52 protein-coding genes are annotated in these 55670 nt (G+C 62.7%); 30 read left to right on the plus strand and 22 right to left on the minus strand.

Annotation, left to right across the window (positions count from 1 at the left end):
• Positions 1-708: 708 nt before the first annotated feature.
• The 3 genes from pepT to AC1DLV_RS18000 form a co-directional block, all read right to left on the minus strand.
• Positions 709-1956 (minus strand): peptidase T, encoded by a 1248-nt coding sequence (pepT, locus tag AC1DLV_RS17990; RefSeq protein WP_476801265.1) that lies wholly within the window; start codon positions 1954-1956, stop codon positions 709-711.
• A gap of 121 nt (positions 1957-2077) precedes the next feature.
• Entirely contained in the window at positions 2078-3235 is a 1158-nt protein-coding gene (locus AC1DLV_RS17995; protein WP_476801266.1) for a YncE family protein, read from the minus strand.
• A complete protein-coding gene (locus tag AC1DLV_RS18000) occupies positions 3232-4065 on the minus strand; it encodes a creatininase family protein (protein WP_476801267.1) in 834 nt (277 codons plus the stop codon). Before AC1DLV_RS18000 ends, AC1DLV_RS17995 begins: the two co-directional genes overlap by 4 nt.
• A 185-nt stretch (positions 4066-4250) precedes the next feature.
• Here AC1DLV_RS18000 and AC1DLV_RS18005 point away from each other — a divergent pair, with 185 nt between their 5' ends.
• Complete coding sequence (locus AC1DLV_RS18005; protein ID WP_476801268.1) at positions 4251-4925, plus strand: permease; 675 nt, start codon at positions 4251-4253, stop codon at positions 4923-4925.
• Positions 4926-5013: 88 nt separating this feature from the next.
• Positions 5014-5808, plus strand: a complete 795-nt coding sequence (locus AC1DLV_RS18010) for a DUF2189 domain-containing protein (protein WP_476801269.1) — start codon at positions 5014-5016, stop codon at positions 5806-5808.
• Positions 5809-5811: 3 nt separating this feature from the next.
• Here the strand turns inward: AC1DLV_RS18010 and AC1DLV_RS18015 are convergent, their stop codons facing one another.
• Together AC1DLV_RS18015 and AC1DLV_RS18020 are read right to left on the minus strand one after the other, a co-directional pair.
• The gene (locus tag AC1DLV_RS18015) at positions 5812-7095 is read right to left on the minus strand and encodes a serine hydrolase domain-containing protein (RefSeq protein WP_476801270.1); all 1284 of its coding nucleotides are present in this window, start codon (positions 7093-7095) and stop codon (positions 5812-5814) included.
• 52 nt (positions 7096-7147) lie between these two features.
• Positions 7148-8536: an alginate export family protein gene (locus tag AC1DLV_RS18020; protein WP_476801271.1), complete on the minus strand. Its 1389-nt coding sequence runs from the start codon at positions 8534-8536 to the stop codon at positions 7148-7150.
• Positions 8537-8905: 369 nt separating this feature from the next.
• On the opposite strand from AC1DLV_RS18020, the gene AC1DLV_RS18025 reads away from it, so the two are divergent.
• From AC1DLV_RS18025 to AC1DLV_RS18035, 3 genes are all read left to right on the plus strand, one after another.
• Entirely contained in the window at positions 8906-10345 is a 1440-nt protein-coding gene (locus AC1DLV_RS18025) for an FAD-binding oxidoreductase (protein WP_476801272.1), read from the plus strand.
• Between the two features lie 173 nt (positions 10346-10518).
• Positions 10519-10860, plus strand: a complete 342-nt coding sequence (locus AC1DLV_RS18030; RefSeq protein WP_109574106.1) for an ArsR/SmtB family transcription factor — start codon at positions 10519-10521, stop codon at positions 10858-10860.
• Between the two features lie 23 nt (positions 10861-10883).
• The gene (locus AC1DLV_RS18035; RefSeq protein ID WP_476801273.1) at positions 10884-11375 is read left to right on the plus strand and encodes an SRPBCC family protein; all 492 of its coding nucleotides are present in this window, start codon (positions 10884-10886) and stop codon (positions 11373-11375) included.
• 30 nt (positions 11376-11405) lie between these two features.
• On the opposite strand, the gene AC1DLV_RS18040 is transcribed toward AC1DLV_RS18035, so the two are convergent.
• Both AC1DLV_RS18040 and AC1DLV_RS18045 read right to left on the minus strand, forming a co-directional pair.
• A complete protein-coding gene (locus AC1DLV_RS18040; RefSeq protein WP_476836204.1) occupies positions 11406-11726 on the minus strand; it encodes a hypothetical protein in 321 nt (106 codons plus the stop codon).
• 74 nt (positions 11727-11800) lie between these two features.
• Positions 11801-12703 (minus strand): LysR substrate-binding domain-containing protein, encoded by a 903-nt coding sequence (locus AC1DLV_RS18045; RefSeq protein ID WP_476801275.1) that lies wholly within the window; start codon positions 12701-12703, stop codon positions 11801-11803.
• Positions 12704-12857: 154 nt separating this feature from the next.
• Here AC1DLV_RS18045 and AC1DLV_RS18050 point away from each other — a divergent pair, with 154 nt between their 5' ends.
• The 9 genes from AC1DLV_RS18050 (at position 12858) to AC1DLV_RS18090 (ending at position 20818) form a co-directional block, all read left to right on the plus strand.
• The gene (locus AC1DLV_RS18050) at positions 12858-14039 is read left to right on the plus strand and encodes an MFS transporter (protein WP_476801276.1); all 1182 of its coding nucleotides are present in this window, start codon (positions 12858-12860) and stop codon (positions 14037-14039) included.
• Positions 14040-14129: 90 nt separating this feature from the next.
• A complete protein-coding gene (locus tag AC1DLV_RS18055; RefSeq protein WP_476801277.1) occupies positions 14130-14963 on the plus strand; it encodes an aldo/keto reductase in 834 nt (277 codons plus the stop codon).
• 210 nt (positions 14964-15173) lie between these two features.
• Positions 15174-15620, plus strand: a complete 447-nt coding sequence (locus tag AC1DLV_RS18060; protein ID WP_476801278.1) for a glyoxalase superfamily protein — start codon at positions 15174-15176, stop codon at positions 15618-15620.
• A 328-nt stretch (positions 15621-15948) separates the two neighbouring features.
• Positions 15949-16743 (plus strand): ABC transporter substrate-binding protein, encoded by a 795-nt coding sequence (locus tag AC1DLV_RS18065; protein ID WP_476801279.1) that lies wholly within the window; start codon positions 15949-15951, stop codon positions 16741-16743.
• Between the two features lie 79 nt (positions 16744-16822).
• Complete coding sequence (locus tag AC1DLV_RS18070; RefSeq protein WP_476784245.1) at positions 16823-17500, plus strand: amino acid ABC transporter permease; 678 nt, start codon at positions 16823-16825, stop codon at positions 17498-17500.
• Positions 17501-17525: 25 nt separating this feature from the next.
• Complete coding sequence (locus tag AC1DLV_RS18075) at positions 17526-18656, plus strand: aminotransferase class V-fold PLP-dependent enzyme (RefSeq protein WP_476801280.1); 1131 nt, start codon at positions 17526-17528, stop codon at positions 18654-18656.
• A gap of 144 nt (positions 18657-18800) precedes the next feature.
• Positions 18801-19406 (plus strand): 3-isopropylmalate dehydratase small subunit, encoded by a 606-nt coding sequence (gene leuD / locus AC1DLV_RS18080; RefSeq protein WP_476801281.1) that lies wholly within the window; start codon positions 18801-18803, stop codon positions 19404-19406.
• 185 nt (positions 19407-19591) lie between these two features.
• Positions 19592-20425 (plus strand): hypothetical protein, encoded by an 834-nt coding sequence (locus tag AC1DLV_RS18085; protein WP_476801282.1) that lies wholly within the window; start codon positions 19592-19594, stop codon positions 20423-20425.
• A 12-nt stretch (positions 20426-20437) separates the two neighbouring features.
• On the plus strand, positions 20438-20818 hold the full coding sequence (locus AC1DLV_RS18090) for a RidA family protein (RefSeq protein ID WP_476801283.1): 381 nt from the start codon (positions 20438-20440) through the stop codon (positions 20816-20818).
• Between the two features lie 2 nt (positions 20819-20820).
• Here the strand turns inward: AC1DLV_RS18090 and vapC are convergent, their stop codons facing one another.
• Together vapC and AC1DLV_RS18100 are read right to left on the minus strand one after the other, a co-directional pair.
• Positions 20821-21210 carry a type II toxin-antitoxin system VapC family toxin gene (vapC, locus tag AC1DLV_RS18095; protein ID WP_476801284.1) on the minus strand — a complete coding sequence of 130 codons (390 nt, stop codon included), beginning with the start codon at positions 21208-21210 and terminating at the stop codon, positions 20821-20823.
• Positions 21207-21437, minus strand: coding sequence for a type II toxin-antitoxin system VapB family antitoxin (locus AC1DLV_RS18100; RefSeq protein ID WP_476801285.1), 231 nt, complete (start codon positions 21435-21437; stop codon positions 21207-21209). Before AC1DLV_RS18100 ends, vapC begins: the two co-directional genes overlap by 4 nt.
• 141 nt (positions 21438-21578) lie before the next feature.
• Here AC1DLV_RS18100 and leuB point away from each other — a divergent pair, with 141 nt between their 5' ends.
• Entirely contained in the window at positions 21579-22682 is a 1104-nt protein-coding gene (gene leuB, locus AC1DLV_RS18105) for a 3-isopropylmalate dehydrogenase (protein WP_476801286.1), read from the plus strand.
• Between the two features lies 1 nt (position 22683).
• On the opposite strand, the gene AC1DLV_RS18110 is transcribed toward leuB, so the two are convergent.
• The gene (locus AC1DLV_RS18110) at positions 22684-23373 is read right to left on the minus strand and encodes a DUF805 domain-containing protein (protein WP_476801287.1); all 690 of its coding nucleotides are present in this window, start codon (positions 23371-23373) and stop codon (positions 22684-22686) included.
• Positions 23374-23701: 328 nt separating this feature from the next.
• Between AC1DLV_RS18110 and AC1DLV_RS18115 the strand changes: the two genes are divergently transcribed.
• On the plus strand, positions 23702-25612 hold the full coding sequence (locus AC1DLV_RS18115) for an ABC transporter ATP-binding protein/permease (RefSeq protein WP_476801288.1): 1911 nt from the start codon (positions 23702-23704) through the stop codon (positions 25610-25612).
• Positions 25613-25642: 30 nt separating this feature from the next.
• Here AC1DLV_RS18115 and AC1DLV_RS18120 read toward each other — a convergent pair whose 3' ends face one another.
• The gene (locus AC1DLV_RS18120; protein ID WP_476801289.1) at positions 25643-26302 is read right to left on the minus strand and encodes a GNAT family N-acetyltransferase; all 660 of its coding nucleotides are present in this window, start codon (positions 26300-26302) and stop codon (positions 25643-25645) included.
• A 153-nt stretch (positions 26303-26455) separates the two neighbouring features.
• Between AC1DLV_RS18120 and AC1DLV_RS18125 the strand changes: the two genes are divergently transcribed.
• The 4 genes from AC1DLV_RS18125 to AC1DLV_RS18140 all read left to right on the plus strand — a co-directional run bounded on the left by AC1DLV_RS18125 (position 26456) and on the right by AC1DLV_RS18140 (position 29284).
• On the plus strand, positions 26456-26590 hold the full coding sequence (locus AC1DLV_RS18125) for a hypothetical protein (RefSeq protein ID WP_269931796.1): 135 nt from the start codon (positions 26456-26458) through the stop codon (positions 26588-26590).
• Positions 26591-26699: 109 nt separating this feature from the next.
• Positions 26700-27734 carry an aspartate-semialdehyde dehydrogenase gene (locus tag AC1DLV_RS18130; protein ID WP_476801290.1) on the plus strand — a complete coding sequence of 345 codons (1035 nt, stop codon included), beginning with the start codon at positions 26700-26702 and terminating at the stop codon, positions 27732-27734.
• A gap of 5 nt (positions 27735-27739) precedes the next feature.
• The gene (locus AC1DLV_RS18135; RefSeq protein ID WP_476801291.1) at positions 27740-28189 is read left to right on the plus strand and encodes an N-acetyltransferase family protein; all 450 of its coding nucleotides are present in this window, start codon (positions 27740-27742) and stop codon (positions 28187-28189) included.
• Positions 28190-28378: 189 nt separating this feature from the next.
• A complete protein-coding gene (locus AC1DLV_RS18140; protein ID WP_476801292.1) occupies positions 28379-29284 on the plus strand; it encodes a bestrophin family protein in 906 nt (301 codons plus the stop codon).
• On the opposite strand, the gene AC1DLV_RS18145 is transcribed toward AC1DLV_RS18140, so the two are convergent.
• From AC1DLV_RS18145 to ffh, 4 genes are all read right to left on the minus strand, one after another.
• Complete coding sequence (locus tag AC1DLV_RS18145; protein WP_476801293.1) at positions 29275-29793, minus strand: cupin domain-containing protein; 519 nt, start codon at positions 29791-29793, stop codon at positions 29275-29277. The two genes, AC1DLV_RS18140 and AC1DLV_RS18145, sit on opposite strands and share 10 nt — an antisense overlap.
• 143 nt (positions 29794-29936) lie before the next feature.
• Positions 29937-30329 carry a 30S ribosomal protein S16 gene (gene rpsP / locus AC1DLV_RS18150; protein WP_476788135.1) on the minus strand — a complete coding sequence of 131 codons (393 nt, stop codon included), beginning with the start codon at positions 30327-30329 and terminating at the stop codon, positions 29937-29939.
• Positions 30330-30384: 55 nt separating this feature from the next.
• Positions 30385-30711, minus strand: coding sequence for a chorismate mutase (locus tag AC1DLV_RS18155; RefSeq protein WP_476783568.1), 327 nt, complete (start codon positions 30709-30711; stop codon positions 30385-30387).
• Between the two features lie 10 nt (positions 30712-30721).
• Entirely contained in the window at positions 30722-32308 is a 1587-nt protein-coding gene (gene ffh / locus AC1DLV_RS18160; RefSeq protein ID WP_476801294.1) for a signal recognition particle protein, read from the minus strand.
• Between the two features lie 343 nt (positions 32309-32651).
• On the opposite strand from ffh, the gene AC1DLV_RS18165 reads away from it, so the two are divergent.
• The 3 genes from AC1DLV_RS18165 (at position 32652) to AC1DLV_RS18175 (ending at position 36194) form a co-directional block, all read left to right on the plus strand.
• A complete protein-coding gene (locus tag AC1DLV_RS18165) occupies positions 32652-34400 on the plus strand; it encodes a putative bifunctional diguanylate cyclase/phosphodiesterase (protein ID WP_476801295.1) in 1749 nt (582 codons plus the stop codon).
• A 344-nt stretch (positions 34401-34744) separates the two neighbouring features.
• The gene (locus tag AC1DLV_RS18170; protein WP_476801296.1) at positions 34745-35563 is read left to right on the plus strand and encodes a lytic murein transglycosylase; all 819 of its coding nucleotides are present in this window, start codon (positions 34745-34747) and stop codon (positions 35561-35563) included.
• A gap of 112 nt (positions 35564-35675) precedes the next feature.
• Positions 35676-36194 (plus strand): hypothetical protein, encoded by a 519-nt coding sequence (locus AC1DLV_RS18175; protein ID WP_476801297.1) that lies wholly within the window; start codon positions 35676-35678, stop codon positions 36192-36194.
• A 143-nt stretch (positions 36195-36337) separates the two neighbouring features.
• On the opposite strand, the gene AC1DLV_RS18180 is transcribed toward AC1DLV_RS18175, so the two are convergent.
• The gene (locus AC1DLV_RS18180; protein ID WP_476801298.1) at positions 36338-37555 is read right to left on the minus strand and encodes an argininosuccinate synthase; all 1218 of its coding nucleotides are present in this window, start codon (positions 37553-37555) and stop codon (positions 36338-36340) included.
• A gap of 117 nt (positions 37556-37672) precedes the next feature.
• Complete coding sequence (locus tag AC1DLV_RS18185; protein ID WP_476801299.1) at positions 37673-39982, minus strand: Tex family protein; 2310 nt, start codon at positions 39980-39982, stop codon at positions 37673-37675.
• Positions 39983-40175: 193 nt separating this feature from the next.
• Between AC1DLV_RS18185 and AC1DLV_RS18190 the strand changes: the two genes are divergently transcribed.
• The gene (locus AC1DLV_RS18190) at positions 40176-40529 is read left to right on the plus strand and encodes a DUF423 domain-containing protein (RefSeq protein ID WP_476801300.1); all 354 of its coding nucleotides are present in this window, start codon (positions 40176-40178) and stop codon (positions 40527-40529) included.
• Between the two features lie 198 nt (positions 40530-40727).
• Here AC1DLV_RS18190 and AC1DLV_RS18195 read toward each other — a convergent pair whose 3' ends face one another.
• Positions 40728-42140, minus strand: a complete 1413-nt coding sequence (locus tag AC1DLV_RS18195; RefSeq protein WP_476801301.1) for a helix-turn-helix domain-containing protein — start codon at positions 42138-42140, stop codon at positions 40728-40730.
• A 166-nt stretch (positions 42141-42306) separates the two neighbouring features.
• Between AC1DLV_RS18195 and AC1DLV_RS18200 the strand changes: the two genes are divergently transcribed.
• The 4 genes from AC1DLV_RS18200 to scpA all read left to right on the plus strand — a co-directional run bounded on the left by AC1DLV_RS18200 (position 42307) and on the right by scpA (position 48641).
• Positions 42307-42888, plus strand: coding sequence for a biotin transporter BioY (locus tag AC1DLV_RS18200; RefSeq protein ID WP_476801302.1), 582 nt, complete (start codon positions 42307-42309; stop codon positions 42886-42888).
• Entirely contained in the window at positions 42888-44420 is a 1533-nt protein-coding gene (locus AC1DLV_RS18205) for an acyl-CoA carboxylase subunit beta (protein ID WP_476801303.1), read from the plus strand. The genes AC1DLV_RS18200 and AC1DLV_RS18205 overlap by 1 nt, the downstream gene beginning before the upstream one ends.
• 11 nt (positions 44421-44431) lie before the next feature.
• The gene (locus AC1DLV_RS18210; protein ID WP_476801304.1) at positions 44432-46435 is read left to right on the plus strand and encodes an acetyl-CoA carboxylase biotin carboxylase subunit; all 2004 of its coding nucleotides are present in this window, start codon (positions 44432-44434) and stop codon (positions 46433-46435) included.
• A gap of 64 nt (positions 46436-46499) precedes the next feature.
• Complete coding sequence (gene scpA / locus AC1DLV_RS18215; protein WP_476801305.1) at positions 46500-48641, plus strand: methylmalonyl-CoA mutase; 2142 nt, start codon at positions 46500-46502, stop codon at positions 48639-48641.
• Between the two features lie 68 nt (positions 48642-48709).
• Here scpA and AC1DLV_RS18220 read toward each other — a convergent pair whose 3' ends face one another.
• The 3 genes from AC1DLV_RS18220 to hemN form a co-directional block, all read right to left on the minus strand.
• Complete coding sequence (locus tag AC1DLV_RS18220; protein WP_476801442.1) at positions 48710-49606, minus strand: UTP--glucose-1-phosphate uridylyltransferase; 897 nt, start codon at positions 49604-49606, stop codon at positions 48710-48712.
• Between the two features lie 163 nt (positions 49607-49769).
• Positions 49770-51101 carry a UDP-glucose dehydrogenase family protein gene (locus AC1DLV_RS18225; RefSeq protein ID WP_476801306.1) on the minus strand — a complete coding sequence of 444 codons (1332 nt, stop codon included), beginning with the start codon at positions 51099-51101 and terminating at the stop codon, positions 49770-49772.
• A gap of 86 nt (positions 51102-51187) precedes the next feature.
• Positions 51188-52537 (minus strand): oxygen-independent coproporphyrinogen III oxidase, encoded by a 1350-nt coding sequence (hemN, locus tag AC1DLV_RS18230; RefSeq protein WP_476801307.1) that lies wholly within the window; start codon positions 52535-52537, stop codon positions 51188-51190.
• 149 nt (positions 52538-52686) lie between these two features.
• On the opposite strand from hemN, the gene AC1DLV_RS18235 reads away from it, so the two are divergent.
• Positions 52687-53412 (plus strand): Crp/Fnr family transcriptional regulator, encoded by a 726-nt coding sequence (locus AC1DLV_RS18235; RefSeq protein WP_476801308.1) that lies wholly within the window; start codon positions 52687-52689, stop codon positions 53410-53412.
• Positions 53413-53418: 6 nt separating this feature from the next.
• Here the strand turns inward: AC1DLV_RS18235 and AC1DLV_RS18240 are convergent, their stop codons facing one another.
• Complete coding sequence (locus tag AC1DLV_RS18240; protein ID WP_476801309.1) at positions 53419-53898, minus strand: hemerythrin domain-containing protein; 480 nt, start codon at positions 53896-53898, stop codon at positions 53419-53421.
• 153 nt (positions 53899-54051) lie between these two features.
• Here AC1DLV_RS18240 and ccoN point away from each other — a divergent pair, with 153 nt between their 5' ends.
• Positions 54052-55668, plus strand: a complete 1617-nt coding sequence (ccoN, locus tag AC1DLV_RS18245) for a cytochrome-c oxidase, cbb3-type subunit I (RefSeq protein ID WP_476801310.1) — start codon at positions 54052-54054, stop codon at positions 55666-55668.
• Positions 55669-55670: the final 2 nt, after the last annotated feature.

The following is a 55670-nucleotide window of genomic DNA, read 5'->3' on the forward strand; positions in this document are numbered from 1 at the left end:
GGCCCTGATGGTAGATGCTCGGCTGCATCCAGCCGATGTCATCACCCATGATGAACAGAATGTTCGGCTTGGTTTGTTCCTGCGCCTGGACCATCGAGGTGCTGCTTAAAAGCGCGGCGGCCATGGCCGTTGCCGCTGCAACACAGGCTGCTGCTGCTTTCATATCACATATCCTCCTCTGTCAGGGACAGCCCAAGCCGGTACGGCTCAGGCCTGTTTCAAACGGCTCAAAGGCCCGGTGAAACGTTGGCCCGACCACGGTGCGCGAATGCGGGTCGGGGCAGTCAAAGACTCCATTCCCCTTGCATGCGACTGGTCTTGATCGTCAGATGATGATGATGCGGCACGACAGTGCAACCTACGTGACGTAACGTCAACCTATTTCGCGCAGCGCAGTCGCGGCGCTGCTTATTGGGTGCTCGGGCCGCTGTTGAAGGTGGTGAAGGACTACAAGGCGAGCGGCGAGCGATCGCCCAACTTGCCGGCAGCCAACATGACGAAGTTCTGATCGTTAAGGCCTCGCTCCTACCTTTTGATGAGGGCGGACACCATGCGAGGTCCGGCGTGGGTCATAACGACGATGCTAATACCACCTTAACGTCCGCAATCAAAAATCTGCAGCCGGAAGCTGCCCGTCCGCATCCGGCCCCGATCGAGACGCTCAATAACTCGCTACCGGGCGACCACATCTCCGCCTAGCCCCCGCCCCTACGCCCTCTCCTCCCAAATCCGCGCCAACTCGACGATCGTCTTCACCGCCTTTTCCATGTCCTGGCGGCTGACCCATTCGAGGGGGGAGTGGAAGGCGTGGCCGCCGGCGAAGATGTTGGGGCATGGCAGGCCCATGAAGGACAGGCGCGAGCCGTCGGTGCCGCCACGGATGCTGCCGCGCACAGGCTCCATGCCGGCGCGGCGGACGGCTTCGAGCGCGTTTTCGACGATCTCGGGGTGGCGGTCGAGCACGACCTTCATGTTGCGGTACTGCTCCTTGACCGTGAAGGCATAGGACGAGCCGGGATAGGCCTTCATGACGTCCTTGACGATGGCTTCGAGCATCGCTTCCTTGTCGGCGAGGCCCTGGTCGGTGAAGTCGCGCACGATCAGGCTGATCGAGGCCTTTTCCATCGAGCCCGACAGAGCGGTGGGGTGGACAAAACCTTCGCGGCCCTCGGTGGTTTCAGGCGAAAGCTCCTTGGGCAGCCGGTCGACGATGGCACCGGCGATCTTGATGGCGTTTTCCATGCGGCCCTTGGCGAAGCCGGGATGGATGGCGACGCCCGAAATGGCGATCTCGACGCCGTCGGCCGAAAAGGTCTCGTCTTCGATATGGCCGGCGGTCTCGCCGTCCATGGTGTAGGCGAATTTGGCGCCGAGCTTTTGGAAGTCGACCTTGTCGACGCCGCGCCCGATCTCCTCGTCGGCGGTGAACAGAAGCTTGATCGTACCATGCTTGATGTCGGGATGGGCGATGAGGAACTGTGCCGCCGTCACGATCTCGGCGATGCCGGCCTTGTCGTCGGCGCCGAGCAGCGTGGTGCCATCAGTGGTGACGATGTCGTTGCCGATCTGGTTCTTCAGCTCGGGGTGCTCGGTGACGCGGATGATCTGCTGCGCATCGCCTGTCAGCCTGATGTCGCCGCCGGCATAGTTGCGCAGGAGTTGCGGCTTGACGTTGGTGCCGGTGAAATCGGGCGCGGTGTCCATGTGCGAGCATAAGCAGATGACCGGCACCTGCTTGTCGGTGTTGGATGGCACCGTGGCGTAGACATAGCCATGCTCGTCGAGATGGGCGTCGGAGAGGCCAATCGCCAGCAGTTCCTCGACCAGCAGGCGGCCGAGGTTCTTCTGCTTTTCGGTCGAGGGCTGGGTCGAAGAGCTTGCGTCCGACTGGGTGTCGATGACGACATAGCGCAGGAAGCGGTCGAGCACGGTGTCGGTGGTCATGATGTCGGTCATGTCAGGAGAATCCTTGGGCGAGATCCAACGGGAGGGCTTTGCCCTGCTATAGCCTGCCGGGTGGGCTGCGTGAACGTCCTGTCAGCGCGATCGGCGGTCTCTGGCATAAGACCTGTGCTGTTCAGCGCATGTTGCCGGTATGGCCCTGCGAGTACCTGCCTGGCTGCGGCCAGACCGTCAGGCCGTGCGGTTCGACGCCCACGGGGATCTTCACGACCGCACCGGTGGTGGTGTCGAACATGTAGACCTCGCTGTCGAAGCGGCCGGACAGCCACAATTGCTTGCCATCGGCGCTGACATTGCCCATGTCCGGGCTGCCGCCACCTGGAACGGGCCATTGCGCCACGACCGAACGGCTGGCGAAGTCGATGACGCTGACGCTGCCCTGCCCCCTTGGATGGGAGTTCTCCATTTGATGCGAACCGCGGTTTGCAACGTAAAGTCTCGTGCCGTCGCGGCTGACGGCAAAGCCGTGCGCCCCAACGCCGGTGGCGATGAAACCGATTTCGGCAAAACTGTCTCCGTCGACTAGGAAGACGCCGTCATTCATCATGTCGGCGACGTAAAAAACCTTGCCGTCGGCCGAAAGCCGGATGTCTTGCGGCATGCCCGGTTTCGACAGAGCGAGGCTGCCCAGGACCTTCTGGTTCTGCAGATCGACCTTGACCAGACCGCCGCTGCCAAACTCGCAGGTGAATATCGCGTAGGAATTGTCGGCGGCGAAATCGGCATGATTGATGCCGTGGCAGGTCGGCGTCGCAATGACCGATTTCAGCGCCATGGTTTGCGGATCGCGCAGCTCGAGCCGCTTCAGGGATTCATCGACAATGATCGCCGAACTGCCGTCCGGCATGAAATACATGTTGTAGGGATCATTGACCGGCACGGCACTGCCCGGCTTGCCGGTCTTCGGATCGATGGGCGTCAGGCTGCCCTTGCTCGTGTTGCTGGCGTTGTTGGTGACCCACAGCGTCTTGAGGTCCCAGGAGGGAACAACATGCTGCGGCGCGAGCCCGACCTTGAACCTGTCGACTTCCCTGAGCGTGACCGGATCGATCACCGACACGCTGTTGGAGGAATGATTGGGGACATAGACGCGTGCCAGCGCGCCTGACGTCGCAGGGCTCAGATGGCCGGACGTCGTTTCGCCATAGATGTCGATGCGGCCGGGTATCGGGGGCGCGCTGCAATCTTCCGGGCAGGACCCGGCCGAAGCCGCACTTGCCAGGACAAGCAGCATGAGCGGCGTGGCCATGAAATGCTTGAGCGCTCTGGTCATTTTTGCTGCTTTGCAACGAAAGCGCGGATCGCCTCGGTCGTGCCTGCAACGATCAGGTCGACGCCAAGCTGGCCAAGCTTTGCTGTCGAGCGTGTCGGGTCGCCACCGTACACGCCCTCGCTCGCGTCAAGCTTCGGGCTCGCCGTCATGCGATCCTTGCGCACCATCGATGGATCGATGGCGAGCATCAGCGATGTGTCGGCAAGCCCGGCATGCGTGCCAATTTCAGATTGTTTGGCGCCAGCAGACAAGAGCTGGTCGACATAGGTGGTTTGGGTGATGTTGTAATATTCAAGCGCCGCGAAGACACGCACCGGGGTCTTGCGCCATTCGCTGTTCAAACGCTCGGCCACCGCACGTTCGTTGCCCTGGTAGCTGCCATGGTCGCCGATCAGCACGATGGTCTTGAAACCGTGCAGCTTGAAGCTGCGGGCAGCGGATTCGAGCAGCTGCTCGAATGTCTTGTCGCTGATGGTGATCGTGCCGGGAAACTTCATATGGCCGCTCGGCGGGTCGATGGTGCCTTCCGGGACATAGGAGATAACGGGCGCAACCAGCGCATTGCCCAGTCGCCCAGCTATCTTTTCGGCCAGAAACTTCACCCGCACATTGTGCTTGCCCAGCGCCATAGCCGGGCCATTTTGCTCGGTGCCGCCTATCGGGACGATGATGGTTGTCGTTCCAGCGCTGATCAGATCGCGCAGCTCGGTCCAGGTCTGGTCTTCAAGGGAAACCGATGTGGTCGCGGCATTTGCACCAGTGGGGAGCGCCGATATAGACCAAAGCGCAAGGACGGCACCGAGGAAAGCGAAGTTTCGCTGTGCAACCATTGTGCTCCCCATAGCTGTACACGCTACCAGTACCTGCACAGTTGTGCGTTGTCACTTTACACAATTGCATGAGGTCTTCGTCTTCCCCACCGGCAGGTGCGCCAGCCGATCGGCGCTGGCATCACTCTTCCCAGACGGCGTTGCCCTCGCCATGATGGTTGCACGGTACAAGGAGGGGATAGGGCATGGATTTCATGCGATTGCTGAAATCGCTCGAGGAGCTGCTCTACGAGCTGGCTTCGTGGCTGCTGTTCTACCCCATCACCATGTGGCGGACGCTGCGCCACCCGCAGGCGATGATGCATTATGCCGACGTGGAACTCGCCGACGATATCGCCGAGCAATATACCGACACGCTCGGCCCGCCGCTATTCTTGCTGATCACCTTGCTGATCGCGCATGGCTTCGAACTGGCATTGGTCAGCCAGGAAATGCCTTGGGCGCCGCCATCGTTTCTGGCGAGCGATTCCAACCTGCTGCTGTTTCGCGCCGTGGCCTTCAGCATCTTTCCGCTGCTGATGGCACTGAAGCTGTTGCGCCATCGCAGCATCCGGATTGACCGCAACACGCTGAAGCGGCCCTTCTACAGCCAGTGTTATGTCGCAGCCCCCTTCGCGCTGGTCACCAGCATCGGCGGCGTGCTGACGCGCATCGACAAACCCGCAACCATGCTGGCGGGGCTGGTGCTGTTTGGGCTTGCCACGCTCTGGTATGCGACAGTGGAAACACGCTGGTTTGCCAAGCATCTGGAGCTGTCGCTGCCACGCGCCGCACTCAAGGTGATCGTCACCTTGTTCCAGGGGCTGGTGGGGATACTGCTGGCGGGAGCGGCGGCGGTTTTCGGCCTGGGCGCGGCCTGAGTCAACGAAAGCTCTTGATCCTGATCAATACACTTTGCACCGAGCCGTGCATGGTCTGATAAACTACGACGACGCGAGGGAGGAAGCGATGGTCGATGTGAACAAGGCGGCACAGCCAGGCAAGAGGCCGGGGGCGCTGCCGGAGGTGCGGACGCTCACGGTGGCCGACATACGGGCCAGTCTTGCCGAAGGGGCCGCCGACTTTGCGCGCCGGCCAATGATCGGGCTTATGATCGGCGCTGTCTTCGCCGTCATCGGCATCCTGATCACCATAGCGCTCGTCGTGCTGCACGAACCCTGGCTGATCTATCCCTTTGCCATCGGCTTTCCGCTGGTCGGGCCCTTTGCCGCCGTCGGCCTCTACGAGGTCAGCCGCCGGCTGGAGGCCGGACAGACGCCGAGCCTGCGCGAAGTGCTCGCGGTGGTATGGGCGCAGCGGCGGCGCGAGGTGTCGTGGATGGCCTTCGTCATGCTGTTCGTGTTCTGGATCTGGATGTACCAGATCAGGCTCTTGATAGCGTTGATCCTCGGGCGCATGTCGTTTGCCACGCTCGACCGCTTCGTCCATGTGGTGACGACGACGAACGAAGGCTGGATCTTTCTGGGCGTCGGCCACCTCGTCGGTGCCGCCCTTGCCCTGGTGCTGTTTTCCCTCACCGTGATCTCGATCCCGATGCTGCTCGACCGCGAGGTCGATTTCGTCACCGCCATGATCACCTCGGTGCGCACGGTCCTGGCGAGCCCGGTGGTCATGCTGGGCTGGGGGTTGGTGGTGACGCTTACGGTACTTGCAGCCTGCCTGCCTTTCTTCCTTGGGCTTTTGGTGGTGCTGCCGATACTCGGCCACGCCACCTGGCATCTTTATCGCCGGGCGGTGGTGTAGGTCTCACTGCATCAAATGCTTCGCCACCGCCTCGTAGGCCGGCAATGTGGTCGGGTCGTTGGCGGCATTGCCAGCCGTTGGATGCGATGCGAAGCGGGCGATGACGACGCGCGCCTTGGGGTCGATGTAGAGCGACTGGCCATGCACGCCACGCGCCATATAGGCGCCGTGGTCGTTGTTGGTGACCCACCACATGCCGCGGTAGCTCCAGCCCTTGAGCAGCGCATAGCCGGCCTTTTCAAACGCCGCCTTGTCGCCGCCGGCGCGGATACGGGCGATCGCCGCCTCGGGCACCAGGCGCTGGCCGTTGATGACGCCGTCGTCGAGCAGGACCTGGCCAAGCCGCGCCATGTCGCGCAGGCCCGCGTTGAAGCCGCCGCCGGCAAAGGGTGTGCCGGTGGAATCGACGGTGTAGTAGGCGTCCTGCTCGGCACCCATCTTGCTCCAGATCCGCTCCGACATGACTTGGGCGACGGATTGTCCGGTGACGCGCGCAATGATCCAGCCGAGTGCGTCGGTGTTGATGGTCTTGTAGCCGAAGGCCGTGCCGTGCTCGCCTTCCTTGCGCACCGTCTGCAGATATTCGAAGTAGCTGCGCGGGCCGATGTAGCCTTCCGGTTTGGGCAGTGGGTTGCCCGCGGCCGAATAGATCCAGACATCGGCATCGGGATCGGCATAGTCCTCGCTGTAGCGCAGGCCCGTGGTCATCTCGAGCACCTGCTTGATGGTGGCGTCACCGAACGCGCTCTTGGCCAGCTCAGGCACGATTGATGCCACCTTGGCGTTTTCGTCGAGCTTGCCCTCGGCCACCAGCATCTCGCCCAAAAGGCCGGTGAGCGACTTGGTGACCGACATCGCGCCGTGCTGGCCGGCGTCGTCGAGGCAGCCGAAATAGCGCTCGTAGACGACCTTGCCGTCATGCAGGACAACGATGCCGTCGGTGTAATTGGCGGCCAGCGACTGTTGCCACGTCATCTCCGCGCTGCCACCGAGTGGCGTGAATTTCACCGCGTCGATGGTCTCGTCGGTCTTGCGCTCGAAAGGCAGCGGCGCGCCAAGGCCACGGCTGACATTAACCGTCGGCATCAGCTGGCGAAAGTTGCAGACCGTCCAGCGCATTTTGGGGAAAGAGAAATAGTCGGGATCGGTGAAGCGGATGATCTTGTCGGCGGGCGGCGGCGCACCGACCATCCAGCCAAGCTTGACGGGGTCGGACTCTTCGGCTGACAGCACTTTTGCCTCCTGCGCGTGAGAGATCGAAGGCGATAGCGCGATGGCGGCTGCCATGGCCAAAGCCCGCACGCTAGCAAAGCTGCCCGACCGCGCTTCGGCGCGAACTTCAGAAATTGACGACCACATTGGCAAACGCTCCCGCCCAGGTTGGTGCATCGGCATTGACGATAGAGTCTATGCCCTGCCCAGGGAATGATGCGCTGAGCCCGACGGTGAGAAAGGTATTCGGATTCAGCACGCGATTATATTCAAGAAAGATGTCATCCGAGAGATGGTGGTTGGTGGCACCAGCAATCGGGCTGGGCACACCACCTGATGTTTCGACACGCGTGCCTTGCCCGAACTGGATCGGGCTCAGCAATTCGTTGGCGCGGATATGCGCGTAGCGCAGCGTGAACGTGTCCCGCTCGGTCGGTGTGACACGCAGGCTGGCCTGATACGAACTCACATTGGAGTTGATGAACACCATCGACGACTTCGACCCGGTCGACCAGTTGCTCGGGCTGCCTTCGTAGAAAAGCGGGTCGAAACGCTCGAGCCTCGAGGTCGACGGGTCGTCGCCAGAAAATGTCTGATATGACAGCGCGATGGTCGGCGACCACGACAGATCGGCAAAGGTGTATCCGACATGGGTGCGGGCGGCCCAGGCCCGCATGTCGATGTCATTGTTCCATTCATAGGCCACTTCGGCGCCGGCAAAGAAGTTCTCGGAAACGCCTGGGAGCGGCGTGCCAATGGCATAAAAATTGACGAAGTTCAGGCCCTGCCTCGCATCGGGCAGGATGGTCGGCGCGCCTATCCCGTCCGGAGCCGCCTTGGGGTAAGGCGACGTCGACTCCAAAACATGGCCAAGCGTTAAGCCGACAAAGGAATTGACGGAGGGCCAGTCGTAGCGAAGGTCCGTACCGATGAGCTTGGTGCTGCTGCTGGTGTCCGGCAATTCGTTGGGCTGGAGGTAAAACACCGTTCCGCTGAAATCGTCGTAGCCAGCCTCGCCCAGTGCCGCCATCTTCCAGGCCTTGCGTGGTCCGAATTTGAGAGCACCGCGCTCAAAGCCGCTGTTGCCACCATTGGCGATCAGCATTCCGGTACCCGCCTTGAACTCGCGCGGGCCAATCGAGACGTCGAACGAGCTGCGACCAGTATCGGCGGAACGCAATCCGAGATAGCCCTCCTCAAGCGTGATACGGCCGGTGTCGCCGATGCCGTAGGCATCGATGCCGAGCGTTCCTGAGGCCACCGCCGAAATCTTGCCATAGGCCATCGGAGCATTGTCGAACTCCTTGATGAAGCTGAGGCCGGGCTTCACATAGCCCTCTAGCCATTGCTTGTCGGGGTTGAAGTTTGCCGATGGCGCGAAGGTGTTAGCGAAGTTCCAGAACAGATTATGCTCGATCACCGCGTTCAGGCCCGCCTGAAGATGCGCCCTGATGACGAGGCGGTCGCGGTCGAGCAGCAGCATGCGATCCTCGGCAAGCGCCAGATCAGCGGACAAGCTGGCTGAGAGAAGGGCAGCTGTCGCGGTCCAACATGCAATACGGCGCACGCCCGGCCTGAATCTCATTTTGCCCAATTGCCTTGCAGCGCTCGGTGGTCGATGTCGCTGCAAGTAGGCCGCATCGTTGGTTCCGTCTCCGGCTATGCCGCGTCGAGACACGGAACTAACTGAGTTGTTTGGCACTATGGCGACTGGACCGTGCCGCGGCAAGGCGCGAAGGCAACAGGCGCGGCCCCGGCGACGAGACACCGCACCCATCACTTTCAGCAACAGGCCCGTGCTTGTTCTTGTTCATCCTTCTCGCGAGGCGCACAATTGCCGGCTGCGGAGGAAGAGGAGGCGTTACACCTACGAGAGGAACATATCATGAACGACTTGAGCCTCACGACATTGGAAGGAGGCATGACGACGATCAGCGCACCGGCGCTTGAGGCATTTGCCGCAAGCCTGCGCGGTCAAATGCTCCATGCCGGCGACGAGGGCTATGACCAGGCCCGCTCGGTGTGGAACGCCATGATCGACCGCCGGCCTGGCCTTATCGTGCGCTGCGTTGGCGCCAGCGATGTCATAGCCGCAGTCAAATTCGCACGTGAAAACAAGCTTCTGGTCGCCGTGCGCGGCGGCGGACACAACATCGCCGGCAGTGCTGTCTGCGACGGCGGGCTGATGATCGACCTCTCCATGATGAAATCGGTGCGTGTCGACAAGGTGGCGCGCCGGGCCTGGGTCGAGCCGGGAGCGCTGCTTTCCGATGTCGACAGGGAAACGCAGGCCTTCGGTCTTGCGGTGCCGACCGGCATCAACTCGACCACCGGCATTGCGGGGCTGACGCTCGGCGGTGGTTTCGGCTGGACGGCACGCAAGCTTGGGCTGACCATCGACAATCTGCTTTCGGCCGATGTAGTAACAGCCGATGGCGAACTGGTGCGGGCCAGCACGTCCGAACATCCCGATCTGTTTTGGGCACTGCGCGGCGGCGGCGGCAATTTCGGCGTGGTGACGGCGTTCGAATTCAAGTTGCACAAGCTTGGCCCGCAGGTGCTGTCGGGACTGGTCGTGCATCCCTTCGACGACGCCAAATCGGTGCTCAAGCAATACCGGAAAGTGCTTGAAGACGCGCCCGACGAGCTGACCTGCTGGACGGTGATGCGCAAGGCGCCGCCCCTGCCCTTCCTGCCGGCACAATGGCACTGGAAGGAGGTCCTGGTGCTGGCCATGTGCTACTGCGGCGACCTTGAAGCCGGCGAAAAGGCGACCAAAGCCTTGCGCGGCATCGGCAAGCCGATCGTCGACGTGGTCGGGCCAAATCCCTTTGCCGGATGGCAGACGGCCTTTGATCCGCTGCTGCAGCCCGGCGCGCGCAACTACTGGAAGAGCCACGACTTCATCGATCTGCCTGATGCCACGATCGACATACTCGACAAGGCGATCCGCGCCTTGCCCGGGCCCGAATGCGAGATCTTCATCGGCCATGTCGGCGGTGCGGCCGGGCGGGTGGCGGCGGATGCCACGGCTTTCCCGCAGCGCAATTCGCATTTTGTCATGAACGTGCATGCGCGCTGGCGCGAGGCGTCGATGGACAAGGCCTGCATGGGCTGGGCCCGCGACATCTACGAGGCGAGCAAGCCGCAGGCGGTGGGCACCGCCTATATCAACTTCATGCCCGGCGACGAGGCCGACCGGGTCGAGGCTGCCTATGGCGGCAATTATGCCAGGCTGCTGGAGGTGAAGCGGAAATACGATCCCGACAATGTCTTCCGCATGAACCAGAATGTGCATCCGAAAAAGGCACGCAAAGCGGCCTGAGCACGCAAGGCGGCCTGAGCACGCAGAGCGGCTGGATGCCTATGGGCGCGGGCGTACTGGAAACATTTGTCCAGCGCGCGGGGGCGTCCATTTGTCAGCAACACCGTCACGGCGGCTTGACGGACATCGGCATTGTTCATAACCTTTGAGTTATAGAATAAGAGGGTTATAAAATGACGCCGTCCGAACGTCTCGATGCCACCTTCACGGCACTTGCCGATCCGACCCGGCGCGCGATCCTTGCCAGGCTGATGTCGGGCGAAGTCTCGGTGATGGACCTGGCCGAACCGTTCGCCATGAGCCAGCCGGCGATTTCCAAACATCTCAAGGTGCTGGAGCGTGCCGGTTTGATCTCGCGCGGGCGCGACGCGCAGCGCAGACCATGCCGCATCGAAGGCGAGGCCCTGGCCGAAGCAACCGGCTGGCTCGATGAATACCGAAAAGTCTGGGAAGGCAACTACAAGCGCCTCGACGCGCTGCTTGCCGACCTGCAGGCGAACCAGGGCAAGGCCTGAGACGATAGCCAAGGGAGAGGACGATGACGCACCGGCTGGAAGTGACGACCCCGAGCGATCGCGAGATCGCCATGACGCGCGTCTTCGACGCGCCGCGCGATCTGGTCTTCGACTGCTGGACCATACCCGCACTCTTGAAGCGCTGGATGACCGGACCGGACGGCTGGTCCTTCGCCGTCTGCGAGATCGACCTGAAGGTCGGCGGCAAATACCGCTTTGTCTGGCGTCATCAGGACGACCGCGGCGACATGGGCATGACCGGCACCTACAGCGAGATCTTGCGGCCCGAAAAGATCGTCAGCGTCGAACTGTTCGACATGGACTGGACCGATGGCGAGGCGCGCTCGACGCTGGTGCTGACCGAAAAGAATGGCCGGACGATCTCGGTCAACACCATGCTCTATAGCTCGCGCGAAGCCAGGGACGGCGCCATCGCCATCGGCATGGCCAAGGGTGTGGAGGCCGGTTACGACAGGCTGGATGGCATCCTGGCGGAGCAGGTGGCGGCGAAATAGCTCACCCGCCGACAAGCCCAAGGTGAAAGCTTAGCGGCAGACGGTGCCGAAGATGTTGCCGAAAGGCTGGATCTGGCAGCCTGGCCTCATGACGGGCACGTCGGGCCGCAGCGGCACGACCTGCTGGCGGTCCTGCTCGCGATATTGCCGTTGCTGGTATTGATAGTTCAGGCGATCCTGACGGCTCTGCAGTACTTGCAGTTCGTTCAGCCTCAGATTGGGCATGGGCTGTATCGTCAGCACATTGGGGACGGGCTGAACCGCCAGATCAAGCGCAAATGCAGACGGCGCGGCTGCAAGCATCAAGCCTGCCGCGAGTAAAACCACCTTCAATCTTGCCATCGAGCGCATCAACAGCCTTTAGCCTTTCGCGCGGACAATTGCACCCTGCGAAGATAGTGCATGTGCCAGCCGATGCAATGACGTCAGGCGCCGCGCGTCTTTTCGGCGAGGAAATCGATGAAGGCGCGGATGCGCGCGGCGAGGTGGCCGTGGCCGGCAAACACCGCATGGATCATCTCGATGTCTTCGGGATTATAGGCTTCGAGCACCGGCACCAGCGTTCCGGCATCGATGTCGGCCTGGACCTGGAAACGTCCGGTGCGAATCAGGCCCACGCCGTCGAGGCACAGCCGCCGCAGGCTCGGGCCGTTATTGGCAAGCAGGTTGCCACTGACGCGCTGGGCGAAGTTTTCGCCGGTCGCCGGGTCGCGAAAAATCCACTCGTCGCGGCTGCGCAGAAAATTGAAGCGCAGGCAGTTGTGACCCGCAAGATCGGCCGGCTTCTGCGGCACGCCGTGCCTTTCGAGATAGGCAGGCGAAGCGACCACGACGCGGCGGATCTCCAGGATCTTGCGCGCCTTGAGCGCGGAATCGCGCAGCTTTCCGGAGCGGATGGCGACGTCGGCGCGCTCTTCATAGAGATCGATGACGCTGTCGGTCAGCGACAGGTCGAGCTCGACCTCGGGGTAGAGTGCCAAGAACTCCGCCATATGCGGCACGACATGGCTGGCGCCGAAGGCAACCGAGGCGCTGACCCTGAGCGGTCCGCGCGGCACCGCATTGGCGCCGCCAGCGACAACACGCTCGGCCTCCTCGATCTCGCCAAGGATGCGTCTCGCGCGTTCGAGATAGATTTCGCCCTCCGGCGTCAGCTGCAAGCTGCGGGTTGAGCGCACCACAAGCCGGGTGCCGAGGCGGTCTTCGATGCGGGTGATCAACTTGCTGACCGCCGACGGCGACAGGTTGAGCTGGCGACCGGCGGCGGAGAAACTCTTGAGCGAAACGGCCCGGACAAAGGCCTCCATTTCACCGGCCCTGTTGTCCATGGCTCGCCTCTTGTGAATTCAATTCACAAGCATTGATCCATCATAGCGGATTATTGCGCAAGTCCGCCTGCACCATATTGCCCGACAAGGATCAACCCGGCGATCGAATTTCGCCCAACGACGCCCGCTGCCCACGGGCGGGAACGGTGCTGCCATGCCTCTTGCCATTTTCGCGCTCACCATCGCGGCCTATGCCATAGGAACAACCGAATTCGTCATCGTCGGGCTGTTGCCGACTGTAGCCCAGGACCTGCAAATCACCTTGCCGCTCGCCGGCCTGATCGTCAGCGTCTACGCGCTCGGCGTCACCTTCGGTGCCCCGGTCCTGACCGCACTGACCGGCCGCATCGAGCGCAAGCCGCTGCTGCTCGGCCTGATGGCGTTGTTCATCACAGGCAATGCCGCAGCGGCGCTGAGCCCCAGCTATGAGATGCTGCTGGTCGCCCGCGTGCTGTCGGCCTTCGCGCATGGTGTGTTCTTTTCGGTGGGCGCCACGATCGCTGCCGACCTCGTGCCGGAAAACCGCCGCGCCTCGGCGATCGCCATGATGTTCATGGGCCTGACGGTGGCGATCGTCACCGGTGTGCCGCTCGGCACCTTCATCGGCCAGACATTCGGCTGGCGCGCCACCTTCTGGGGCGTTTCGCTGCTCGGCGTTATCGCCTTTGCCGGCATCGCCGCACTTTTGCCCTCGACGCTGAAAAAGGCGGCACCGTCGAGCCTGCTCGATCAGGTTCGCGTGCTCGGCTCCGGCCGGTTGCTTCTGGTCTTTGCGATGACGGCACTTGGCTATGGTGGCACCTTCGTTGCCTTCACCTACCTCGCCTCGATCCTGGAGCAGGTTACCGGTTTCGAAGCCTCCAGCGTCAGCCTGATCCTGGTGCTTTATGGCCTCGCCATCGCTGTCGGCAACATCGCCGGCGGCCGCATCGCCGACCGCAACCCGGTCAAGGCGCTGACCGTGCTGTTTGCGCTGCAGGCCGCGGTGCTCGTCCTGTTCAGCTTCACGGCGATTTCGCCCTTGTGGACGCTGGTGACGCTTGCCGCCCTCGGCTTCCTGTCCTTCGCCAACGTGCCTGGCCTGCAGCTTTATGTCGTGCAATTGGCCAAGGAGCATCGGCCGGGCGCGGTCGATGTGGCGTCGGCACTCAACATCGCCGCCTTCAATCTCGGCATAGCCCTCGGCGCCTGGATCGGCGGCCTGGTCGTCGCCTCGCCGCTCGGCCTTGGCGCCACGCCCTGGGTCGGTGCTGTACTGGTGGCTGGCGCATTTGTCCTGACCATGTGGAGCGGCGCACTCGACCGACGCGCCGAACCGCTGTGCCAGCCGGCTTAAGATGATTGATCGGCGGCACCTGAGACCTACCTAATGGCGGAGCCATCCGCCCGAGCCCCCCACCAACAAATCCCCACCAAGGAAAACATCATGAAATTCGTTACCGCCAGTGGCGCGACAATTCCGGCTTTGGGCTTCGGCACCTTTCGCATGCCCGGCGCGGAAGTTCTGCATGTGGTGCCCGAAGCGATCAAACAGGGTTTCCGCCACATCGACACCGCCCAGATCTATGGCAACGAGGCCGAGGTCGGCGAGGCTATCGCAGCTTCGGGCGTCGCCCGTTCGGACATCTTCCTGACCACCAAGGTCTGGGTCGACAAATATCAGCACAATGCCTTCGTGAAGTCGGTCGACGAGAGCCTGAGGAAGCTTCGGAGCGATCATGTCGACCTGTTGCTGCTGCATTGGCCGAACGATGCCGTGCCGCTGGCCGAGCAGATCGGCGCGCTCAACGAGGTCAGGAGCGCTGGCAAGGTCCGCCACATCGGCGTCAGCAATTTCAACACGGCGCTGATGGCCGAGGCGGCGAAGCTGAGCGCCGCACCTTTGGTCACCAACCAGGTCGAGTACCATCCTTATCTCGACCAGACGCCGGTGCTTGAAGCGGCGCGCAAGGCCGGCATGTCGGTGACCGCCTATTACGCCATGGCCGACGGCAAGGTGATTTCCGACCCTGTGCTCAAACAGATCGGCGCAAGCCATGGCAAGACGGCCGCACAGGTGGTGCTGCGCTGGCTGGTCCAGCAGGACGGCGTGGTGGCACTGACCAAGACAGCAACACTGTCGCGCCTGCCGGAAAACTTTGACGTCTTCGACTTCGAACTTTCCGACGACGAGATGAAGGCGATCTTTTCGCTTGCCACCCCAGGCGGACGCATCGTCAGCCCGGGCGGGCTGGCACCGGCATGGGACAAGGCGGCCTGAAGTCCGGCCCCAGGCGCCCCTTATTGACGGCGCGCCTGCTTCTTCCTATCTGAGGGCGGTCAAGGGCGGGAAGCCCCTGCCGCCCGCAGCCGCAAGGCCTGGTGAAGCTTCCCTTCAAAAAGTTCGTTTCCCTGTCGATGCGACGGCCGAAGCGGCAATGCGGGCTCCCGACCTTCAACCGCCGTTCGCGCATCGCGAAGGAGCGAACCCATGACCAACGGTCACACAAACGACTACAAGAACAACGCCCGCAGGCTGCGCGATGCGCTGGCCAGCGAGGGCATCGCCGTCAGCCACGCCAAGGCGCTCGAACTCGTCGCCCGCCAGGAAGGCGCGCGCGACTGGAACACGCTGGCCGCACGTCCCAACGGCACCAAGACCGACGAGCCCACCGACACCGCACCGTTTACCGTCGGCGAGACGGTGTCGGGCACCTTTAACGGCAATCCCGCCAAGGGTCGCGTCATCGGTCTCGAAGAGACGATCAAGCCGGATCTCTGGCGCGTCACCGTCGCCTTCAACCCGCCAGTGGACGTGTCGACCTCAAAACTGTTTTCGTCGGAACGCCGGCGCATCCAGATGGTGGTCGGAGCCGACGGCCGCTCGCGCCGCCTGACCGGCACCGAAACCGGCGTGATGGCGCTCAACCGCGCCTGATATCAGCCATTTTCTCCGCATCAAGCGGCCGTGGATCGTAACCCGATCCGCGGCCGTTTCCGTTTTGGCGGCCCATGCTGCGAGACGATGCGATCCGCATCTGGACGAAATTAAATGCATATGCAAATATCGAACTGAGGGGGAATGGAGGAGACATCGGGGCCAGGCATGGGAGTGCAAGCTCGCCGCAACCGGGCCTGGGACGTATTTTTTCATCCACCACAGTATGCCAATGCATATTTATACGCTTGAAGCAGATTCAGCGCAGTAAAACGCTGCTGACGACTGCCACGGTTACCGTCGTCAATCGATCAAAGGGAGGAACAAAATGGCATTCTCTAAACTAGCTGCCGGCATGGCCATGGTCTTTGCGTTCGCGCTGTCGGCCCCGGCCATGAGCCAGGAGGCACTCGTCGTCGGAGCCTATCCGGCGAACCCGCCATGGGAATTCAAGAACGAAAGCGGCACCTTTGAAGGTTTCGAGATCGATGTCGCGACCGAGGTTGCCAAGCGCCTTGGCCGACCGGTCGAATTCCAGGACATGGGCTTCCAGGCACTGTTTGCAGCGTCCAGCTCCGGGCGTATCGATTTCGCGGTGTCGTCGATCTCGGTCAACAACGAACGCCTGCAGAACCAGTCCTTCACCCAGCCCTATTATGACGGCGACGGCACGGTCATCGGGCGCGACGCGTCCGACATCACGGGTCTCGACGGCCTCAAGGGCAAGGTCATCGGCGTGGTCGCCGGCACGACGGGCGAAGCCTGGGCCAAGGAAAACACCGAGAAGCTCGGCCTTGCCGAGGTGCGCAGCTACAACGCCCAGCAGGACTTGCTGCTCGACATCCAGGCCCAGCGCGTCGATGGCGGCGCTGGCGAACTCGCCGGCTTCCAGTATGCCATGACCAAGACGCCGGGCTTCAAGGTGCTGGTTCGCATTCCCACCGGCGAACGCTTCGCCATGATGGCGCGCAAGGACCATCCCGCCATCGTTGAGGCCAACGATGCCGTCTCCAAGATGAAGGCCGACGGGACGCTGGCTGCGATCCACAAGAAGTGGTTCGGCGTAGAGCCGGACGCTGGCACCAGCACGACCACCGAGATGCCGCTGCCGAAAGCCGAGTGAGCCTGAAGGCTCTACCGTCAACCGTTGAAACGATGCTGCGGCCGCTCAAGGCCGCAGCATCTTGCGCACGGACCTCGCCATGGACCTGATCACCACCTTCTTCAACTGGGACATTCTCGTCCGGTCGTTTCCCATGCTCATGCGCGGCGTGGGCAACACCATCCTTTTGGGCATCGCCAGCATCGTCTTCGGCGGCGCGGCTGGGCTCGCCGTCTGCCTGATGCGGCTCTACGGGCCGAGGCCGGTGCGTCTCTTTGCGATTGCCTATGTCGATTTCCTCAGGGCAATGCCGATCCTGGTACTGCTGATCCTGATCTACTACGCCCTGCCCTTCGTCGGCATCCGCTTCTCGTCATTCACCGCAGCAACGCTGGCGCTGTCGCTGGTGCTCTCGGCCTTCACCGCCGAGGTCTGCCGTGCCGGCATCGAAAACGTGCCGAAGGGCCAGTTCGAGGCGGCCTCGGCGCTCGGCCTCGGCTTCTGGACGACGATGCGCACGGTTGTCTTGCCGCAGGCTCTGCGGGTCATCATCCCGCCACTGACCAGCAACTGCGTCTCGATCTTCAAGGACACCGCACTCGCCTCGGTCGTCGCCATGCCCGACCTGTTGAAGCAGGCGACGGACGCCCAGGCGCTGATGGCCAACCCGACGCCGCTGATCGGCGCCGCCGCCATGTATCTCGTCTTCCTCCTGCCGCTGGTTCGACTGGTCAGCTACCTCGAAGAACGCGGCAAGCGCCAGATGACGGCGCGTTGACCCCCGACAATCGGAATTCTGAACGATGACCACCCCAGACGGTTCGGCCTATTTCCTTTATCACTCGATCGGCATGTATCCCGGCAAGGCCGAGGCCATGGCGGCAGCCCTGTCCGACTTCGCTGCGAGCTGGGGCGCCTTCGATGACGGCCAGTGGATGCGCGCATTGGGAAAGCGCCAGCGTTTCATCGACCTCTGGAGCGCATTGATAGGCGCGCCAAAGGGAACGCTGACCTCGGCCGAAAACGTCACCACTGCACTTTACAGCCTGATCGGCGCGCTGCCGAGCCACCATCTTGCCGGACGCCGCGTGCTGGTGGCGGCCGACTGTTTTCCAAGCCTGCACTTCCTGCTTGCGGGACTGGCGCCGCGTTTCGGCTTCACGCTCGACACGGTGCCTGTGCGCGATGGCGAAGCCTGGGTCCACGACGACGATGTGATCGAGCAATGGGGCGAAGACGTGGGCCTGGCGCTGCTGACCCAGGTCACCTCGACAGCCTCTCACCGCTGCGACCTCGACAGGCTGGTCGCCCATGGCCGCAAGATGGGAAGCCTCATCGGTGTCGACATCACCCAAGGGGTGGGCCTGATCCCTTTCAAGGTCGACGCTCCGGCGGTCGACTTCACTGTGTCGACGACGCTGAAATGGCTGTGTGGCACGCCGGGCGCCGGCATCATCCATGTCGCTGAAGCGCTTCTCAAGCAGTGCCGGCCGGAATTGCGCGGCTGGTTCAGCCAGGAAAACATCTTCTCCTGGGATCTCAATGCTTTTGCTTATGCCGCCGATGCCCGCCGCTTCGACCACGGCACGCCTTCGGTGCTGGCTTGCGTCGGCTCGCTGCCGGCACTGGAATGGCATGCGGCGCATGACAAGCAGGCATTGCTGGCGCACAACCGCGCGCTGGGTGTAGCGATCATCGCGCAAGTCGACGAGATGGGCCTCGTGCTCGCCAGCCCACGCGACGAACGCCATCGTGGCGGCAGCATCATGGTACGGCTGCCTGTCGAGGCTGATACGGCAAGGATCGTCGATGGCCTGCGCGAGCGCGGCATCTACACCGATTGCCGTGGTCGCATCCTGCGCCTGTCCCCAGGCATCATCACCACCGAAGCGGGCGTAGCAAGATTGTTCGAGGGCCTACGCCACCTGTTATAGGTTGGACGCCCTTCGAGCCATGCAGCCATAGCCGGCAGCCTGGACTTGCGGGCTGCCGTGGCGTCTAAACGCTTTTATTCCCGGCCAAGCTTGTGTAAAGCGAGGCAAGCCAAATCCCCGCAACAGCCAGACGGGCACAAAGCCATGGAAAAATTCACCAAGCTCACCGGCGTCGCCGCGCCGCTGCCGATCGTCAATGTCGACACCGACATGATCATCCCCAAGGATTATCTCAAGACGATCAAGCGCACTGGCCTTGGTGTCGGGCTTTTCGCCGAAATGCGCTACAATGAGGACGGTTCGGAAAACCCCGACTTCGTGCTCAACAAGCCAGCCTACCGCAAGGCACAGATCCTCGTTGCCGGCGACAATTTCGGCTGCGGCTCGTCGCGTGAGCATGCACCGTGGGCGCTGCTCGACTTCGGCATCCGCTGCGTGATTTCGACGTCCTTCGCCGACATTTTCTATAACAATTGCTTCAAGAACGGCATCCTGCCGATCACAGTCAGCCAGGAAGACCTGGATAAGTTGATGGACGACGCCTCGCGCGGCGCCAATGCCACTGTGTCGGTCGATCTCGAAGCCAAGGAAATCCGCGGTCCCGACGGCGGCGTGGTCACCTTCGACCTGGACGACTTCCGTCGCCACTGCCTGCTCAACGGTCTCGACGACATCGGCCTGACCATGGAAAAGGCGAAGTCGATCGACACCTATGAAAAGAAGGTCGCCGAGAGCCGCCCCTGGGCCTGAGCCTCGACATCTGAGCTAAAATTTCGAGAGCCCCGTCCCGATGGAAATCGCGGCGGGGCTTTTTGCTGGAGCAACAGGCTGCGGCTGACAGGCCTGATGTGCCATGCCATTGTCGCGCCTCGGGATTCGGAGCGCCAAGATCGAGCTGCTTCGTGACATCGCACGTCGATTTCCAGGAGCAGACAATGAAATCTTCCGCCCTCCTTGCAGCATTCGCGCTGGCGTTGACCGCCTCGTCGGCGGCTCTGGCCCAGGAAAGCGAGCCGCAGAAGATCCCCTTCGAAGGTGGCAATTTCACCATCACCGAGACGCCCGAGCTCGACAAGATCCTCGCATATGAAGGCAAGGAGCTGGCGCGCAACTATGTTGCCTATTACGAGCGCACGGTCGACCTCAACGGCACCAAGGTGGCCATCTTCGACGTCGGCGATGGCGGCAACGCCTGCGGCCCTGAGACCGTGCTCGCCTGGAAAACCGATGCAGGCATCCAGTCGACCGTCGTCGGCGACGGCGAATGCGGCACGCCGCCGGCAGCCGCGACCGGCGATACGCTGTTTTTCGTGCCTTACCTCAGGCCGGGCGCCAGTGAGCCCGTGCGCATCTGGTCGCCGCAGGACGGGTTGAAGGTGGCAGGCCAGTTGAGCTTCGTGCCGCAGCCAGGCACCGGCTGGGCCGATATTGTTGCTGACAAGATCACCTATCCATCCGATTTCTTTGCCAATGCCGAACTCTACACCGCCGCCCAAGCGCTGCTCGGCGACGACCTTGAGCAGGTGGCGCTTGGCCTGTCGGTGGCTGGCGAGCCCGAAAAGACCGCATCCGGCATCCTGTTTGCCAGCGGTTGCGTGCCGCATGCCTGCGGCAGCGCCGACGCCTTCATCGGCGTCGATGTCGCCGGCAAGAAGCTCTATTTCGCCCAGCAGACCGACACACCCGAGCCTAAAACCTGGCCCGCGCTCGCCGAATGGCCAGCCGAGGTCAAGGACGCCATGACCAAGGCGCTGACCCCGCCGCAATAAGGGAAAGACCATATGCGCAAGCTGATCTCCACCGGATCGCCCTTCGAAAAGACCGCCGGCTATTCGCGCGCGGTCGTGCAGGGCGAGTGGTGTTTCGTGTCCGGCACCACCGGCTACGACTATGCGACCATGACCATGCCGGAGAGCGTCGAGGCGCAGACGCGCAACTGTCTCGCCACCATCGCCAAGGCACTGGCCGACGGCGGCTTTGAAATGGCGGACGTCGTGCGCGCGCATTATTACATCACCGACCAGGCCTATGTGGATGTGGTGTTCCCGATCCTCGGCGAGACCTTCGGCGACATCCGGCCGGCAGCGACGATGATCGTGTGCCAGCTCAACAAGCCAGAGATGAAGATCGAGATCGAGGTGACGGCGCTGAAGCGCGGCTGATTTCAGGCGAGCTGAAGGCCAAGGTGCTCCACCATCGGCAGAAAGTCGCGGTCGTCCTGGAGGAGCTGGTGACCGTGCTCGATGCAGAAAGTGGCAATGATCATGTCGGCGAGCGCCCCGATCGTGAAGCCATGGCCGCGCATTCGCCGATAATTGGCGGCGGCGGCCGTCGCCAAACGGTCATCCATCATGGTGACGATGGGATATTTACGCAGATGGGTTTCGAGGAGCGCGGCATGGCGGTCGTCACGCGCACCGCGCAGAATCTCCAACAGGACGACGTCGCCGAGCAGAACATTGCCCCGCGCGGTCTCATGGCGGAGCTGAGCTACCCCCGGGCGCTCGGCATCGCGTAAGGCAGATATCCAGACCGACGTGTCGACGACGATCATTGCTTGTCGTTGAGAGCCCAGTCGACCGCAGGTGTCCAGTCGTCGCGCATCGCGTCAAGGTCCCCTTCCCACCCCAAGCCACGCATGGCTTCGAGCGCAGCCATCTGTTCTGAAATTGCGATCACCTTGCGCAATGCAGCTTCGACCGTAGCTTTTTTGGTAGACTCACCAGTCACCTTCATGGCCTCCGCCATGAGACGATCGTCGATGTCGATATTCGTGCGCATGTTGCACCTATGTGTATAGATTACCTAAAACATACACATCGTAGGCTTGAGATTCAAGCAACCCACGCCTTTCCCGCTTGCACGCGCGGCCCGCCAAGGCTAGCAAGACCGCGGTTCACGCATCTTTCGGAAAGGCTTTCCATGGCGACGCGCAATCTTCTTCTCCTGCCTGGCGACGGCATCGGCCCTGAGGCCATGGCTGAAGTCCGCAAGCTGATCACCGCAATGAACGAGAAGCTAGGCACCGGCTTTGTCACCGAGGAAGGCCTCGTCGGCGGCTCGGCCTATGATGCGCACGGCCAGGCGATCTCCGATGCCGACATGGCCAAGGCGATGGCGGCGGACGCGGTGCTGTTCGGCGCCGTCGGCGGCCCGAAATGGGATGCCGTGCCTTACGAGGTTCGCCCAGAAGCTGGCCTTTTGCGCCTGCGCAAGGACATGGAGCTGTTTGCCAACCTGCGTCCGGCAATATGCTATCCCGCGCTTGCCGCTTCGTCCTCGCTCAAGCAGGAAGTTGTCGAGGGCCTCGACATCCTGATCGTGCGCGAGCTGACCGGCGGCGTCTATTTCGGCGAGCCCAAGCAGATCATCGACCTTGGCAACGGCCAAAAGCGCGGCATCGACACGCAGGTCTATGACACCTTCGAGATCGAGCGCATTTCAGGCGTCGCCTTCGAATTGGCGCGCACGCGCCAAAACCGCGTGACGTCGATGGAAAAGCGCAACGTCATGAAGTCGGGCGTGTTGTGGAACGAGGTGGTGACCGCGACCCACAAGGCCAAATATGCCGACGTCAAGCTCGACCACATGCTGGCCGACGCCGGCGGCATGCAGCTGGTGCGCTGGCCCAAGCAGTTCGACGTCATCGTCACCGACAATCTGTTCGGCGACATGCTCTCGGACGTCGCTGCCATGCTGACCGGCTCGCTCGGCATGCTGCCTTCGGCTTCGCTCGGTGCGCCAGATGCGCTCACCGGCAAGCGCAAGGCGCTCTACGAGCCGGTGCATGGCTCGGCACCGGATATCGCTGGCCAAGGCATCGCCAACCCGATCGCCATGATCGCGTCCTTTGCGATGTGCCTGCGGTATTCCTTCAACATGGTGGCCGAGGCCGACCGTCTCGAAGCAGCGATCGCTGCCGTGCTCGACGAAGGCCTGCGCACCAAGGACATCATGTCCGAGGGCAAGACCGAGGTCGGCACCACTCAGATGGGTGACGCCATCATCGCGAAGTTCTTCGCCTGATCTAGGCGGCCGAAGCGTAAGGCGGGGGAACCTTCACCCCCGCCGGAACCGGCCCCCACTTGTTTTCGTGCTTCTGTGACGGCAGCAGCGAGAACACCAAGATGATCAGCCCGCCGACATAGGGCAGCAGGATCAGCAGATAAAACCAGCCCGACAGGCCGAGATCATGAATGCGGCGCACGGTGACGGCAATGCACGGCACTATGCCTGCCAGCACCAGCAGGACCGATAAGGCAGCTGCTGCCACCGGCTGCTCCTGGCCCGCTGCGAGATTGCCGAGCGCGCCGTCGATGCCAAAGCCGGCCCCCATGAACAGCACCAGTGAAATGGCCCAGAACAGGTAGAAGCCCCAATACTCCTTGCGCCGCGCCCGGCCACGGAAATTGGCGTAGTTGGCAGTCATCCCACACCAGAAATACGACCACAGGCTCGTCTTTTCGACGGCAGTGCTAACTGCCATTCGGCCAAACTGCTGTGGGGGCTGCGCCGTAGCCGGCGCCATGACCTGGCTGCGGATCGTAAAGACGTCGCGTGCCTTGCCACCGCTCGGCTGAAATTCGACCTCAGCACCCTTGTCGATCGGCATGACGCGACGCAGGTCTTCGCGTCCAAACGCATAGCGATTGCCATCAGCGCCTAAAAGGAAGCCGAATCCCTGGGTTTCGTCGTAATAAAGCACTTCGCCGCGCATTTTCCCCTCGTCAGCCGTCAGACGCACTCTGTGCAAAGTTTTGGTGCCGGCTGCAAGCTTGCGCGGCCCTTCGCCCTATCCCCCAAGAGGCGTATCCGAAACGCTGATGTCGTTGCCTTTCGGCCACTGATCACGACGAGGTGAATCCAATCGAGGCCGCTTGGGGGACAATTCGATTTGAGAATGCTCAACTCATGTTACCCTTCGCTAAAGAAAAGGGCACTGGGTAGGGAACACTGTGATTCGGGTCGCTAGACCTCGATATCGATCGCTAAACAGATGGCGTCGCCGCGCCGCAAGGCCGCCTCCCCTGACGCCGGTTTCGGCGATGCGTAGCTTCTGGGGCCTGATGCGGGCCTACTGGGTCTCGGATCGCTGGAAGGAAGCCTGGGGGCTGACGCTGGTGATCGCCCTCCTCACCGCACTTTCCAGCAAGGCCAGCGTTTGGATGGCCGAAGCATCAGGCGATTTGGTCAATTCCATCGCCTTCTTTCACGACCCGGCCAATGCGGCGCCACTGGCGTCCCTGCTGACCAGCGCGGGTACATTGGTTCTTCTGGTGGTCATCAAGGATGCGGGCTTCACCGGCATCCGGCACCTGTTTTCCACCACCTTGCACCGCAAATGGCGTGGCTGGCTCGATAGCCGCTTCAACGCGGCACTGCTCGACGCCAATCACACTCATTTCCACGTTCAGCACAATGCGGACGCGACCAACGGTTCGGGCAACGGCTCGGGCATGGCACCCGACAATATCGACCAGCGCGTCCAGGATTCCATCAAGGGCATGACCGGTGGCGCAATCGGGCTTGCCATGGGCATCATGAGCGTTGCCACGTCGCTCTACTTTGTCGGCCAGAAGCTCCTGGAGACCTCGACCTCGGTGCGCGGCCTGGAAATCCTCGGCAACTATGGCAGCTTCGTCCTCGCACTGGCGGCTGTCGCTGCCTATGTGCCGCTGAACACCTATATCGCCATGAAGCTCGGCGGCGTGATGGAGCGCCTCAGCGTCAGGATGCAGCAGGCCGAAGGCAGCTACCGTGGCGAGCTGACGATCCTGCTCAGGCGCAGTTTCCACGTCGCCGCATCGCGCGGCGAAGGCGTGCAGCAGGCGATGCACGACCGGCTCTATCGCGACATCGACCAGACCTGGGGACGGCTCAACACAGTCAACGCCGGCTACATGTCGTTTGAATCGATCTACGGCTTTGTCGCTGCCCGCATCGTCGCCTATGGGCCGGGCCTTGTTCCCTACATGCACGGCCAGATCAACCTCAAGGGCTACATAACCGGCGCCGAACTGGTGAACTCGCTGATCAGCCAGTGCTCGTGGTTCATCCAGGTCATGCCGGCAATCGCCACGCTCAGGGCCAATAGCGAGCGCGTCAGCGATCTCGCAAAAGCGATCGAAAACGTCCAGAGACCGCCGGCATTCTACGCAGCCACCGGCCAGTCCGAGTTCAGCTATGGCAACCAGAATGCCCTGTTTGGACTGACGATCCGCAATCTCGAGCTGATGCATCAGGGCCGCGAGGCAAGTCCGTTCCTGACGATCGCCAATCTGCGCTTCAGGCGCGGCGAATGGACCTTCGTGTCTGGCCAGTCCGGCTGCGGCAAGACCTCGCTGGTCAAGGCGATCAACGGGCTGTGGCCGTATGGCCGTGGCGCCATCGTCTTTCCCGAAGGTATCAGGTCGTTCTATGCCACCCAGGATATCAAGCTGCCGCAGGTTTCGCTGAAGCAGCTTGTCTGCCTGCCAGACAAGCCGGACGCCCACTCGGAGGCGGGAGTGGCCGTTGCCTTGCACAAGGCCGGCCTTGGCGACTTCATCGAACATCTCGGCGACGAAACACGCCAGGGCAAGAGCTGGGATCAACTGCTTTCAGGTGGCCAGAAGCAGAAGCTGGTGGCGGCCCGCATCCTGCTTTTGCAGCCTGGCTTGCTGTTTCTCGACGAAGCGACCGCAGCGCTTGATGTCGACGCCAAGATCGCCTTTCACCAGGTAATCAAGGACAATTGTCCCGACGTCACAGTGATCAGCGTCATGCATGAGGCGACACCGCCGAAATCGGCGATGGGCATCGAGTTCTACGACAGCATCCTTTGCATTGCAGATGGCGTTGGCTCGAAGAAGGCGTTGGCCAGCCTGCCGGCCGAGCTGACCACGCTCCTGGCCCAGCCCCAGTCGAGCGAAGGGTCGCGGCTGCGCCTGCCGCGCATCAGGCTCAGGCAGAAGTGAGCCGTCGCGGCCAAGCGCGGCTGATGGAAGCTACAGATCGGCCCTGATTTCAATCATCGAGCGCAGCTGCCTGCCATCGCGGAAATTGGCGGGGTCGAGCCACTGCTCCATCGTTGCGCGGCGGGATGGCCACTCAAACGACAGCATCGAATACATGCAGATGTCTCTCGGCATGCCCTTGAGCAGCAATCCTTCGCGCAGCATCCCCTCATAGGTGAAACCGAGCCGATCGGCGGCGACGCGCGAACGGCTGTTTTGAGCAGTGCACGTCCATTCGAGGCGACGATAGCCAAGCTCCTCGAACACGTGGCGAATGACGAGATAGAGCGCCTCCGTCGCAAGCGTCGTGCGCTGGATCGCGCTGGTGAAGAGCACGTAGCCAAGCTCGACAACTTGATGCGCCACCCGGGCCTCCATCAGGCACAGCCAGCCCAGTATGGCGCCATCCAGATCGACAACCGCGAAAAACGCCCGCTTCGGGTCGGACACGAGATCGTCGATGTGCTTGGAAAAAGCAGCTTCGTCGGCAAACGGCCCGACCTTCATCTCGGCCCAGGTGGTTGCGACGTTTTCGTCATGCGAACGGCGATAAAGCGTCGAAGCATCCGACGCGTCCAGCGGGCGGAGGCTGCCATGGCGACCGTTGATGACTGCAGCTACCGGCACCTTCGCTTCGGCTGGCTTGCCCATCGGCTTCGTCCCGTCGGCTCAATGCATCGAGAGTATCCCGCCGAACATGCAAGGCAACTCTAATTTGACATCGACGGCGCAGCTTCAGGCGGCGTGCGCGATTGACTCTCCATACAAACCGGATAAAAGCGGCGGCGAACAGGGATCCCTCCGATGCGCGGCCTCTTGATGGCGCTTTTCGCATTCGACTTCCCCGGCCACGATGCCAACCATCGTGCCGGGCGCGGAGCCGCGTCCCTGCTTTCGACCAAAACCATGGCCAAAACCACCACCACCAAAACGGTGTGATTTCCCTTGGCCTGCTCACCCTCTCCCGGGTCCGGCCCGGGGGATGAAGCCCGCAACGGCCAGCGGGTTTTCTCCAAAAGCGAGCGGAGAGGGACAGGAGATTTTCGATATGGGTTTCAAGGTTGCAGTCGTCGGCGCCACGGGCAATGTCGGCAGGGAAATGCTCAACATCCTCGAGGAACGCGGCTTTCCGATCGATGAGATCGTGCCGCTGGCCTCGCGCCGCTCGCTCGGTTCCGAAGTGTCGTTCGGCGACAAGACCCTGAAGACCAAGGTGCTTGACCAGTATGATTTTTCCGACGTCGACATCTGCATCATGTCGGCGGGTGGCAATGTCTCCAAGGAATGGTCGCCCAAGATCGGCAAGCAGGGCTGCGTCGTCATCGATAACTCGTCCGCTTTCCGCTATGACCAGGACGTGCCGCTGATCGTGCCGGAAGTGAACCCGGATGCGATTTCCGGCTTCTCCAAGAAGAACATCATCGCCAACCCGAACTGCTCGACCGCCCAGCTGGTCGTGGCGCTGAAGCCGCTGCACGACGTGGCCAAGATCAAGCGCGTCGTGGTTGCCACCTACCAGTCCGTTTCGGGCGCCGGCAAGGAAGGCATGGACGAGCTGTTCACCCAGACACGCGCCGTGTTCGTGGCCGATTCGGTCGAGAACAAGAAGTTCACCAAGCGCATCGCCTTCAACGTCATTCCGCACATCGACGTCTTCATGGAAGACGGCTCCACCAAGGAAGAGTGGAAGATGGTCGCCGAGACCAAGAAGATGCTCGACCCCAAGATCAAGCTGACCGCGACCTGCGTGCGCGTGCCGGTGTTCATCGGCCACTCCGAAGCCGTCAACATCGAGTTCGAAAACCCGATCACCGCCGAAGAGGCGCGCGACATCCTGCGCGATGCGCCAGGCTGCCTTGTCATCGACAAGCATGAGGACGGCGGTTACGCCACCCCGCTCGACTCGGCAGGCGAAGACGCGACCTACATCTCGCGCATCCGGGAGGACCAGACCGTCGACAACGGCCTGTCGATGTGGATCGTCTCGGACAACCTGCGCAAGGGCGCTGCCCTCAACGCCGTCCAGATCGCCGAGCTTCTGGTCGAGCGTGGCCTGATCACGCCGAAGAAGAAGGCGGCCTGACGACAATGCCCGATGTCGTGCTGCGTCCGGCCAAGGCTCAAGACGCACACGACATCGCCCGCATCCTGAGGGCGGCGCTTGCCGCCTTCGACTGGATGCCCCAGCTGCACACACCTGATGAAGACCTGCGCTTCGTTGCGGGCTGCCTGCTCACCGAGCAGCAGGTCACCGTCGCAACGATCGAAGACAAGATTGTCGGCTTTGCCGCGGTCAAGGGCGACTGGCTCGAGCAGCTTTATCTCGATCCGGCCTGGACGGGACGCGGCATCGGCAGCCAGTTGCTGCGCCACGTGACCGCCCGAATGACTCACGTGAAACTTTTCTGCTTTGAGGCCAATGCCGGTGCACGACGTTTCTACGAGCGTCACGGCTTCATATCGGAAGAATTCGGCGATGGGTCCAGCAATGAAGAGGGGCTGCCGGATATCCGCTACGCGCGCGCCGGCACTCCGTAGACCGCCTACCCATGCGGGTAAAACGTCCCTCCTCCTCACGGATGGGGTTTCGTTGCAAAACCGCACAAGACCGGCAAGCGGCTGAAACAATTCGACGAAATCGCCACCATGTCGCGATTGAGCCGTGACTCCAGCACCCTCCCCGAAGCACAATGCCGCCTCACCATCGAGGCAAGAGGTACAGGCCATATGATCGTTCGTCCGCGCACCGGCCTGTTGAAGCTGTTCTTTGTCATGCGTGGATCGGTGGTACCCCGCATCCTGCCGCAGATCTTAGGCTTTGCGCTTTATGGCGCGCTGGTGGTGGCGGTGATCAAGGCGCTCAATCTCGATCTCGGCAATGCCGGCATGGCACCCTTCGCGCTGCTCGGCGTGGCGCTGTCGATCTATCTCGGCTTCCGCAACAACGCCGCCTATGACCGCTGGTGGGAGGCGCGCAAGCTGTGGGGCCAGCTCGTTTTCGAGATCAGGAACCTCTCCCGCGCCGCGACCGCGATGATTTCCGAACGTGACCAACTGCGGCCGCTGCTGATGGATTCGTTGGCATTCTGCCACTTCCTGCGCGGCGAGCTGCGCCGCATCGATACGCGGGAGGCTGCACGCCCCTTTGTCGGCAACGCTGTGGACGAGATTTTTGCCGCGACCAACAGGCCTGACGCCGTGATGCGGCGCATGGGTGGCAAGATCGGCGCGCTCAAGCAGGCAAAGGCCCTGGAGGCGATGGATTACCGCATCCTCGACGAGCGGCTGTCGGCGATTGCAGCACTTCAGGCCGGTTGCGAGCGCATCATGGGCACGCCCCTGCCCTTTGCCTACACGCTGCTTTTGCAGCGCACGGCTTATGTGTTCTGCCTGCTATTGCCATTCGGGCTGGCGGCTTCCGCCGGCTGGGCGACGCCGCTTTTCACAGCACTGATCGCCTACACCTTCTTTGGCCTCGACGCACTCTCCGAAGAACTGGAAGACCCCTTCGGCATGGAGGCCAACGACCTCGCGCTCGACGGCCTGTGCCGCGTCTGCGAAATCTCGGTGTTCGAAGCTCTCGGCGAGACGCCACCGCCGATGCTGGCGGCGGAGAATTTTTTCTATTCCTGACGAGCGCTTGAGGCCGTCAAATCGATGCCTTCCCAATAGTCCATGGTCGCCGCTTTCCGGTAACCCTCGCCGGTCAGCCTTACGCTGACCCTGCCCGACTCGGGATAGACGATGACATCGTTGGGATTGCGCTCGCCGATGATGAGATAGCGGCACGCGGCATCGGTGTGGTTGAACAGCGAGTGCCCAACCTTCTGGCCCGCCGGGAAGCAGACATAGTCGCCAGCCTTCATGACATAGGCCCGTGCGCCGAGCCTGAGCGTCAGTGCGCCTTCGAGGATATAGGCGTGCTCCTCCTCGAGCATGTGATAGTGCGACGGATTGGACTCCTTGCCCGGTGCAAGCTCTTCGAGTGCTACGCCGACATGGTCGCCGCCGCCAAAATTGGAGAGATGCCTGAAACTGCTGCCGAAACGCTCGCCCTGCGAAAAGGCTTCGAGCGGCGCCGTAGCAGCGGCAAAGGGCTCGGATACGCCATCGGCATTGAGTGCGGAAATCTTGTCGGACATGCGCGGCTCCTCCATTTGCAAATGGTGAGGCCCGCATTTCCAAAGGTCAAGCAAGGCGCAGAGCGCCATCGAAAACACCGGCCTGAAACGCAAAACGGCGGACCTTTCGGCCCGCCGTTTCCTTTCGCCAGACAGGCGAAAAATTACTCTGCCGAAGCTTCGGCCGGAGCGGCAGTCGCTGCAGCGATAGCGGCAGCAGCGTCTTCCTGTGCCTTCTTCAGTGCGGCAGCGCGCTCCTGGGCCTTCTTGCCCGGCTCGCCCTTGGTCAGGTTCGAGCGGGCTTCGCGCTTGACGATGCCAGCCTCGTCGAGGAAGCGGGCAACGCGGTCGGTCGGCAGCGCGCCGTTCGACAGCCAGTACTTGGCGCGGTCGGCGTCAACCTTCATGCGCTCGCCATCCTTGGGCAGCAGCGGGTTCCAGGCGCCGATCGCCTCGATGAAGCGGCCGTCGCGCGGGCTGCGGGCGTCAGCGATGACGATGTGGTAGTAGGGGCGCTTCTTGGAGCCGGCGCGGGCCAGGCGGATCTTAAGGGACATTGTCTTACTCCTGAATAGTTCTGTCTTGGGTTTGGTATGTTCTGCGTGTTCCGCCTCAGGCGGAGGTGGTCCTGTCTGAGCCGCCATTTCGTTCAGCGGCCAGCATTTCGTGGTGCCTGATCACCTCGCGGATGATGAAGTTCAAGAACTTCTCCGCGAAATCGGGATCGAGATGCGCGTCGTCGGCCAAACGCCTGAGACGTGCGATCTGGGACTGTTCGCGCGCCGGATCGGCCGGCGGCAGACCATGGGTCGCCTTGAGCACGCCGACTGCCTTGGTGCAGCGGAAGCGCTCGGCCAGCATGTGGATCAGGGCGGCATCGATATTGTCGATCGAAGCGCGCAGTTCCTGGAGCTGCGCCTGAGGATTGGTGTCGGTCATCGCGCGCTCCTCACTTCTTCTTGCCAAGGCCGGGCAGGCCGCCGCCAAGACCCGGAAGCTTCATGCCGCCAGGCAGGCCAGGCAAACCGCCGCCGCCCATGCCAGGGAGTCCGCCGCCCGGCAGGCCCTTGAGGCCTCCGCCGAGACCGGCCGCTTCGGCCTGCTTCTGCAAAGCTTCGAGCTGCTTGGGGTCCATCTTGGACAGGTCGGGCATGCCGCCCATACCACCCATGCCGCCAAGGCCCATCTTGGAGGCGAGGCCGCCCATCATGCCGCGCATCAGGCCACCGCCCTTGCCCTTGCCGCCCATGGCTTTCATCATGTCGGCCATCTGGCGGTGCATCTTGAGCAGCTTGTTGATTTCGGCAGCGTCGGTGCCGGAACCTGCGGCGATGCGCTTCTTGCGCGAGTGCTTCAGGACGTCGGGATTGGCGCGCTCGGCCTTGGTCATCGACGAGATGATGGCGATCTGGCGCCCGAACATCTTGTCGTCCAGCCCGGACGCGGCCATCTGGTCCTTCATCTTGCCCATGCCCGGCATCATTCCCATGATGCCGCCCATGCCGCCCATCTTCTGCATCTGGCCAAGCTGGTCGGCGAGATCGTTCAGATCGAACTTTCCCGACTGCATCTTCTTGGCCATCGCCGCGGCTTTTTCCGCGTCGATGTTTTCGGCAGCCTTCTCGACCAGCGAAACGATGTCGCCCATGCCGAGGATACGGTCGGCGATACGCTTGGGGTGGAATTCCTCCAGCGCATCCATCTTTTCGCCGGTACCGATCAGCTTGATCGGCTTGCCGGTGACGGCGCGCATCGAAAGGGCAGCACCGCCGCGGCCGTCGCCGTCCATGCGGGTCAGCACCAGGCCGGTGATGCCGACGCGGTCGTCGAAATTCTTGGCGAGGTTGACGGCGTCCTGACCGGTCAAGGAGTCGGCGACGAGCAGGATCTCATGCGGTTCCGACACCTTGCGGATGTCGGCCATCTCGACCATCAGCGGCTCGTCGATATGGGTACGACCAGCGGTATCGAGGATGACGACGTCATGTCCGCCGAGCTTGGCTGCCTGGACGGCGCGCTTGGCGATGTCGACCGGCGACTGGCCAGCGATGACGGGAAGGGTTGCGACCTTGGTCTGCTCGCCGAGCTGGCGCAGCTGCTCTTGCGCGGCCGGACGGCGCGTGTCGAGCGAGGCCATCAGGACCTTCTTGCCCTGGCGCTCGGTGAGGCGCTTGGCGATCTTGGCCGACGTCGTGGTCTTGCCCGAGCCCTGCAGGCCGACCATCATGATGACGACCGGGGCCGGCGCGTTGAGGTCGATGGCGACGCCCTCGGCGCCGAGCATCTCGATCAGCTCGTCATGGACGATCTTGACGACCATCTGTCCGGGCTTGATCGACTTCAGAACAGCAGCGCCAACGGCCTTTTCACGGACGCGGTCGGTGAAGGAGCGGACCACTTCGAGCGCGACGTCGGCCTCAAGCAAGGCACGACGAACCTCGCGCAGGGCTGCCGAGACGTCGGCCTCCGACAGTGCGCCACGGCCGGTCAGGCCGTTGAGGATCGTACCAAGCCGCTCTTGCAGCGATTCAAACATTCGACTTCCCTTCTCTCAGCCAACCGGTGTCGAACCGAGAGGTAATGCCTCAGCGCGCATGAACCAAACCAAAAAGCACCCGGGGGCGCACTGCGCTGCCGGGTGTTGGCCTCCGGGATCATATGTACCACTAGGGTGTCCCGGTCGGCCGCTCGGAGTGGAACTCGTCGCGGAATTTGTGGGCTGTAGACAGGAAAACGGCTTGAGAGTCAAGCGCAGGCGTATTCCTGCGACGCTTCAGCTATATATACCCAGCACAACACTCAGGCCCTGTTAAGACTTGCCGATTAGGGTGCCGGACTGCCGGGGGGCTGTATGTATTATTATAGGGTATTTTACCACCATGTGTGACCATGCGGGCGGCTCGCATGTCGTTTCCGAAGGGGGCGGTCGCTTATTCGGCGACGACACGCTGCTTGCCGGCTTCGCAGAGAACATCGAATTCGGGCTGGTCGTCATCGACGCCAGTGGCAGGATCACCTACGTCAACAAGTCGGCCGAACGCATATTCGGCTATGACCGGACCGAGATGATCGGCCACACGCTCGATCTGATCATTCCGCCAAGGCTGCGCGGCGCCCACAATGCCGGCATTGCCCGCGTTGGCACGGGCGGACCGTCGAAGCTGAACGGCAAGACGGTGGAAGTGGCGGCACTTCGGCGCGACGGCAGCGAATTCCCCATAGAGCTTTCGTTTTCGATCTGGAGCGGGCCGAATGGCATCGCCATGGGCGGCATCATCCGCGACATCTCGGAGCGGCGGCAGCGCGACATGCGGCTGCATCGCCTGGCGCATCAGGATACGCTGACCGGCATGCCGAACCGCTTCCAGTTCGACATGCAGCTCGAAGACGCACTGGCGGCGGGCGAAGCGACCGGGATATTGCTGCTCGACCTCGACGGGTTCAAAAAGGTCAACGACACGCTCGGCCACGCCACCGGCGACACGCTGCTACAGGCATTGGCCGTGCGGCTGCCGGCCGCGCTCGACGCCACCGCCGTGGTGGCCCGGTTCGGCAGCGACGAATTCGCGGTGCTTTTGCGCGGTATCGACAATCCCGCCATTGTCGCGGAAGCGGCAAACAGCCTGCTCCAGTCCTTCGAAAAGCCGTTCGAGATCGGCGACCACCTGCTCAAGCTCGGTGTCAGCATCGGCGGTGCGGTGGCCCCCGGCGACGGCGGCGATGCCGAGGAGCTGCTGGCAAGCGCTGACCTGGCGCTTTACCGGGCACGACAGCGCGGCGGCAGCTATCGCATGTTCGAGCCGGGCATGCGCAACGCCGTTGCCGCGCGCCGTGCCTTGAAAGACGAGCTTTTGCACGCCATCGGCGCCAGGGAATTCGTGCTGCACTACCAGCCGCAGGTTTGCCTGGAGACAGGCCGCGTGCTGGGCGCCGAAGCGCTGCTGCGCTGGCGCCACCCCTCGCGGGGACTGCTCGAACCGGCCGATTTCCTGGCCGTGCTCGAAACGCATACGGGCGCGTTGACCGTAGGTGGCTGGATCCTCGACGAGGCCTGCCGCCAATTGGCCGAATGGCGCGCCCACGGCCTCCCCCCGATCAGCATGGCCGTCAATCTGTTTGCGGTGCAGGTCAAGGCAGGCAATCTGGCGGAGACGGTTCTGACGACGCTGGCACGCCACAAATTGCCAGCCAAGGCGCTCGAGCTTGAGGTCATCGAAACCATCGCGCTCGACTATGAGGAGCGCACTTTGGCGCCGTTCCGCAAGCTCGCCAAGGCGGGCGTCGGTCTCGCCTTCGACGATTTCGGCACCGGACATGCCGCGCTCAGCACCATCAAGCGCTTTCCGCTCACCGTCCTCAAAGTCGACCGCAGCTTCGTCCGCGACATGCTCCGCAACCGGCAGGACGCCGCGATCGTGCGGGCGGTACTTGGCATGGCCAAGGATATGGGGCTTGCCGTCGTCGCCGAGGGCGTCGAGACGCGGGCACAAGAAGCGGCGCTTTATGCCATGGGCTGCCGAAGGGGCCAGGGCTACCTCTATTCCAAGGCGCTGCCAGCGGCGGATTTCGAACAATTGATGAAGCGGTCGGCAAAGGCTGGCGGAAAGAAACCGTCGAAGCGGTTTTGATCGAAGTCCCCGGTCGCGGAGGACTCTGTCGCGCCGTTATGCTCGCGATTTGCAGGGATGGTCCAGGTGCAGCGGCCCATTCGGACGAGCGCCTTGAGCTCAACCCTGCCGCGTGTGGCGTTTTTGCCGCCGAAATGCGCAAAACCAGCGCAGACGATCAAAACATCGACATCTCGCGAGGTTTTTCCCGCTCTCGCCACATTCGCTGCTTGATCCTATGCGAGTTTTTTGCCACCAGCCCTTGCAATACACGGGGACGTAAACGCCTTCTTAACGATGACGAGAGAGCGTGCGGCTGGCAACATCCCTCCCAAGGGCATTGATTCAGGCATCAGGAGAACAGCATGGCAATACTTGCCAAGGTGAAGATTTTTGCTGCGGCCACCGCCATGCTGGCGGTTACGGCTGGCGGCGCATATGCGGCGCAGTGCGGCAACAACGCGGGCGGCTTCGAGGCATGGAAAGCTTCGTTTGCGCAAGAGGCGGCGGCCAACGGCATCAAGGCCAATGCGCTCAACGCGCTGGCCAGCACGACTTACGCCACCAAGACCATTTACGCCGACCGCAACCAGAAGAGCTTCAAGCTCTCGCTCGACCAGTTCATGGCCAAGCGCGGCGGCAAGACGATTGCTTCCAAGGGCAAGACCTTCAAGAAGCAGAATGCAGCCTTGTTCCAGAGCATCGAGGCCCGCTACGGCGTGCCGGCCGGCCCGCTGATCGCGATCTGGGGCATGGAAACAGGCTTCGGCGCCTTCTTGGGCAACCAGCACACGCTCTCGGCCGTGGCGACGCTCGCCTATGACTGCCGTCGTACGGAATATTTCACAGATCAACTCTATGCCGCGCTCAAGCTCGTCCAGAGCGGCACGCTCGCACCCAACGCCATCGGCGCTGCCCATGGCGAGATCGGCCAGACCCAGTTTCTGCCGGTCAACGTGCTGAAATACGGCGCCGACGGCGACGGCAATGGCAAGATCGACATGGTCCGCTCCAAGGCCGACGCTTTGGCATCGACCGCCAACTTCCTGCGCGGCCATGGCTGGCAAGCCGGCGCCGGCTACCAGCCTGGCCAGCCCAATTTCGCGGCCCTGCAGGGCTGGAACGCGGCCAGCGTCTACCAGCAGGCCATCGCCATCATCGGCGCCGAGATCGACGGCAACTGACCACCTTGTCAGGATGCTCTCCTGGCGCCCTGGCGAAGTCGAACTCATCGGCGCATATTGAACGAACCCGGCGGCGACGCCGGGTTTTTTCGCATCTGCCGAGGAACGAACGATGAACGCATTCAGCGAATTGCCGGCCGATCTCTCGGCTTTCGGCACGGTGGAGGGCTACAGCCACTATCCCAAGACGGTCACGCCGAGATCGCCGGTTCCAGCGGGCGGCGGCCTGCTGAAATGGTACGATATCGCCGAAGAAGCAACGCCGGTCGCACGCGAGACCTGCGCCTTGGCGCAACGTTTCCTCGCGGCCAAGACGGTGACGGGGCGGCTCAACGTCAAGGGCGAGCTGGGTTTTGTGATCCTGCACCGCTGCGGCGGTGATTTTCACTTCCTGCTGGTGAGTTCGTGGCGCAACGCCAACGAGATGTGGGAAACGGTTTACGCCAAGACGACTGATGCGCCCGATTTCTCGCAGTTTGCGCTGCCCGGGCCGCACCACGCGACCTTCTGCGTCTGGGAACTGGCAGCGGTCAACCACGAGCGCCAGGCGTTCAGCCGCTATCTCTATTCAACACGCGATGACGCGGCCAAGCGGGCTTATCTCGGGGATATGTATGAAGGAGAGGCGTAGCCTCTTCCTCCTCCCCGTTCACGGGGAGAAGGTGGCCCGAAGGGCCGGATGAGGGGCAGGGCCGACTTCTGAGAGGCATGCGCTGCCCCTCATCTGCCTGCCGCCATCTTCTCCCCGTAGAACGGGGAGAAGAAAGGCTGTCATCAGCGGTTGCGCGCGGCGAGCGTGCGCAGGCGCAGCGCGTTGAGCTTGATGAAGCCGGCGGCGTCCTTCTGGTCGTAGGCGCCCTGGTCGTCTTCGAAGGTGACAAGCTTGTCGGAGTAGAGCGACTTCGCGCTCTCGCGGCCGATGACCATGACGTTGCCCTTGTAGAGCTTGAGCGTCACTTCGCCTTCGACATGCTCCTGGCTCCTGTCGATCGCCGCCTGCAGCATCTCGCGCTCCGGCGAGAACCAGAAGCCGTAATAGATCAGCTCGGCGTAGCGCGGCATCAGCTCGTCCTTGAGGTGCGCGGCACCACGGTCGAGCGTGATCGACTCGATGGCCCGGTGCGCCTGAAGCAGGATCGTGCCGCCAGGGGTCTCGTAGACGCCACGCGACTTCATGCCGACGAAGCGGTTTTCGACCAGGTCGAGGCGGCCGATGCCGTTGTCGCGGCCATAGTCGTTGAGCTTGGCGAGCAGGCTTGCCGGCGACAGGCGCTCGCCGTTGATCGAGACGGCGTCACCCTTTTCGAAGCCGACCTTGATGATGGTCGCCTTGTCGGGCGCTGCCTCAGGCGAAATCGTGCGCATGTGCACGTATTCGGGCGCTTCGACGGCCGGATCTTCGAGCACCTTGCCCTCGGAGGACGAGTGCAGGAGGTTGGCGTCGACGGAGAAGGGAGCTTCGCCCTTCTTGTCCTTGGCGACCGGGATCTGGTGCTTTTCGGCGAAGTCGAGCAAGTCGGTGCGCGACTTGAACGTCCAGTCGCGCCACGGCGCGATGATCTTGATGTCGGGGTTCAGCGCATAGGCCGACAGCTCGAAGCGAACCTGGTCATTGCCCTTGCCGGTGGCGCCATGGGCGATGGCGTCGGCGCCGGTCTGCCTGGCGATCTCGACGAGGTGTTTTGAGATGAGCGGGCGGGCAATCGAGGTGCCGAGCAGGTAGACGCCCTCATAGACGGCATTGGCGCGGAACATCGGGAAGACGAAGTCGCGGACGAATTCCTCGCGCACGTCTTCGATGAAGATCTCCTTGATGCCGAGCATCTCGGCCTTCTTGCGCGCCGGCTCGAGTTCTTCGCCCTGGCCGAGGTCGGCGGTGAAGGTGACAACCTCCGCATTGAGCTCGGTCTGCAGCCACTTCAGGATGATCGATGTGTCGAGGCCGCCGGAATAGGCGAGCACGACCTTCTTGACGTCTTTCCACTTGGACATGGGATCACGGCACCTTTCGCATGCGGCCCTGGGGCCGCGTTTTCCGCGGCTTTCTTAGCAGGAATGCCGTTGCGGGCAAGGGTAGACAAGCGAAGGGGCGCTTGCGCGCCCCTGCCCTCATTTGCGTTTCATCGCCTCCAGCAGTGCCGCACCGAAGGCGCCTTGCTGGTCCGCCTTGTTTGGCTGCGGCTTGGGCGAAGAGTTGGAGTACTTCATGTCGCGGGCCCTGGCGGGTGCTGCCGACCGTGGTGCCGGCTCGCCGCCGTCCTTGCGCATGGTGAGCCCAATGCGCTTGCGCGGAATGTCGACCTCAACGACGCGGACTTTCACCACGTCGCCGGCTTTCACCACCTCATGCGGGTCCTTCACGAACTTGTCGGCCAGCTGCGAGACATGGACGAGCCCGTCCTGGTGCACGCCGATGTCGACGAAGGCGCCGAAGGCGGCAACGTTGGTGACGGTACCTTCGAGCAGCATGCCCGGTTTCAGATCCTTGATATCGTCGACGCCGTCGGCAAAGGTCGCCGTCTTGAAGCCCGGACGCGGATCGCGGCCCGGTTTTTCCAGCTCGGCGATGATGTCGCGCACCGTCGGCAGACCGAAACGCTCGTCGACAAACGCGCGGGGGTCGATCGCCTTCAACGCAGCACTATCGCCCATCAGCTGGCGCAAATCGCGGCCGCAGGACGCCACGATCTTCTTGGCCACGCCATAGGCTTCGGGGTGGACAGACGACGCATCGAGCGGTTCCTTGCCGTCGCGGATGCGCAGGAAGCCGGCGCATTGCTCGAAGGCGCGCTGGCCAAGGCGCGGCACGGCGAGCAGGTCGCGGCGCGTGGCAAACGCGCCCGAGGCATCGCGATAGGCGACGATCGACTCTGCAAGAGACGGCCCGAGGCCTGACACGCGCGCCAGAAGCGGCGCAGACGCCGTATTGAGATCGACGCCGACGGCGTTCACCGCGTCTTCGACCACCGCTTCCAGCGAACGGCCGAGCCGGTACTGATCGACGTCGTGCTGGTACTGGCCGACGCCGATCGACTTGGGCTCGATCTTGACCAGCTCGGCGAGCGGGTCCTGCAGGCGGCGCGCAATGGAGACGGCACCGCGCAGCGACACGTCGAGGTTGGGGAATTCGGCGGCAGCCGTGGCGGAGGCCGAATAGACCGACGCGCCGGCCTCGCTGACGATGACCTTGGTCGGCTTGGTTCCCGGCATTTCCGTCAGCATGTCGGCGACAAGGCGCTCGGTCTCGCGGCTGCCGGTGCCGTTGCCGATGGCGATCAGCTCGACCTTGTGGCGGATGATCAGCCGGGCAAGCTCGGCCTGGGTGCCGCGCACATCGTTCTTCGGCGGGAACGGATAGACGGTCGTGGTGTCGAGCACCTTGCCGGTGGCGTCGATGATCGCGACCTTGACGCCGGTGCGAATGCCCGGATCGAGCCCCATGGTGGCGCGCGAGCCGGCTGGAGCGGCCAACAGCAGATCCTTGAGGTTGCGCGAAAAGACGCGGATCGCCTCTTCTTCGGCGGCCTCGCGCAGGTCGCGCATCAGGTCGAGCGAAAGCGACAGCGACAGTTTCACCCGCCAGGTCCATCCGGCGACAGTCATCAGCCACTGGTCGCCGGGAAGTGTTGCGCCAATCGCATAGGCGGCGGCGATCATCCGCTCCACCGGCTTGACCGGCGAGGTGTCGTCGGCATCGATCTCGAGGTCGAGCGAGAGCACATCCTCGTTGCGGCCGCGCAGCATGGCGAGCGCGCGGTGGCTCGGAACGTTCGCCCAGCGCTCGGAATGGTCGAAATAGTCGGAGAACTTGGCGCCGGCCTCCTGCTTGCCATCGACGACGCGGGCGCGCATCACCGCGCGCTCCTTCATGTGGGTGCGCAGGCGGCCCAGAAGCTCGGCGTTTTCCGAAATGCCTTCGGCGACGATGTCGCGCGCGCCTTCAAGCGCTGCCTTCACATCGGCGACGTCGCCAGCGACATAGGCAACGGCGAGTTCGGCGGGCACGAGGCTGCGATCAGCGAGGATGGCTTCGGCGAGTGGCCCGAGGCCGCGCTCCCTGGCGATTTCCGCCTTGGTGCGGCGCTTGGGCTTGTAGGGCAGGTAGATGTCCTCGAGCTCGGCCTTGGTGGTGACGGTGGCGATGCGGATCGCCAGATCGTCGGTCAGCTTGCCCTGGCTTGTGATGGATTCGACGATCGCCGCGCGCCGCGCTTCAAGCTCGCGCAGATAAGCGAGGCGCTCGGACAGATTGCGCAGCTGGGTGTCGTCGAGGCCGCCAGTCACTTCCTTGCGGTAGCGCGCGACGAAGGGAACGGTCGCGCCCTCGTCGAGCAGTCCGACAGCGGCCACGACCTGCTCGGGCTTCGCATTGATCTCGGCCGCGATGATCGCGGCGATTTTCCTGTTGTCGCCAGCCATGGAATCCTGGTGCCTGTTGAACGGTGCGCGAACATAGTGACTGCGGGGCAGAACGCCAAACGGCCAATCAGCCGCGCCTGTTCAAGGTCCACAGGAAAGCGGCCATCCTGCGGCAATCGGCGCAGCTAGCCCCAAGATCATTTCGTGGCGCCGAAGCTATATGCTACCGCCAAGCGAAGACGGGAGCGAACGAATGAAGTTTGACAGGGTGCTATTTGCGGCAGGCGCGCTGTTTGGTGCTGCGGGCGTCGCGCTGTCGGCGGCGGCAACCCATGGCGGCAGCGCCAATGTCGCGACCGCTGCCAATTTCCTGCTCTTTCACGCCTCTGCGCTGATCGCGCTGTCGCTGGTGGTCGCAAGCAGCAGAATTCTCCACATTGGCGCAGCCATTCTTCTCGTGGCGGTCCTGCTGTTTTCCGGCGACCTTATTGCCCGCGACTATCTCGGCCAGCGCCTGTTTCCCTTCGCCGCTCCTGTCGGCGGCACCGGCATGATCCTGGGCTGGCTGATGCTGGCCGTTGGCGGGCTGTTTGCCCGCAGAAACTAGCCTTGGTCAGGATTGCGCTGCCCCTCATCCGCCTGCCGGCACCTTCTCCCCGTAAGGACGGGGAGAAGGGGAATTTCCGCAGCGCTGACGCTGCCCTCGCCACCCGTGGGAGAAGGACGAAGCTCCACCGCTGACGTCCCCCTCTCCCCGTCCTTACGGGGAGAGGGTAAGGGTGAGGGGCAGCATCCAGCGGCGCGGTTAGCCGATCCGGTAAGGCAGCGGGTGGCGCACGTCCTTGTCGATCACCAGCTTGCGCTTGAGTGGCGGCACGGCGCGCTGCTGGCAATTGGTGCGCTCGCAGATACGACATGAAATGCCGATCGGATCGAAGGCGGTCTTGCTGCCCAGCTCCAACCCGTCCGCATAAACGAAGTCCCGGGCGTAGGCGACTTCGCAGCCAAGTGCGATGGCGTAACGGCGATGCGGCGCGTTGAAGCCGCCGCCGCCTTTGGAAATCTCCGTGGCGATGCAGAGATAGCGCGCGCCATCAGGCGTCTCGGCGAGCTGGCGGATGATGCGGCCCGGCGTCTCGAACGCCTGGTGCACGTTCCACAGCGGGCAGGCTGCGCCAAAGCGGGCGAACTGCAGCTTGGCGGCACTATGGCGCTTGGTGATGTTGCCGGCACGGTCGATGCGAGCGAAAAAGATCGGCACGCCCTTGTGCCCCGGCCGCTGCAAGGTGCTGAGACGGTGCGCCACCTGTTCGATGCTGGCACCGAAATGCGCGGCAAGCAGCTCCAGATCGTGGCGCAGCTCGCCGGCGGCCTTCATGAAGACTTGATAGGGCAAGGTCAGGGCGCCGGCGAAATAGTTGCGCAGGCCCATCTTGCAGATCTCCAGCGCCTCGCTGGTGCGGAAGTCGGCGGTGCGCGCGATCTGCGCAATCTCGGTTTCCATCTCCATCTCGGCGATCTGGAAGGCGATCTGGAAACTGCGGGTGGCGACCGGCGAATAGGTGTTGAGGAACAGCACGCCCGACTTGGGATCGAAGCGCCTGAGTGCGTCATCATTGGCCTCGGCACGGGCGATGCGCACGCCGTGGCGGCTTTCGAGATGCCCGGAAAGCGTCGCGTAGCTGTCGCGCTCGCCGATGCCGAGCTCATTGGCCAGCCGCTCGGCGGCAACATCAAGGCTATGGATGTAGTTGTCGACGAAATGGAAGAAGTCGCGGACTTCCTCATAGGGCGTCGGCTCGGTCAGGCCGATGCTCTTGCCGAGCGTATCGTCGAGGCTGGCAAGCTGCTCGCTGTTGCGGCGATAGGCCTGGTGGGCCGAGATCAGCGCCCGGGCAAAACCCGGCGCGTTCTGCGTCACCAGCTTCAGCTCCTGCAAATTGGGCGCGTAGTTTTCGAACAGCGGATCGCTGAGTGCTTCCGATAGCGCCGACAACAGCCGGTCGCCGTCGCCTTGCGAAATCTCCGTGATGTCGATCTGGAATTTTTCGGCGAGCGCAAGCAGAACCGAGGCGGAAACCGGGCGCTGGTTGTTTTCGATCTGGTTGAGATAGCTTGTCGAGATGCCGATGCGTTCGGCAAAGCTCGCCTGCGTCAGCTTGTTGGCTTCGCGCAGTTCGCGCACCTTGCGGCCGATATAGAGTTTGCGTGACGCCATGTTTGCAAATTCGCAATTTACAGTTCTCGAATTTGTATATTACGCTTTCGCACACTTTCAACTGTTTTCCTGCGCGCGCCATGGGGCTATTGCGCCAACTTCGCTGCTTGCCGCTGACGCGGCGAGAGGCCATTGTTTTTCAAACTCGTAGCGCGGGAGAAAGCTCATGACGCTCTACCAAGCCGTTGCCGACAGGCAAGCCAGCCGGCTCACCACCATGGATGTCGTTGCCGTCGTTGCAGGTTCGCTGCTTCTGTCGCTGTCAGCCAAGCTCCAGGTGCCTTTTTATCCCGTGCCGATGACCATGCAGACGCTTGTGGTGATCGGGCTTGGCCTGGCGCTCGGTCCGGTGCGTGGCGCTGCCGCCGTCGCGCTCTACCTCGCGCAGGGCGCGCTTGGCCTGCCGGTCTTCGCCGGCACGCCGGAAAAAGGCATCGGGCTCGCCTATATGATGGGGCCGACCGGCGGTTATCTCCTCGGCTACCTGCCGGCAGCGCTGCTCGCCGGATGGCTGGCCGAGCGCGGCTGGGACCGCAATGTGTTTTCGGCCATGGCGGCTGCCTTGCTCGCGGGTGCTGTCATCTACGTGCCTGGCCTGCTCTGGCTCGGTTCGGTCGTAGGCTTCGACAAGCCCATCCTGGCCTTCGGCCTTTATCCTTTCATCCCGGGCGACATCGCCAAGGCGCTGCTCGCAGCCCTCGCCTTCCCCGCCGCCTGGAAGTGGCTTTCCGCAAAGGGCATGAACTGATGCGCGCCGTTCTCGAACAGCTTGAAGCCCGCCGCGCCGAGGCGCGCCTCGGTGGCGGCCAGAAGCGCATCGACGCCCAGCATGCCAAGGGCAAGCTGACGGCGCGCGAGCGCATCGACGTCCTGCTCGACGAAGGTTCCTTCGAAGAGTTCGACATGTATGTCACCCACCGCACCACCGAATTCGGCATGGCCGAGCAGAAGGTGGCGGGCGACGGCGTCGTCACCGGCTGGGGCACCATCAATGGCCGCCTCGTCTATGTCTTCTCCCAGGACTTCACCGTGCTCGGCGGCTCGCTGTCGGAAACGCACGCCCAAAAGATCTGCAAGATCATGGACATGGCAGTGCGCAACGGCGCCCCTGTCATCGGCCTCAACGATTCTGGCGGCGCCCGCATCCAAGAAGGCGTTGCCTCGCTCGCCGGCTATGCCGATGTGTTCAAGCGCAATGTCGACGCCTCGGGCGTGGTGCCGCAGATCTCCGTCATCATGGGCCCCTGCGCTGGTGGTGCAGTCTATTCGCCAGCCATGACCGACTTCATCTTCATGGTGCGTGACTCATCCTACATGTTCGTCACCGGTCCCGACGTGGTGAAAACAGTCACCAACGAGATCGTCACCGCCGAGGAATTGGGCGGTGCGCGCACCCACACCTCGAAGTCGTCGGTCGCTGATGGCGCTTACGAAAACGACATCGAAGCGCTGGAGCAGGTTCGCCTGCTGTTCGACTTCCTGCCGCTCAACAACCGCGAAAAGCCCCCTATTCGTCCGTTCCATGACGATCCCGCGCGGCTGGAGAAGCGCCTCGACACACTGATCCCCGACAGCGCGGCCAAGCCCTACGACATGAAGGAGCTGATCCTCGCCATCGCCGACGAAGGCGACTTCTTCGAGATCCAGGAAGCCTTCGCCAAAAACATCATCACCGGCTTCATGCGCATCGAAGGCCAGAGCGTCGGCGTCGTTGCCAACCAGCCGATGGTGCTGGCCGGCTGCCTCGACATCGATTCCTCGCGCAAGGCGGCGCGCTTCGTGCGCTTCTGCGACGCGTTTTCGATCCCGATCCTGACGCTGGTCGACGTGCCGGGCTTCCTGCCGGGCACCGCCCAGGAATATGGCGGCGTCATCAAGCACGGCGCCAAGCTTCTGTTCGCCTATAGCCAAGCGACAGTGCCGATGGTCACGCTGATCACGCGAAAAGCCTATGGCGGCGCCTATGACGTCATGGCGTCCAAGCATATCGGCGCCGACATCAACTACGCCTGGCCGACCGCCGAGATCGCGGTCATGGGCGCCAAGGGCGCGACCGAAATCCTCTACCGTTCGGAGCTTGGCAATCCCGAAAAGATCGCCGCGCGCACCAAGGAATATGAAGAACGTTTCGCCAATCCCTTCGTCGCCGCCGAACGCGGCTTCATCGACGAGGTGATCATGCCGCATTCGTCGCGCCGCCGCATCGCCCGCGCCTTCGCCGCCCTGCGCGGCAAGAAGGTCGAAGCGCCGTGGAAGAAGCACGACACGATTCCGCTGTGAGCAGGACAAAGATGTTCAAGAAAATCCTCATCGCCAATCGTGGCGAGATCGCCTGCCGGGTCATCAAGACGGCCCAGAAGCTTGGTATCGCAACGGTCGCGGTCTATTCCGACGCCGACCGTGAAGCGCTGCATGTGAAGATGGCCGACGAGGCCGTCCATATCGGGCCAGCGCCGTCGAACCAGTCCTACATCGTCATCCAGAAGATCATCGACGCGGTGCGCCAGACCGGAGCGGACGCGGTGCATCCCGGCTACGGCTTCCTGTCGGAGAATTCCAACTTCGCCGAAGCGCTGAAGGCCGAGGGCGTCGCCTTCATCGGACCGCCCCCGGTGGCGATCGAGGCGATGGGCGACAAGATCACGTCCAAGAAGATCGCCGCATCCGCCGGCGTATCGACGGTGCCGGGCCATATGGGCCTGATCGAGGATGCCAATGAGGCGGTGAAGATCGCCAACCAGATCGGCTATCCCGTGATGATCAAGGCCTCCGCCGGCGGCGGCGGCAAGGGCATGCGCATCGCCTGGAACGACGCCGAGGCGCGCGAGGGCTTCCAGTCGTCGAAGAACGAGGCGAAATCGTCCTTCGGCGACGACCGGATCTTCATCGAAAAATTCGTCACCCAGCCGCGCCACATCGAAATCCAGGTACTGGGCGACCAGCACGGCAATCTGCTTTATCTCGGCGAGCGCGAATGCTCGATCCAGCGCCGCAACCAGAAGGTCATCGAAGAGGCACCCTCGCCCTTCCTCGACGCTGAGACCCGCAAGGCGATGGGCGAGCAGGCAGTGGCACTGGGCAAGGCTGTCGGCTATTTCTCGGCCGGCACCGTCGAGTTCATCGTCGACGGCGACCGCAAGTTCTACTTCCTCGAAATGAACACCCGTCTTCAGGTCGAACATCCGGTAACCGAACTGATCACCGGCATCGACCTCGTCGAGGAGATGATCCGCGTTGCCGCCGGCGAAAAGCTGCGTTTCACGCAAGACGACGTCAAGCTGAACGGCTGGGCGATCGAAAGCCGGCTCTATGCCGAGGACCCCTACCGCAATTTCCTGCCGTCGATCGGCCGCCTGACCCGCTACCGCCCGCCGGTGGAAGGCAAGCGCGATGACGGCACCGTTGTCCGCAACGACACCGGCGTGTTCGAGGGCGGCGAAATCTCGATGTATTATGATCCGATGATCGCCAAGCTGTGCAGCTGGGCGCCAGACCGGGCCAGCGCCATCGAGGTCATGGGACGCGCGCTCGACGATTTCGAAGTCGAGGGCATCGGCCACAATTTGCCTTTCCTTTCGGCTGTCATGGACCATCCGCGCTTCCGCTCGGGCCTCATCACCACCGCCTTCATCGCCGAGGAATATCCCGACGGCTTCGCGGGCGTTACGCCTTCTGAAGCCGACGCCAAGAAGCTCGCCGGCGTGGCCGCCCTCATCAACCTGTCGATGCAGCGGCGCGGCGCCCAGATTTCCGGCGCGCTCGCCAACCACCAGCGCCCGGTCGGCGCCGACTGGGTGGTGACCCTTGGCGGCTTCACCCTGCCGCTGCAAGTCAAGGACGGTGCCGACGGCACGGTTGTCGCCTTCGACGATGGCACATCGCTTGCTGTTTCGAGCGACTGGCTGCCTGGACACCTGCATGCCAACTTCGCCGTTGGCGGCAGCTCGATCGGCGTCAAGACCTCGCGTTCCGGCACCGGCTGGCGCCTGCGCTGGCGCGGCATGGACGTGGTGGCGCATGTGCGCAGCCCGCGTGTCGCCGAACTGGCCAGGCTGATGCCGGTCAAGCTGCCGCCTGACACCTCGAAGATGTTGCTGTGCCCGATGCCCGGTGTGGTCACCACCATCCTGGTCAAGCAGGGCGACGAGGTCGAGGCAGGCCAGTCGCTGGCAACCGTCGAGGCGATGAAGATGGAAAACGTGCTGCGCGCCGAGCGCAAGGGCACGGTCAAGCGCGTGGCCGCGACAGCGGGCGAGAGCCTTGCCGTCGACGAGCTGATCATGGAATTCGAATGATGGAAGTCCGGGCTCTTTCACCCTCCCCCTTGTGGGGAGGAAGCCGGCGCCTGAGGAGACCACAATGACCGACAAACCATCGATTGAATCGTGGAAAAAACTCGCCGAGCGCGAGATCAAGGCGTCGCCCGACACGCTTGTGTGGAACACGCCCGAAGGCATCGACGTCAAGCCGCTCTACACGGCCGACGATCTGACCGGCATCGACAATCTCGATTCCATGCCCGGCTTCGCGCCATTCCTGCGTGGCCCGCGCGCCACCATGTATACCGGCCGCCCCTGGACCATCCGGCAATATGCCGGCTTCTCGACGGCGGAAGCTTCCAACAACTTCTACCGCAAGGCGCTCGCCGCCGGCCAGCAAGGCGTGTCGGTGGCCTTCGACCTCGCCACCCATCGCGGTTATGATAGCGACCATCCGCGCGTCGAAGGCGATGTCGGCAAGGCCGGCGTTGCGATCGACTCGGTCGAGGACATGAAGATCCTGTTCGACGGCATTCCGCTCGAAAAGGTCTCGGTTTCGATGACGATGAACGGGGCCGTGATCCCGATCCTTGCCAGTTTCATCGTCGCCGGCGAGGAGCAGGGTGTTTCACGTGAAAAGCTCTCGGGGACCATCCAGAACGACATTCTCAAGGAGTTCATGGTCCGCAACACCTACATCTACCCGCCCGAACCATCGATGCGCATCATCGCCGACATCATCGAGTTCACGGCGAGCGAGATGCCGAAATTCAATTCGATTTCGATCTCCGGCTACCACATGCAGGAAGCCGGCTCGACGCTGGTGCAGGAGTTGGCCTTCACGCTTGCCGACGGGCGCGAATATGTCCGCGCGGCGCTGAACAAGGGCCTCAACGTCGACGACTTCGCCGGCCGGCTGTCGTTCTTCTTCGCCATCGGCATGAACTTCTTCATGGAGGCCGCAAAGCTGCGTGCCGCGCGGCTGCTGTGGTCGCGCATCATGACCGAGTTCGAGCCCAAGAAGGCATCGTCGCTGATGCTGCGCACCCACTGCCAGACCTCGGGCGTGTCGCTGCAGGAGCAGGATCCCTACAACAACATCGTGCGCACCGCCTTCGAGGCGATGTCGGCGGCACTGGGGGGCACCCAGTCGCTGCACACCAACTCCTTCGACGAGGCGATTGCCTTGCCGACCGAATTTTCGGCGCGCATCGCCCGCAACACCCAGCTGATTCTTCAGCACGAGACGGGTGTGACCAAGGTCGTCGATCCGCTCGCCGGCTCCTACTATGTCGAGAGCCTGACCAACGACCTCGCCGAAAAGGCCTGGGCACTGATCGAGGAGGTCGAAGCCATGGGCGGCATGACCAAGGCGGTCGCCACGGGCTTGCCCAAGCGCATGATCGAGGAGGCTGCGACCCGCCGACAGGCCGCCGTCGACAAGGGCGAAGAGGTCATCGTCGGCGTCAACAAATACCGGCTCGAGCAGGAAGACCATCTCGATATCCTCGAGATCGACAATTCCGCCGTGCGCCTGTCGCAGATCGAGCGCATCGAGCGCACGCGGCGCCAGCGCGATCCCAGCCGCGTCGAGGCAGCACTGGCAGCACTGGAGAAAGTGGCCCGCAGCGGCGAAGGCAACATGCTGGCCGCAGCCGTCGAGGCGTCACGATCACGCGCCACGGTTGGCGAGATTTCCGACGCCATGCGCCGCGCCTTCGGCGACCATGCCGCCGTGCCCGAGGTGGTCGAAAACGTCTATGGCAAGGCCTATGACAACGAGCCGGAATTCCAGACGCTGGTATCGCGTCTCGACCAGTTTTCAGCGACGCTCGGCGAAAAGCCGCGCATCATGGTGGCCAAGCTCGGCCAGGACGGCCACGACCGCGGCGCCAAGATCATCGCTTCTGCCTTCGGCGACATCGGCTTCAAGGTCATCGCTGGACCGCTGTTCCAGACCCCAAGCGAGGCTGCGGACACCGCCATCGCGGCCAAGGTCCATGTCATCGGCATGTCGTCACTGGCCGCCGGCCACAAGACGCTGGCGCCGCAGCTGGTCGCAGCACTTAAGGCCAAGGGCGCTGAGGACATCATCGTGGTGGTCGGCGGCGTCATCCCGCGCCAGGATTACGAGTTCCTGTTCGACCATGGCGTCGCAGCCGTCTTCGGTCCCGGCACCAATGTGCTTGATGCCGCGCGCGCCGTGCTCGACCTGATGGAAGGCAAGCGCCGAAACCAGTAAGCCGGCTCAGAAAACGAAAAAGGCCCGCTTGCCGAGTATCGACAGGCGGGCCTTTTCTTTGCCACCAATCAGGCCGGCATGTTTTCGCGGTCGTGCTCGGCGATCATCTCGCGCAGGGCTTCGAGCACCGAACCCTTGAGATCGTTGCGTTTGAGCGCGAAGGCGACATTGGCCTGGATGAAGCCTTCCTTCGAGCCGCAGTCGAACATCCGGCCGGCAAACGGCCTGGCGAAGAACGCCTGGCTTGCGGCAAGGCGAACCATCGCGTCGGTTAGCTGGATCTCGCCGCCCGCGCCGCGCGCCTGCGTGCCCAGGAGCGTGAAGACTTCCGGCTGCAGGATATAGCGCCCGTTGATGTAGAAATTCGACGGCGCATCGGCAGGCTTGGGCTTTTCGACCATTGCGGTGACTTCGAAGCCAGAGCCGGCAGCAGCGCCCTTGCCGACGATGCCATATTTGTTGGTCTCGTGCGGCGCGCACTGCTCGACGGCGATCACATTGCCGCCGGTTTCGCCGTAAAGCTCCATGATTTCGGCGAGGCAGCCGCGCTTGCCGAACGACACCATGTCGGGCAGCAACAGCGCAAAAGGTTCGTCGCCGATGATATCGCGGGCGCACCAGACGGCGTGGCCGAGGCCGTGCGGCGCCTGCTGGCGGGTGAAGCTGGTGGTACCCGGCACCGGCAGCAGGCTCTCCAACGACCTGAGTTCGTGGACCTTGCCTGCCTGTTCAAGCGTGCCGATGAGTTCGGGATGAAGGTCGAAATAGTCCTCGATGACCGCCTTGTTGCGGCCCGTCACGAAGACGATGTGCTCGATGCCGGCCTCAAGTGCTTCGTCGACTGCATATTGCACCACCGGGCGGTCGACCACCGGCAGCATTTCCTTCGGCATCGACTTGGTTGCCGGCAAAAACCGCGTTCCCAGACCCGCCACCGGAATGACGGCCTTCCTGACTTTCCTGATTGCCACTGTGTTCTCCCCGTTCTTGCATGCTTTTCGGACGTATTCTTACGTGCAGGTAAGAACCGCTGAATGCGGCTATTGTTCCGAACTGATGACAATATTGAGGCAACCGGAACGAGCTGCCTCGGGATACGCAATCAACAAAGATTTCAGTATGTTGCGGTCAGGCGGCCTTCCGCCCGATCGAGATATAGTCGATGCCGTGGCGGGCGAGCACGCGTGGGTCGTAGAGGTTGCGGCCATCGAAGATGACAGGCGTTGAAAGCGCCTGCTTGATCACCTCGAAGGAGGGCGCGCGGAAATTCTTCCACTCGGTGGCGATCAGCAGCGCATCGGCGCCGCGCAGGGCCGCCTCCTTGGTGCCGCACAGCAAAAGATCGTCGCGCTGGCCGTAGATGGTTTGCGCCTCCTGCATCGCTTCGGGATCATAGGCTTGGACCTTGGCCCCGGCGGCCCACAAAGCCTCCATCAGCACGCGTGCGGGTGCCTCGCGCATGTCGTCGGTGTTGGGCTTGAAGGCGAGCCCCCACAAGGCGAAGGTTTTTCCCTTGAGGTCGCCGTTGAAATAGGCCGACAGCTTGTCGAACAGCACCGCCTTTTGGGCATTGTTGCGCTCTTCGACCGACTTCAACAGCGTTGCCTCGAAACCGATGCCGTCGGCGGTGCGGATCAGCGCCCGCACGTCCTTGGGAAAACACGAGCCGCCATAGCCCAGCCCCGGATAGATGAAGTGGTAGCCGATGCGCGGGTCCGAGCCGATGCCCTTGCGCACCTCTTCGATGTCGGCGCCGAGCAGTTCGGCGAGGTTGGCCATCTCGTTCATGAAGCTGATCTTGGTCGCCAGCATGCAGTTGGCGGCATATTTGGTGAACTCGGCCGAGCGCACATCCATCACGATCATCTTTTCGTGGTTGCGGTTGAACGGTGCGTAGAGCTCGCGCATCACCATCTCGGAGTTCTCGTCGCCGGTGCCGACGATGATGCGGTCGGGCTTCATGCAGTCGGCGACCGCCGAGCCTTCTTTGAGGAATTCCGGATTGGAGACCACGTCGAAGGCGAGATCCGCGCGGCCGCGCTGTTTCAGCACCTCGGCGATCTTCTGGCGGACCTTGTCGGCGGTGCCGACCGGCACTGTCGACTTGGTCACGACGATCTTGGGGCCGGCCATCTCGCGGCCGATCGCTTCGGCGACCGAAAGCACATATTTGAGATCAGCCGAGCCGTCCTCGCCCTGCGGCGTGCCGACGGCGATCATCTGGATCTCGCCATGCTTGACGGCGAGCGCCGCATCGGTGGTGAAAACGATCCGGCCCGCAGCATGGTTTTCGCGCACCAAAGCCTCAAGTCCCGGCTCGAAGATCGGGATGAACCCCTGGTTCAGCCGTTCGACCTTGGCAACATCGACATCGACGCAAACCACGTCATGGCCGACCTCGGCCAGCACCGCCGCCTGCACAAGCCCGACATAGCCAATTCCAAATACCGTCAAGTTCATCCGGTCAAATCCTGATACCGACCACCGTCACACAGGGGGTAAATACAGGATTTGCTACGGCGCACCAATCGGAACGTTGGTTCGCCTCATACTGCAATGGAGTGACGCGCCGTACCCTCGCCGAGATAGGAGTCGAAGGCAGCCGCGATCGAACGGACGAAGGGTTTGCCACGTTCGGTGACGACAAAGCGGTTGCCTGCGCGAACAAAGACCCCGTCGCGATCATTGGCGGCAAGCAGCTCGGCTTCCACGATGACGCTGTGCGCGCCATCTCCAAAGAGGCTGAGAAGCTCACAGCGAGAGAACGAGAAATCGCACATCAGCCGCTCGATGACCCAGGCACGCATGCGGTCGGCATTGGAAATTGCAAAGCCACGGACCGTCGCCAAGCCGCCCGCCAGGACGCGGCGTTCATATTCGCCAGTTGCCGGCATGTTCTGGACATAGCCTTGCGGCAGCAAGCCGATCGAGGAAGCGCCCAAGCCGATCAGCGCGTCGGCCTGGTCGGTGGTGTAGCCCTGGAAATTGCGCCGCAAGGTGCCGGAACGCGCGGCGACCGCAAGACTGTCTGAGGGCAGCGCGAAATGATCCATGCCGACGGCTTCGTAACCGGCAGCAAGGATGCGTTGTGATGCCACTTCCGCCTGTTCCAGCCGGGCTGAAGCATCGGGCAGCAGCGCCTCATCAATCATCGTCTGGTGCTTTTTCAGCCACGGCACATGGGCGTAGCCGAACAGCGCGATGCGGTCCGGCTGCAGTGACAGAAGCTTGTCTGTCGTTGCAGCGATACTTTCAAGCGTCTGGTGCGGCAGCCCGTAGAGCATGTCGAGATTGACCGAACGTGCCCCGCGCGCGCGAACCGCGTCGACCACTGCCTTTGTCTGCTCGAAGGTCTGTTCGCGGTTGATCGCCTGCTGCACGCGCTCGTCGAAATCCTGCACGCCAAGGCTGGCCCGTGTCATGCCGATGCTGGCCAGCGCATCGAAACGTGCCTCGTCCATGTCGTTGGGATCCATCTCGACGCTGATCTCGGCATCGGATGCAAATGCAAACTTGTCGCGCAGCCTGCGCCCAAGCGAAAGAATATGCTCAGGCTTGAGCATCGTCGGCGAGCCGCCTCCGAGGTGCAATGCGCTGATATTCAGCTTGCTTCCGCAAAGGGACGCCACTGCATCGATCTCGCCGGCAAGCGCGATCAGGTAGCTGTGGATCGGATCGTATTTCCGCGTCTGCTTGGTGTGGCAGGCGCAGAACCAGCACAGCCGGTCGCAATAGGGAATATGGACATAGAGCGATGCGGAAGCGCCCTTGGGCAGGGCTCGCAACCAGCTGCCATAGGTCGTCGCCGAGATTGCCGCGTTGAAATGCGGTGCTGTCGGATAGCTGGTGTAGCGCGGCACCGGCGCGGCGTATTTTTCGACGAGTGAGCTGTCCATGATCGTCTCCATCAACGACCAAGGATCCGACGGACGCTACGTCAGCGCCTTGACCTGGATCAATAAGTCCCCGGCGGCGGACACAATGACACGTTCCTTTTGCCGCAGGCGGCCCTTAGGTTGGGCAAATCAGACGGTCGGACAACGCGATGACCCTTCGGCAGGACATTCATAATTCGGAGATACCCGTGCTGTGCCGAGCCTGCGAGGCGCGGCACCGCGGCGTTTGCGGTGCGCTGGCACCCGAGCAGCTGATCGAACTCAGCCGCCATTCGACCAAGCGCAAGATCGAGGCGGGCACGGAACTTGTTTCCGATGCCGGCAGCATCGACAGCTATGCCAACATCCTGGCGGGGGTGGTCAAGCTGACCAAGACCCTGCCAGATGGCCGCCAGCAGATCGTCAGCCTGCAGTTCGCACCTGATTTCATCGGCAGGCCGTTCAAGCGGGAAAGCACGATCAGCGCCGAGGCCGCTACCGCCGTCTCGGTCTGCGCCTTCCCCAAGACATCGCTCGACCGGATGATCGAACAGGCGCCGGAACTTGGCCACCGGCTGCACCTTCAGGCGCTCGACGAACTCGACGAGGCGCGCGACTGGATGCTGACGCTCGGGCGCAAGACGGCTGCCGAACGCGTCGCCTCCTTCCTCAATCTCATCGCCCGTCACAGCGATCCTGAGGCCGAGAGCGAAAGCGAGGTCAGTTTCGACCTGCCGCTGACCCGCGCCGACATCGCCGATTTTCTGGGCCTCACCATCGAGACGGTCAGCCGGCAGCTGACCAAGCTGCGCAAGGATGGCCTGATCGCGGTCGAAAACAACCGCCACATCACGGTCTTCGATGTCGCCAAGCTGGAACGCCGCGCCAACGTTTGAACGGCGTCACGCACGCGGCGACAGTTGGGCAAGCACATGGTCGCGCTCGAAGGCGACATGCCGGCGAACCGCGCCAAAAAAGCCGCGCAGCATGAAGCCAAGCGTTTCGGGATTCTGCGCCCGACGGCTGCGGGCAGCGATTCGCAACGCATCGCGCAATTCGGCGGCGTAGCCTTCATCCTCGAAATGCTCGTGCTTCAGCCTGGCGATTGTTTTGCGCGCCTCGGCACTTTGCTCCAGGCTTGCGGCGAAGTGCGGATAGACCTGTTGCTCCTCGAAGCGGTGAACCTTGGCCATCTGCGGCCCGAGCGCCCGCGCCGCCAGCAGGCACTCGCGACGGCTGAGCCCTCCGGGCAATGAGTCGGCAATCGTCTCCAGCCTGTCGCAAAGGGCGAGCTGAGCCGCATGGGCACGCCGCATGATGGCAACAGCGTCTGATATAGCTGCGCGCTCCGAACCGGCCGTCATTTCCTCACGCGCATTCATACTGTTTTGTTTTTCCCTTCGTACACTAAGGCTGTTCTGGCACGCACCGCTTGACCTTGATCCAGATCAAGGCAGTGTGTGTAATTGTCATGGATGTGTGCCGTCTGGCGCCGACGCGAGCTTTCGGCGCTCAGCTACCGTCGGGGATCGCTCATGAAATACGGAATCGAAGTCATCTTGCTGGCATTGGGGGCATTTGTCGCCTTGCTAGGTGTCGCCTTCGCGCACGACAGCGAGTTCGGCGCCCATATGTGGGTGCTGTTTTTTGCGCTGGCCGCAGGCGCCATCCTTTTGATGCGTACCAGCACCTACTCGCCGGTCGATATTCTGGCCGAGGACAAATCGGCCTATATGGACGGACCAGTGCGCTATGGCGTCGTCGCCACTGTGTTCTGGGGCGTCGTAGGCCTCCTCGTCGGCGTGGTCGTCGCCGGCCAGCTTGCCTTCCCCGATCTCAACATCGAGCCATGGTTCAACTTGGGGCGCTTGCGCCCGCTGCACACGTCGGCGGTCATCTTCGCCTTCGGCGGCAACGCGCTGATCGCCACGTCGTTTTATGTGGTCCAGCGGACCTCGCGTGCCCGCCTCTTCGGTGGCGACCTCGCCTGGTACGTGTTCTGGGGCTACCAGCTGTTCATCATCATGGCAGCGACCGGCTATCTGCTCGGCATCACCCAGAGCCGCGAATATGCCGAGCCCGAATGGTATGTCGACATCTTCCTGACCGTCGTCTGGGTCGCCTATCTCATTGTCTTTTTGGGCACGATCCTGAACCGCAAGGAGCCGCATATCTACGTGGCCAACTGGTTCTATCTGGCCTTCATCATCACCATCGCGATGTTGCACGTCGTCAACAACCTCGCGGTGCCGGCGTCTTTCCTCGGATCGAAGAGCTATTCGCTGTTTTCGGGCGTGCAGGATGCGCTGACGCAGTGGTGGTACGGCCATAACGCCGTCGGCTTCTTCCTGACCGCCGGCTTCCTGGGCATGATGTACTACTTCGTGCCCAAGCAGGCCGGACGTCCGGTCTATTCCTACCGTCTGTCGATCATCCACTTCTGGTCGCTGATCTTCCTCTACATCTGGGCTGGCCCGCACCATCTGCACTACACCGCCCTGCCCGACTGGGCGCAGACGCTCGGCATGGTGTTCTCGATCATGCTTTGGATGCCTTCCTGGGGTGGCATGATCAACGGCCTGATGACGTTGTCTGGCGCCTGGGACAAGATCCGCACCGATCCGATCATCCGCATGATGGTCATCGCCATCGCCTTCTACGGCATGTCGACCTTCGAAGGCCCGATGATGTCGATCAAGGCGGTCAACTCGCTCAGCCACTACACCGAGTGGACGATCGGTCACGTCCATTCCGGCGCGCTTGGCTGGAACGGCATGATCACCTTCGGTGCCATCTACTTCCTGGTGCCGCGCCTGTGGGGCCGCGAACGGCTCTACTCGATGCGGATGGTGACCTGGCACTTCTGGCTCGCAACGCTTGGCATCGTCGTCTACGCCGCCGTCATGTGGGTCGCCGGCATCACGCAAGGTTTGATGTGGCGCGAATACAACGAGCAGGGTTTCCTGGTCTATTCCATCGCCGAAACCGTGGCGGCCATGAAGCCCTACTACATCGTCCGCACGATCGGCGGCCTGATGTACCTCGCCGGCGCGCTGGTCATGGCCTGGAACGTCTACATGACGATCCGCGGTCACCTGCGCGAAGAAGAGCCGATGCCCGGCGCAGCCCCAGCCCTCCAGCCTGCGCAGTAAGG

The organism is Aminobacter sp. 01T433 (assembly GCF_056398585.1).

Bases quoted from the DNA above. Each gene is read 5' to 3' on its own strand.
- AC1DLV_RS18005 (WP_476801268.1), top strand. From the start codon at position 4,251: ATGGATTTCATGCGATTGCTGAAATCGCTCGAGGAGCTGCTCTACGAG.
- AC1DLV_RS18180 (WP_476801298.1), bottom strand. From the start codon at position 37,555: ATGTCCAAGTGGAAAGACGTCAAGAAGGTCGTGCTCGCCTATTCCGGC.
- AC1DLV_RS18170 (WP_476801296.1), top strand. From the start codon at position 34,745: ATGGCAATACTTGCCAAGGTGAAGATTTTTGCTGCGGCCACCGCCATG.
- AC1DLV_RS18050 (WP_476801276.1), top strand. From the start codon at position 12,858: ATGCCTCTTGCCATTTTCGCGCTCACCATCGCGGCCTATGCCATAGGA.
- AC1DLV_RS18195 (WP_476801301.1), bottom strand. From the start codon at position 42,140: ATGGCGTCACGCAAACTCTATATCGGCCGCAAGGTGCGCGAACTGCGC.
- pepT (WP_476801265.1), bottom strand. From the start codon at position 1,956: ATGACCGACATCATGACCACCGACACCGTGCTCGACCGCTTCCTGCGC.
- vapC (WP_476801284.1), bottom strand. From the start codon at position 21,210: ATGATCGTCGTCGACACGTCGGTCTGGATATCTGCCTTACGCGATGCC.
- AC1DLV_RS18010 (WP_476801269.1), top strand. From the start codon at position 5,014: ATGGTCGATGTGAACAAGGCGGCACAGCCAGGCAAGAGGCCGGGGGCG.
- AC1DLV_RS18175 (WP_476801297.1), top strand. From the start codon at position 35,676: ATGAACGCATTCAGCGAATTGCCGGCCGATCTCTCGGCTTTCGGCACG.
- ffh (WP_476801294.1), bottom strand. From the start codon at position 32,308: ATGTTTGAATCGCTGCAAGAGCGGCTTGGTACGATCCTCAACGGCCTG.
- AC1DLV_RS18070 (WP_476784245.1), top strand. From the start codon at position 16,823: ATGGACCTGATCACCACCTTCTTCAACTGGGACATTCTCGTCCGGTCG.
- AC1DLV_RS18075 (WP_476801280.1), top strand. From the start codon at position 17,526: ATGACCACCCCAGACGGTTCGGCCTATTTCCTTTATCACTCGATCGGC.
- ccoN (WP_476801310.1), top strand. From the start codon at position 54,052: ATGAAATACGGAATCGAAGTCATCTTGCTGGCATTGGGGGCATTTGTC.
- AC1DLV_RS18130 (WP_476801290.1), top strand. From the start codon at position 26,700: ATGGGTTTCAAGGTTGCAGTCGTCGGCGCCACGGGCAATGTCGGCAGG.
- AC1DLV_RS18235 (WP_476801308.1), top strand. From the start codon at position 52,687: ATGACCCTTCGGCAGGACATTCATAATTCGGAGATACCCGTGCTGTGC.
- AC1DLV_RS18145 (WP_476801293.1), bottom strand. From the start codon at position 29,793: ATGTCCGACAAGATTTCCGCACTCAATGCCGATGGCGTATCCGAGCCC.
- AC1DLV_RS18115 (WP_476801288.1), top strand. From the start codon at position 23,702: ATGCGTAGCTTCTGGGGCCTGATGCGGGCCTACTGGGTCTCGGATCGC.
- AC1DLV_RS18090 (WP_476801283.1), top strand. From the start codon at position 20,438: ATGCGCAAGCTGATCTCCACCGGATCGCCCTTCGAAAAGACCGCCGGC.
- leuB (WP_476801286.1), top strand. From the start codon at position 21,579: ATGGCGACGCGCAATCTTCTTCTCCTGCCTGGCGACGGCATCGGCCCT.
- AC1DLV_RS18045 (WP_476801275.1), bottom strand. From the start codon at position 12,703: ATGGACAACAGGGCCGGTGAAATGGAGGCCTTTGTCCGGGCCGTTTCG.
- AC1DLV_RS18040 (WP_476836204.1), bottom strand. From the start codon at position 11,726: ATGCGCTCGATGGCAAGATTGAAGGTGGTTTTACTCGCGGCAGGCTTG.
- AC1DLV_RS18210 (WP_476801304.1), top strand. From the start codon at position 44,432: ATGTTCAAGAAAATCCTCATCGCCAATCGTGGCGAGATCGCCTGCCGG.
- AC1DLV_RS18125 (WP_269931796.1), top strand. From the start codon at position 26,456: ATGCGCGGCCTCTTGATGGCGCTTTTCGCATTCGACTTCCCCGGCCAC.
- AC1DLV_RS18135 (WP_476801291.1), top strand. From the start codon at position 27,740: ATGCCCGATGTCGTGCTGCGTCCGGCCAAGGCTCAAGACGCACACGAC.
- AC1DLV_RS18200 (WP_476801302.1), top strand. From the start codon at position 42,307: ATGACGCTCTACCAAGCCGTTGCCGACAGGCAAGCCAGCCGGCTCACC.
- AC1DLV_RS18030 (WP_109574106.1), top strand. From the start codon at position 10,519: ATGACGCCGTCCGAACGTCTCGATGCCACCTTCACGGCACTTGCCGAT.
- AC1DLV_RS18015 (WP_476801270.1), bottom strand. From the start codon at position 7,095: ATGGCAGCCGCCATCGCGCTATCGCCTTCGATCTCTCACGCGCAGGAG.
- scpA (WP_476801305.1), top strand. From the start codon at position 46,500: ATGACCGACAAACCATCGATTGAATCGTGGAAAAAACTCGCCGAGCGC.
- AC1DLV_RS17995 (WP_476801266.1), bottom strand. From the start codon at position 3,235: ATGACCAGAGCGCTCAAGCATTTCATGGCCACGCCGCTCATGCTGCTT.
- AC1DLV_RS18225 (WP_476801306.1), bottom strand. From the start codon at position 51,101: ATGAACTTGACGGTATTTGGAATTGGCTATGTCGGGCTTGTGCAGGCG.
- AC1DLV_RS18165 (WP_476801295.1), top strand. From the start codon at position 32,652: ATGTGTGACCATGCGGGCGGCTCGCATGTCGTTTCCGAAGGGGGCGGT.
- AC1DLV_RS18100 (WP_476801285.1), bottom strand. From the start codon at position 21,437: ATGCGCACGAATATCGACATCGACGATCGTCTCATGGCGGAGGCCATG.
- AC1DLV_RS18190 (WP_476801300.1), top strand. From the start codon at position 40,176: ATGAAGTTTGACAGGGTGCTATTTGCGGCAGGCGCGCTGTTTGGTGCT.
- leuD (WP_476801281.1), top strand. From the start codon at position 18,801: ATGGAAAAATTCACCAAGCTCACCGGCGTCGCCGCGCCGCTGCCGATC.
- AC1DLV_RS18055 (WP_476801277.1), top strand. From the start codon at position 14,130: ATGAAATTCGTTACCGCCAGTGGCGCGACAATTCCGGCTTTGGGCTTC.
- AC1DLV_RS18140 (WP_476801292.1), top strand. From the start codon at position 28,379: ATGATCGTTCGTCCGCGCACCGGCCTGTTGAAGCTGTTCTTTGTCATG.
- AC1DLV_RS18065 (WP_476801279.1), top strand. From the start codon at position 15,949: ATGGCATTCTCTAAACTAGCTGCCGGCATGGCCATGGTCTTTGCGTTC.
- AC1DLV_RS18085 (WP_476801282.1), top strand. From the start codon at position 19,592: ATGAAATCTTCCGCCCTCCTTGCAGCATTCGCGCTGGCGTTGACCGCC.
- AC1DLV_RS18000 (WP_476801267.1), bottom strand. From the start codon at position 4,065: ATGGTTGCACAGCGAAACTTCGCTTTCCTCGGTGCCGTCCTTGCGCTT.
- AC1DLV_RS18035 (WP_476801273.1), top strand. From the start codon at position 10,884: ATGACGCACCGGCTGGAAGTGACGACCCCGAGCGATCGCGAGATCGCC.
- rpsP (WP_476788135.1), bottom strand. From the start codon at position 30,329: ATGTCCCTTAAGATCCGCCTGGCCCGCGCCGGCTCCAAGAAGCGCCCC.
- AC1DLV_RS18025 (WP_476801272.1), top strand. From the start codon at position 8,906: ATGAACGACTTGAGCCTCACGACATTGGAAGGAGGCATGACGACGATC.
- AC1DLV_RS18155 (WP_476783568.1), bottom strand. From the start codon at position 30,711: ATGACCGACACCAATCCTCAGGCGCAGCTCCAGGAACTGCGCGCTTCG.
- AC1DLV_RS18120 (WP_476801289.1), bottom strand. From the start codon at position 26,302: ATGGGCAAGCCAGCCGAAGCGAAGGTGCCGGTAGCTGCAGTCATCAAC.
- AC1DLV_RS18060 (WP_476801278.1), top strand. From the start codon at position 15,174: ATGACCAACGGTCACACAAACGACTACAAGAACAACGCCCGCAGGCTG.
- AC1DLV_RS18110 (WP_476801287.1), bottom strand. From the start codon at position 23,373: ATGCGCGGCGAAGTGCTTTATTACGACGAAACCCAGGGATTCGGCTTC.
- AC1DLV_RS18240 (WP_476801309.1), bottom strand. From the start codon at position 53,898: ATGAATGCGCGTGAGGAAATGACGGCCGGTTCGGAGCGCGCAGCTATA.
- AC1DLV_RS18185 (WP_476801299.1), bottom strand. From the start codon at position 39,982: ATGGCTGGCGACAACAGGAAAATCGCCGCGATCATCGCGGCCGAGATC.
- hemN (WP_476801307.1), bottom strand. From the start codon at position 52,537: ATGGACAGCTCACTCGTCGAAAAATACGCCGCGCCGGTGCCGCGCTAC.
- AC1DLV_RS18205 (WP_476801303.1), top strand. From the start codon at position 42,888: ATGCGCGCCGTTCTCGAACAGCTTGAAGCCCGCCGCGCCGAGGCGCGC.